Raw genomic sequence first — 57,671 nt, 5'->3', positions numbered from 1 at the left:
CGGAAAAGAAGCAGGATTCCGTACATTATTTGAGACAACATATGAACCAGGAACACTGGTGGCTGTTTCTTATGAAAATGGACAGGAAATCGGAAGAAGTGAACTTGCAACTGCGGGAGCAGAGAGAGTACTTGCCGTAGAGCAGGAAGCATACGCCGGATTGAAACATTCAGAGCAGGAGCTGGTTTACGTTCAGGTTGAAATGCGTGATCAGAATGGCGTGCTGGCAGCTGATGACAACCAGAAGATTACATTGTCTGTTGACGGTGAAGTGGAAGTGCTTGGATTTGGAAGCGGTAATCCAAAACCGAACTATAACTTCAATGAAGGAGTGACAGAACTGTTCGGAGGACGTGCACAGATTATTATAAAGAAACCGGAAGAAGACGTAACATTAACAGTAACCACTGGGGACGGAGTTTGTGGCTCGATTCGTGTTCCGGGTGGAGCAAACTTTTAGACATTTGGTGGAACCATTTGGAGACGGAGATTAGGAGGCCATTTGGGGACGGAGTTAGTGGCTTTTTCGCAAGCAAAAAGCCACTAACTCCGTCCCCAAATGGCCCACTCCATGGTCCTGCAATGTCGCAATTTCCACTTTCAAATGTCCTCTGGTGCGCTGTTTACCAGAAATAATATTTGCTATGCTAAGCGCAGATACAACAAAAGCATACGGACGTGAGATGAAATATTTCTTAAAAAAGAAAGAATGTCGGATGTATATGAAAATATGTCGGGAATAAAAGATGAACAATAAAAAATGTCGTATTTCACTTAATTTTTTACATGTGAATATATGTCGGGTTGTAATACAATAAAGATATCTTAAGGGAGAGAAAGAAATCTCAACGTAAGTAAGTAAAATGAAAAGGAGTGTAGTAAAATGGCTAAAGAAAAGACAGTAAACACAGCCGTAAAAGACGAAGTCGGCACAGCGTTTAAATGGTTCCATGCAACATCGGTAAATGGGGGAGCTATGTTGATGGCAGCTGTAGTCGCCAGCTATTTTTCAGTGTACATGACAGATACACTGAAGATTCCGGCAGCAGCGGCATCTGCTATTATGTTTGTAGCAACTTTATGGGATGCAATCAATGACCCAATGATGGGAGTTATTGCAGACAGAACAAAATCAAGATGGGGACGTTATCGTCCATATTTTATTTTTGCGCCAATCCTGTTGACATTCTTTGGAACAATGATTTGGATTGACTGGGGATTTACATCAACAAGTGTAAAAGTAGCATATGTATTAATTATGTATATTGGTTTTGGAATGACAGGAACAATGTATACAATGCCACAGATGGCAATCCTTCCTGCAGCAGTTCGAAGCAATGAACAGAGAAATATGATTATTTCTTTAGGCGCAGGTGTATGTGCAGTAGCATTTACAATTGGTAGTACATTCACATCAAATATTACAGGATTCTTCAATAATATCGGATTTAAAAATGGATATGTTCCATTTATGTTAATTTGTGGCGTACTTGCATTTATCTCATTTTGGGGATTATTTGTAACGTCAAAAGGAAAAGAAAAATATTTGGTAGCGCCAGAAAAGAGTCATCCGTTAAAAGAAATCAGTCGTGTAGTGAAATACAAAGAAGTATGGCCAAACTTAATCGCATGGGTTATGGCATCTATGGGATATGGAATGATGTTCTCAACATCTGTATATTACATGATGTATTACTGGGCAAGACCGGATCTCATCTCTGTATACATGGGAGTTATCTCTATCGGAGCATTAATTTCAATGGTTGTATTAATGCCAATCTTTTTGAAAGTATTTAAGACAGGACAGAAAGCATTACTTGTATCACAGGCATTATCAATCGTATTGTATGTGATCTTATTCTTTACTGGAAAAACAAACTTTGTATTCTTGTGCGTACTGACATTTATTTCAGCTTGTACAGCATCTATGCAGAATGCATTGGTTAACGTATTAGTAAATGATACAATCGACTTTATTATGTTGAAAGAAGGTAAATCTTCTAATGGAGTTATCTCTTCCATCAAAGGATTTGCACAGAAATGTGGTAGCACAATCGTAAGTTCTGGTATACTCGCAGTACTTTCTATTTCAGGATATATTGCAGGTGCAATTGGACAGCAGCCAGAATCAGCAATGTTTGCATTGAATTTCTTAAAATTCGGTGCACCATCAGTAACAGGTATTATTTTGATTATCTGTGTTGTTAAGAGCCCAATGAACAAATATGCAGAAGATATTGCAGCTATGAAAGTGAAAATGGGTGAAAAGTAGGCCAAACAGGGACGGAGAAAAGTGGTTGAGAGCCACTTTTCTCCGTCCTAATTAACATTATAGGAAAAGGAAACATATAATATGAAAACATTCGGATTGAATCCATATTTACCATATTGGGAAAATGTACCTGACGGGGAGCCACATGTATTTGGAGATCGTGTATATATATTCGGAAGCCATGATAAACAGGACGGTGATTCATTTTGTGAAGAAGACTATGTAGGCTGGAGTGCATCGATAAATGATTTAGGAAACTGGAGGTGCGAAGGCATTATCTATAAGAAAGAACAAGATCCGATAAATGGGGCATCTTATGATAAAGAGATTCCTGCATATGATGATGCAATGGATGCAGAAGGAATGCTGCATAATTTGTATGCGCCGGATGTAGCACAGGGACCGGATGGAAAATATTATTTATATTATGCTCTGGATTTTGTAAATGTGATTTCGGTTGCAGTGTGTGATACTCCGGCTGGACAATATGAATTTTTAGGATATGTGACAAGAGCAGACGGAAGTGTTCCAAATATCGGACGCTGGTTTGATCCGGCGATTTTATCGGAAGAAAGCGGCAATTACCTGTATTATGGATTTTCACCATCTTTTCGATTTCCAGGAATGGAAACGTTGGAAATTCCGGGAGCAATGATGGTGAAACTGGCGGATGATATGCATACAATTATCAGTGAACCGGTTTGTGTTGCAAATGGATTTGACACAGCAAAAGGAACAGACTATGAAGAGCATCCATTTTTTGAAGCATCCAGCATCCGCAAGTTTGGTGAGTGGTATTATTTTGTATATTCCAGCCAGCAGATGCATGAATTGTGTTATGGTACGGCAAAGACTCCGGAAGGACCATTTGAATTCAAAGGTGTGATCGTATCAAACGGAGATGTCGGATATCAAGGAAATGAGCTGGCTACAAACTATTATGGAAATAATCATGGCGGATTGGTTGAAATAAATGGAAAACATTATATTTTCTGGCACAGACATACACATGGAAGAGCATTTTCAAGACAGGGCTGTGCAGATGAAGTGCAGATACTAGAAGATGGTACAATCCCGCAGATAGAGATGACAAGCTGCGGATTGAACGATGGAGCATTGCCTGCAAGAGGAAAATACGAATCTTATATCGCATGCCATTTGACAGAGGCGGATAGAGAAAAAGTAGGACTTGTACTTGGAATGGGTGGAGGCCCTGGCGATTCCAGACCAGAACTTCCGGAGTCTATGCCATATATTACAGAGGAACGGGATGAAAACTATGAGCATGGATGCAAGCCGTATATTTGTAATATGCGAACAGGTGTGGTTGCAGGATTCAAGTGTTTTGAATTTGATGGAACGGAAAGAGAAATCGCACTGGAACTTCGTGGAAATGGTAAGGTTGAAGTGTTGCTTGATTGCTTAGATGGAGAGGTCGTAGCAGAGGCAGAAAATACAGGTGAAAGATGGAATATCGTTTCAGCAGAGCTGAAGAAGACAGAAGGAGTTCATGCGTTGTATGTGAGATGTGTGGATGGAAAGTTGGATTTTGCAAGTGTTGAGATGAGGTAGTAGAACCATTTGGGGACGGAGTTTAGTGGCCTTTTTGCTATGCAAAAAAGCCACTAAACTCCGTCCCCAAATGGTCTGATAAGTGAAAAAGTGTCGGATAGAGAGAAAAATATTACATAGAAAAAAGAGGACAATTTAATTAAAATCATAATATAAGGATTTAGATACTAGGAAGATGTCAAAGGAGGAAGTCAGACATGAGTGATTCATATTACAAAATAGAAGAAATGAATGGATACTATCGAATCGGCAGTCCAGAAGCGGTATTTTGTTATGTGATAGTCGGAAAAGAAAAGGCGATGCTGATTGATACAGGCTATGGGTATGGAAATTTAAAACAGGTTGTGAAATCAATTACAGATAAACCATTATATATCGTAAATACGCATGGACATGTAGATCATACTTCAGGCAATGCACAGTTTGAAGAAAAGGTATATATCCATAAAAAGGATATGGAACTTTGCAGAGAACATACCGGAAAAATGATGAGGGAACAGTCGGTAGAACGTGCAATGCATAGTGTTAATTATGAAACACAGGAAGAATATAATGCATTGCCGGACAAGTTTGATAAGGAGAATTACATTAATCAAGGAACAGGGAATCTGGTAGAAGTAGCAGGTGGCCAGATATTTGATCTGGGTGGAGCAACACTTGAGATTGTTGAGACTCCGGGACATACACAAGGAGGTATTTCCGTCTGGTATAAGGAAAAGAAACTTGCATTTATTGGTGATACGACAGGATTTTTTGTCTGGCTGTTTGCTCCGGAAACAACCAGTAGAGAAATATATATTGATACATTAAATAGTCTGTTGAAATTACCGGTTGACTTTTATATCGGAGGTCATAATGAAAATGTTATGACAAAAGAAGATTTGGAACTATATATGCGAGCGGCACAGGAAGCAGATTTTGAAAAAGGACAGAAGTTTGAATCTTTTGCGAATGGAGAGGAAGAAGTTCGCGTCTGTGCATTAGATGGCAAGACATTAGATGATATGTTCGAACCGGGATTTGCGGCATTGGTAATTACAAAAGATAAATAATGACCATTTGGGGACGGAGATTAGTGGCTTTTTTGCGTAGCAAAAAAGCCACTAATCTCCGTCCCCAAATGGTCCCCTGTTCGGTTCTATTTTGTCGCAAATGGCACAAATGCGGGTTCTTTATCTTTATGCTGTTTCCGATACTCCTGCGGTGACATTTTATAAGCAGAGCGGAAAACTCTGGAAAAATGGTCCGCGGAGTTGTATCCGATTCGCTCTGCGATTTCTCCGACTTTCATGGAAGTGTTCAAAAGATAATCAATGGCATCGGATAAACGGAGTCGTTTAATTAATTCTGTGAAGGTGAGCCCTGTATTCTGCTTGATCAATGTACACAGATGAGGTTCGCTGTAATGGAACAAATCCGCCAGGGATGACAGTGTCAAAGTTTGGTAGTTATGCTGGATATACTGCAGTACAAGAGAAAAGTCAGCCCCCATCTCATAGTTGTAGAATTGAATTGTCTGACTGTAACTGCGTAGCAGTGCAGAAAACATCAGATTCACATAACTGATACAGCAGGCATTACTGTACATGTCTTTCTTGCTGCTTTCAATCATCATATTACGAATATATTTTTTTATAACAGAATTATTGTTCGTAAAGAACATGAGGTAATTCGCATGGTTATCTCCCTGTAAGATAGTTCGGAAGAAGTAGGATAGTAAATCCTTTCGTGTCATAAGCGAAAAGAATGTCGTATCAAACGTGCTCTTTCGAATACAAATGGTAAATACGGTTGAGTCATCTTCAATAAGAAAATCATGTTTGGAATTTGGAGCGATAATGCAAAGTTCTCCTTCTTTCATAAGATGCTCTTCCTGTTCGAATATAAATTTCCCTTGTCCATTGGCAACAAAGTTAATTTCAAAATAAGTATGTCTATGTAAATTCGGGCGTGTATATCGAGGATGCCGGATAACAAAAACATCCCTTGCATTTGGAATCAAATCCGCTTCTTCAACAGTTGGAGCCAGCGGAGAACCATCGTACATAGTAAGTGTTACCGGCAAAGAATCTACTACTTTATCAAAATCGGCATCGGTCATATTATCGTAATCCCCAGTTAAATCGGGAGCAGAAATAGAATCATACAGCATACCTTTGTTATATAAATATTCGGTCATTTCTGGAAATTGTAAACGATTTCCAGTTCTATAATAATATGCTTTCATGTGAGATTGAAATTCACCATAGGTCATATAGTAAGCCATCAAAACACCTCCAAGATAATAGTAAGTAATGAGCTATGATATGGATAAAAATATCCGGATGCGATATTTATATTGTAGCAGAGGGGGAGGTGGTTGACAAGAATAGAATCTGAAAAAAAGTCGGGTGGAGCCGAAAAGGGACGGAGATTAATGGCTTTTTTGCGAGCAAAAAAGCCATTAATCTCCGTCCCTTTCTGGTTATCTGAGCTGTTCTCTATAAGTAATAATACTTCCGTTTTTACCACGCACACGACAAAGTTTTGAGGCTTGAGGGTCCATTTCGATATAGCGGTGATTCAGTTTCTCATCTGGTTCTACTTCTTTGTTATAAATAGCGTGAATCAAATCAATATAATCGTTCAGATAACTTTTGGCAATTGGAGTGCCGTTATGGTTTGGAAGAAGATAATCGAATTCATTAGAAAGAGATAGGATTCGTTCTGTGTTTTCCAAAAAGTTATCAAGTATGGTTTTTAAATCATAATTAATGTATGGGTTGTGAGAGTTATCAAATAAATTGACCTGTGCAGCTTCCATATCATCTCCACAGAAGAACATACGATGACTTCTGTCTAGGAAGAATAAGCTGCTGTTACAGTGAGCCGGTTTAACATCTAGAATCTCGATTGTACGATTACCAAGTTCGATGGTGTCGCCATCACCAACATAGACTTTTTTATAATCTGCATGTGGTAGTTTAGTAATATCAAATGGAACCATGCCAGGATTTTCTACAGATGCCTTGTCGAGTTCAGCTCCTTTACTCATGTAGACTTGCTCAAATTCTCCATTACCTGCGGCGTGATCTGGGTGATAGTGTGTATTGGCGACAACAATAGGTTTATCAGTCAGTTTTTCAACATAAGCACGCAGATTACCGACACCATATCCTGTATCAATCAGGAGCGCTTTTTCGTCCCCTTCTAATAAATACATGTTTTCAGTTCCGTTCATAAAATTAATGATCCATGTCTGGTCGTCCAGCTTCCAGGACATATAACTCCCAAAGATTTCTTCTAATGATGGTTCCATAAAATTTTCCTCGCTTTTTTATTTTAAATTATAGAAAGAACGAAAAGAAAATGCCATGTAGGATTTTATTGGAAATCCGGCGTATTTTTAATTCGGGGTGCCATTTAGGGACGGGGTTTAGCGGCTTTTTTCAAAAAAGCCGCTAAACCCCGTCCCTAAATGGCACCTGCTCGGCTCTCTAAAAATGAAAATAAGTCGGATTAATAAGAAAATTCTACATGGAAGAAATGGTATTGTTTGGATAAAATGATAGTGTAAAACAGTACTGTTCATGGATATAGCAGTACACAAAGATTGAAATAAGATGAGAAACAAAAAGCATAAAATAAGTAGAATAAAAACGGAGGTTTGAGAGATGTTTGATTACAAAGCAAAGCCATTTCATTTAACAGAGGAAGAAGTAAAATGGGTGGAAGATACATATGAGGGAATGAGTCTGGAAGAAAAAATAGGACAATTATTTTGTCCGATTGTATTTACAAAAGATGAAAATGAGTTAAGAGAATTGGTTCAGACAAAACATATCGGTGGGATGTTATATCGAGAAGGTCCGGGCGAAGAACTTCGTCAGGCTCATAAGGTATTGCAAGATGCAGCGAAGATTCCGCTTCTTACAGCCTCCAATCTTGAATATGGTGGAAATGGTTCTGCTATAGAAGGAACTTATTTTGGAAGAGAAATGCTGGTGGCCGCAACGCAGGATACGGAGAAAGCTTATCAGCTTGGTAAAGTAAGTTGCAGCGAGGGTGCTGCGGTTGGTGTAAACTGGTCTTTTGCTCCGGTAGTGGATTTGGATCAGAACTATCGCAATCCGATTACAAATGTTCGTACATTTGGGGATGATTTGCAGACAGTCATTAATATGGGGAAAGCCTATATTAAAGCTGCACAGGAAGAAGGTGTTGCAACTTCTGTAAAACATTTCCCAGGAGATGGAGTGGACGAGCGTGACCAGCACCTTTTAACCAGTGTGAATTACTTAAGCTGTGAAGAGTGGGACAAGACATATGGTAAAATTTATGAAGAAATGATTGAGGCCGGAACTTTGACAGTGATGGCGGCACATATTGCGATGCCAGCATATGAAGAATATTTTGATAAGAAACCATGTAAAAAAATTATTCCAGCGACATTGTCTAAGAATCTGATGAAGCATCTGCTTCGTGAAAAGTTAGGTTTCAATGGACTGATTACAACAGATGCAACACCTATGGTCGGATTTTGTAGTGCAGAAGAACGTGCTAAGGCAGTACCACTTTGTATTGAAAATGGATGCGATGTGATTCTTTTCAACCGCAACATGGACGAAGATATGCAGTACATGTTTGATGGCTATAAAAATGGACTTCTTTCAGAAGCGCGATTGGAAGAAGCAGTAAAACGTATTCTTGCTACGAAAGCGGCAATGAAGCTGCCACAGAAAAAAGCCGAAGGAACTCTAGTTCCGGGACCGGAAGCTTTGGATATCTTAAAATGTGAGAAGCATGATACATGGGCAAAAGAATGTGCAGATGAAGGTGTAACACTGGTAAAAGATACACAGAATCTGCTTCCGTTAAATCCTGAAAAACAGAAACGTGTGTTATTGGAAATCATGGGAGATTTTCCATCCAATGAGCGAGTGACAGCATATTTTAAAGGAAAATTAGAAGCAGAAGGATTTGAAGTTACGGTATATGAAAAAGAAGGATTTGAAGTTATGGAAGATACCGTAGAAAGCTTCAAGAGTCGTTATGATCTCGTGCTGTATCTGGCAAATATTGAGACAGCTTCAAACAAAACAGTATCTCGTCTGAACTGGCATACAATGTTCGGTCTTGGAAACAACATGCCTTGGATGGTGCATGAGCTTCCTGTTGCATTTGTCAGCGTTGGAAACCCATATCATTTGCTGGACGCACCAATGGTAAAAACATACATCAACGGATATTGCAATTCTGAATATGTAATGGATGCTGTTGTGGATAAAATGATGGGAAGAAGTGAGTTTAAGGGAACATCACCGATTGATCCATTCTGTGGTAAGATTGATTTGAAATTCTAAGCATTAAAGCAAAACCAAAATCTAGCGGGTAAAAGCCGGCGGGGATGGGAACAGAGCCACTGTACCCGTCCCCGCTGGTTTTCTTTATCTGAAAAAAAGTCGGATAGATAATAAAAAACTACATAGCAGAAATCCTTTGATTTCGATACAATAAGTATTGTAAGAAGTCTATTATCGAGAAGTAATAGGAGGAAATAAATTTGACGATCACAAATGTAAGAATCAATGGAATAGAAAATCCAGTTGGGTTTGCTTATGATTATCTACTTTGTTCATGGAACGTGGAAGAAGCACAAGGCAAGAAACAGACAAATGTAGTCATTGAAGTTAGCGAGTCAGAAGATTTTGAAGAAATTTTATATAAAAAAGAAGCAGCGGATTTAAAGCAGAACGGTGAAAAACTGGATGTCGAATTAAAGCCTCGTACAACATATTATTATCGCGTGACAGTGACAACTGACGCAGGAGAATGTGTAACTAGTGATATCGCAACATTTGAAACAGGTAAAATGGATGAAGTATGGACTGGAAAATGGATTGCTCCGGCAAAAGAAGACACGATTCATCCAGAATTAGAGAAAACATTTGCGATAGAAAAAGAGGTGAAACGTGCTAGATTATATATGACAGGAGTTGGACTGTTTGAGACATATTTGGACGGAACAAAAATTGGAGAAGAGTATCTGGCACCATATATTAATGATTATGAGTCAGAAATCCAGGTGCTCACATTTCCAATGGAAGGTATTTTAAAAGAAGCAAAAGAATATACTTTGTCTGTAATGCTTGGAAAAGGCTGGTACATGGGTACGTTTGGGCTTGGGATGTCAGAGAAAAATTACGGAAGTAGAATGGCGGCAATTGGAGAATTACATCTGGAATACGAGGATGGAACAGAAGAGCTTATTGTGACGGATGAAAGTTGGAATTACTATGGTTCAGATATTGAAGATTCTGGAATCTATTTTGGTGAAATCCTGAATCGTCAGTTGTGGGATGGCAAAGAAAATGGGAAGAAACAGGTTGAAGTTTTAGAGCATCCGGAAGAACAAGAAGAGACAAAGAACCTTTCAGTAGAAAAATTGCAGGATCGTCTGAGCCTTCCGGTAGTTGAGAAAGAAACCATTTCTGTACAGGATATTATCTATACACCTGCCGAGGAAATCGTGCTGGATATGGGGCAGAATTTTGCGGGATTTCTAGAATTTAAAGCAAACTTTCCAAAGGGGACAAAGGTTGTATTAGATTTTGGGGAAATTCTTCAGCAGGGTAATTTCTACAATAAAAATTATCGAGATGCAAAATCACAGTTCGTATATATTTCTGACGGAAGAGAAGAAGTGGTACGTCCGCATTTTACATTTTTCGGATTCCGTTATGTACGTGTAACAGGATGGCCGGGCGAACTGGATAAAGAAGATTTTGTGGGAAAAGTGATTTATTCAGATCTTCGCAGAACAGGTTCTCTTGAAACATCCGATGCAAAGATTAATCGTCTTTACCAGAATACGGTCTGGGGTCAGAAATCGAATTTTATTGATATGCCGACAGACTGTCCGCAGAGAAGTGAGAGACTTGGTTGGACCGGAGACGCACAGGTATTTGCACCAACGGCAAGCTATCATATGGACACAAGAGCGTTTTTCCATAAGTTCATCAAAGATTTAAGAGATGAGCAGAAAGTTCTGGATGGTGGTATGCCGAACTTTCTTCCAAACATTGGACATACAGAGAAGGCAGGTAGTGTATGGGGAGATATCGCAACATTTTTACCAAATACGCTTTATACTTATTTTGGAAATGCAGAAGAAATGGAATACTGTTACCCGCTAATGAAGGATTGGGTAGACTTTATTGATAGAGGCGATGCGGCGAGGGGAGAACGCAAATATCTTTTTGATTTTATGGATACCTTTGGCGATTGGCTTGCATTGGATGGACCGACACCGACCAGTTTTAAAGGAAGTACAAATGATACATTTATTTCTTCAGTATATTATTATCGTTCCGTACAGATTGTGCGCCAGATGGCAGAAGTTTTAAATAAAGCAGAAGATGCGGTACATTATTGTGAGCTGGAAGAGAAAATTAAGAAGGCAGTATTGGATGAATTTTTTACACCGACAGGAAGACTTGCGATTGATACACAGGCAGCGTATGTGATTGCATTGAAATTTAAAGTTTATCTGGATCGTGAGCGAATTGTAGAACAGTTCAAGGCAAGATTGAAGCAGGACATGTATCAGATTAAATGTGGCTTCGTAGGAGCACCGCTTCTGTGTACAGTACTTGCAGAAGCAGGAGAATATGAATTGGCATATGATTTTCTGTTAAAAGAAGGATTTCCAAGTTGGCTTTACAGTGTAAATCTTGGAGCAACAACCATTTGGGAGCGATGGAATTCTGTTATGCCGGATGGAACAATCAGTGATACAGGAATGAATTCATTGAATCATTACGCATATGGTTCAGTCATGGAATTTGTTTATGCATACGCAGCAGGAATCCGTCCGTTAGAGGCAGGATTTGGAAAAGTTGCAATCGCACCGCATCCGGATGTGCGTATTCCGGAAATCGCATGCAGTTATGATTCTGTCAGCGGTCGTTATGTATGTAACTGGAAAATTGAAAAAGATGGAACATTTACAGTTCATGTTGAAGTTCCGTTTAATTGTGAAGCAGTAGTGGAACTTCCGGGCTATGAGAAGGAGCAGATGACATTGTCAGCAGGAAGTTATGACTTTTCATATGAACCAAAAGAAGATTTGAGAAAACCATACGGAAGAAATACCACCTTGTCGAGAATCGCAAAAGACGGACAGGCAATGGGAATTCTTGGGAAATATACACCTGCATTAGCAGGAATCGCAGCATCGGGAGATCCGGAAATGGGGGCTAATTCATTGGAAGATTTGTCACATATCGGATTCTTGCCATTTGACCCGGCTGCGCTTGAGACAGCGATTGGAGAAATTTCCAATATTGTCGTGGAATAAATTTTGTGTAACTCCCACTGTTATGTGGGTAACGGAAAGAAAACAAGAGTGATATTCTGTTTTCTTTCTTGCATATAGAAGAAACAAGGAGTAACAAAATGGAAAGAAATTTGAAAGAACTGATTAGTCAGATGACACTGGAAGAAAAGGCGGGGATGTGTTCCGGACTTGACTTCTGGCATCTGAAAGGTGTGGAGAGACTCGGAATCCCGAGTACCACGGTAAGTGATGGTCCTCACGGACTGCGTAAGCAGGATGACAAGTCAGATCATCTTGGAATCAATGACAGTATCAAGGCAGTCTGCTTTCCACCAGCTGTTTTGAGTGCATGTTCTTTCGATAGAGACTTGCTGGAAACTTTAGGAGAGACAGTTGGAGATGAAGCGCAGGCAACAGATTTGTCAGTTGTATTAGGACCAGCGGTAAATATCAAGCGCTCGCCACTTTGCGGAAGAAACTTTGAATATTATTCCGAAGATCCCTATCTTGCAGGAGAATCCGCGGCAGCATTTATCAAAGGTGTACAGTCCAGACATGTTGGAACATCTATCAAACATTTTGCGGCAAATAATCAGGAATTTAATCGTATGAGTGCGTCATCAGAAGTAGACGAAAGAACAATGCGTGAGATTTATTTGCCAGCTTTTGAGACTGCTGTAAAGAAATCACAGCCATATACCGTGATGTGTTCCTATAACAAAATCAACGGAACTTATGCATCCGAAAATCCATGGCTTTTAACGAAAGTACTTCGCGATGAGTGGGGATTTAAAGGATATGTAATGTCTGACTGGGGTGCTGTAAATGATCGTGTAGAAGGCTTGAAAGCAGGACTGGAGCTGGAGATGCCTTCTTCAAATGGAATCAATGATGCAGAGATTGTGAAGGCTGTTCAGGAAGGAACATTGGATGAAGCTATTTTGGATCGTGCGGTAGAGCGTATCTTAAATATTGTATTTGAGTATGTGGATAACCGAAAAGAACAACCATTGACTTTAGAAGAAGATCATGAATTTGCACAGCATGTAGCAGAAGAATCCATTGTACTTCTAAAAAATGAAGAAAAAGTATTACCGCTTGAGAAAAATGAAAAGGTTGCATTTATCGGCGGATTCGTGAAGAATCCACGTTATCAGGGTGGCGGAAGCTCTCATGTAAATTCTTTCAAAGTAACAAGCGTCTGGGATGCACTGACAGAAAAAGAAAATGTTATTTATGCGGAAGGATTTTCATCAGAGACAGATGTATATGATGAGAAGCTGGCAGCAGAAGCAATCGAGGCAGCAAAACAGGTAGATAAAGCAGTTGTTTTTGCAGGACTTCCAGAATCCTTCGAGTCAGAAGGATATGACCGCAAACATATGCATTTGCCGGAGTGTCAGAATAAACTGATTGCAGAAATCGTAAAAGCACAGCCAAATACAATCGTTGTACTTCATAATGGTGCAGCGGTGGAGATGCCGTGGTTAAAAGATGTCAAAGGTCTGGTAGAGGCTTACCTTGGCGGGCAGGCTGTCGGACAGGCAGAGGCAAATATTTTGTATGGAAATGTAAATCCGTCCGGAAAGCTGGCAGAAACATTGCCAATTAAGTTAGAAGACAATCCATCATATTTGAATTTTGGAGATGGCGACAAGGTGGAATATAGCGAAGGCATTTTTGTAGGATACCGCTATTATGATAAAAAGAAAATGGAAGTAGCATTTCCGTTTGGATATGGACTGTCTTATACGACATTCGAGTACAGTAATGTCAAGACGGATAAAGATACACTGACAGAAGGTGAAACTTTACAAGTATCAGTAGATGTGACAAATACCGGGGACAAATTTGGAAAAGAAATCGTTCAGTTGTATGTGGCAGATAAGACTGAAGCAATCAGAAGACCAGAAAAAGAACTGAAAGGTTTTGAAAAGGTTGCATTGAATCCAGGAGAAACAAAGAGAGTAACATTTACGGTAGATAAGAGAAGCCTTGCATGGTATAACACGGAGATTCAGGATTGGTATGCAGCAAGTGGAGCGTATGAACTCCTGATCGCAGCATCCTCCCAGGATGTACGTCTGACAAAAACAATCCAGTGGAAGAGTACACAGGTACTGCCACTTCATCTGCATATGAATTCTACGTTAGGTGAGCTGCAGGCAGATGAAAGATCCAGAGACTTTGGAATTGAGTTGAAACTTAAAATGAATGCATTATTCGGACTGGGTTCATCAGAAGATTCAACGGACGCTGTTTCCGATGAAATGGGGGATGCAATCGCTTTCTCCATACCAGTTCGAAATGCAGTCGGCTTTGGATTATGTACAAAAGAAGAATTACAGAAGAAGCTGGATGAGCTGAATCAGAAATAAGATAGAGAAATGAATTAGAATTGAGTAATCGTCAGTTGACAAGACCAGACAGGGACGGAGTTTAGTGGCTTTTTTGCAAAAAAGCCACTAAACTCCGTCCCTAAATGGTATTATATAAGAGAGGTGACGAAAATGGATTTTAAATATTGTAAACTGGAAATTTTTATTCCGGAAACTCATATTACACAACTACAGAAAGCTCTACAATCTGTGGATGCCGGTCATATAGGAAAGTATGATTCGTGTATGTCATGTTCGCAGCTTATCAGTTATTGGAGACCGTTAGATGGAACAGATCCGTATATAGGAAAAGCAGGAGAAATCAGTTGTGAGCGGGAAGTGAAAGTGGAAGTAACAGTATATACGGAGAAGGTTGAGGAGACAATTCGTGCAATTAAGGAGGTGCATCCATACGAAGAACCTGTGATCAATGCACTTCCGATTTATAGGGTGAGCTTTTTGTAGAAAAATTTATAGTAATTCAAATGGAAAATCGCCAGCCGACAGTGAGATGCTGTTGACTGGCGATTTTTTATAATGGATTCTCAAAGTTTGCTCTTCTCCAGATAATCCATCAAAATAAAAGAATACTCGTAAGCAACCATCGTTTCTTCCCGTATCATATCCAGATCAAAAAGTTCTTCCATTTTATTAAGCCGGTAAAAGAAGGTACTTTTATGAATATGTAGTTCATTCGCGGTGCGTACAGCATTTCTTCCGTTCATCAGATAAGTCCGGAGTGTATTGGCATAATCCGTGTTCTGCTCCTGGTCATGGCGGATGATTTTATAGATATCCGGATGAATGGTTGATTTCAAAGTCGTAAAGTCTTTACACAGCGAAAACGTATGCTGCAGAAAATGATTCCGGTAATAGACGATATAATCCTCTGGAATCAAAGTGTGCTCTGAATAAAAAGAGGACAAAAAAGCAGCCTGTTTGTAATAAATATGACTTTCTGTAATATCCTCATAAGGAAAGCTTACATATGCATACAACTGATGAAATTGAAGGAATGCATAGAATTTGGTCAATGTCTTTTCGCTGAATGGCCGGTAGGAATCGCACGGCAAAAAGACGGTCAGTTTTCCGTAAAAGAACACCGCCATACTGTTTGGCAGGATTGTTAAAATCTGTTGATATAAGTTTTTTAACTGAATCCCGGAATTATGGTTTGTTGGTGCTTCATCGATGATGAGAAGAAAGTAATATTTCCCCGGTTGGTGTCCCAGTTGCACCATGTTGTTTACAATATATTCTTTCTGACTGAAATGTCCTTCTAAAAGTTCTGTTAAAAAATATTCGTAATTTAATCGTGTATTCGTCTGGAAACTCATTTCACGTTGCATTTCAATCGCAATTACATGACAGAACATATTGATATAGTCTAAATCCTCTTCTACAAAATCTTTTTGTGTTTCACGAATGCAAACATATCCGACAACAGAGTGTTGAATACGAATGCTTTGAAAGACCCATTTGAATGGGTAGTCTTCAATGTAAGTGATAAAAGGTACTGTTGTGGAATAAATCTTTTTTACTAATTTTGTATCAAGCATATTTTGCAGTTTGGAATCTCTTACAAAAAAGCGCCCATCTTTTTCTTCAAGGTTATTATCATTGGTGACTTGTGGGCTGGCTGCTAAGATCGAAAAACTTGTATCACAGACCGTAATTGGATTATGCAGATGCATATATGCGATATTTGTGATTCCTTGAAGTCCGCTGTTATGCTGCAGTGTCTGGAAAAGTTCTTCTTCTTTTTGTTTTAGCAAATGATGTTCTAGTATGACCGTCTGAATCTGGTTAAAAACTTCATCCAGAGCGATTTTTTGCGGAATACAGAGACAGCTGGCAGGAAGCTCACAATCCGGATAATTTACAATGAGTATGTATTCATCAATAGGGGCTCCCTGAAAATGAGCAGCATCACATAAATATAAAATGTTTCCGCCCGGATGTGGTGCATGACTTTGTTTTGAATTCCAAAATAAGACGGAGTCAATCTCGGCGCGGGCGTGATAAGTTCCATGAACATGGATCTTCAAAGTAGACTCCAATCGGTTGATAATGTTTTCTAAATATGCCATGGTTTCCTCCATCAGACAAATGTCTGAAAATCAATCTCGTATTGATAAAAAGTTTCGATTACTGTAGCGTGCCTGTTAAAAAAATAACTGATATAGTTAACATAATAACAATATAACAAGAATTTCGTGCGCCTTCAATGGAAAATTAAAAAGGTCACAAAGTTCAAATAAGATTCAAGCTACATAGGAGGAAAATTATGAGCTATAAAGTAATGGGGATTACTGCAGGAAGAAAGAACAGCAACAGTGAGATTCTGCTGAAAGAGGCACTTTTAGCCTGTCAGGAGGCAGGAGCCGACGTAACAATGATCAATCTGAAAGATTATCATATTGAAGATTGTACAGGATGTACATCATGTACTGCAGGAATGTCACAGGGCAAAAATGTGGGATGTGTCCTGGATGATAAAGACGATAAGAAGAAAATTATGGACGTAATGTTAGATCAGGATGCTGTTATTATTTCTGTTCCGACATATGACTTAATGCCAAGTGCACAGTACCTTACATTTGCACAGAGAAGTTTAAGCTACGAGACTGCTTTCCTTGAGACAATCGGAGCAATCGAACATAAAGACCGAGTAGCAGGATTGATTTCTGTCGGAGGCTCTACAAGAGCATGGCAGTCTATGGCACTGGAAGGACTTCAGGCAACAATGTTTACAACAGATATGAAAGTTGTTGATATGCTTCTTGCTACAAGAGTTCCTGGAGCAGCACAGTGTCTTTTGGATGACGAGTTAATCGAAAGAGCTCATAAGATGGGTGAGAATATTATGAAAGCAGTAGAGACACCTGCCGAGGAGCGTACATGGCTTGGTGATGAAGACATGGGATGGTGCCCGAACTGTCACAGCAATGCTTTAGTATTGGGAGAAAAACAGTGGGATGGTCTGTATTATCCAGTAGAATGTCAGGTATGCGGAGCCGGCGGTAATCTGGAGCAGACAGAAGATGGAAAATGGAAATTCGTGATCCAGAAAGATGGTCTGATCAAAGATCGTACAACTGTAGAAGGAAGAGCAAAACATCTCGAAGAGATCGGAGCAACACAAGGTGGATTCTATGCAAATCCAGAAAACAGACAGATTGTCCAGAAGAAAATTGCAAAATATAAAAATCTTCAGTTCAAGACAATTTAATTGAAACAGGAAACGTTCTGAAAAGATTGTAAGGAGACGAAATGATTACAATAACAATTGATGGAAAGCAGATTCAGACAGAGCAGGGAACGAGTGTCTTAGAAGCTGCACTTCAAAATAATATCTATATTCCACATATTTGCCATCATCCGGATTTGAAAGATATTTCCGCTTGTAAATTGTGTTATGTGCAGGTTGAGGGACAGGATAAGCCAGTGACATCCTGCATGTTAAAAGCGGAAGACGGAATGAATATCGTTACGACAAATGAAGAAATTCAGCATTTGCGAAATGTTGCGATGGAATTGATTCTGGCAGCACATCCGGAAGATTGTTCTACTTGTCCGAAATATGGAAACTGTGAACTGCAAAATCTGATTCAGTACATGGGAGTATCTGCGGCGAGAATGCGTACACGAGTAAAAGGGTTTGCGTGTGAAACGGAAAATCCTCTATATGACCATGACATGAACCGTTGTATTTTATGCGGACGCTGTGTAAGAGCATGTAATGACTTGAGAGAAGTAAAGGTATTGCAGTATCAGAAAAAGGGTATGGAGACATATGTCGGAACATTGCATGAAAAATTGTTAAAAGATGCGAACTGCAGATTCTGTGGGGCATGTGCGGAAGTCTGTCCAACCGGAACAATCCGGGATAAGATAAACTATCCGGCAGCGGAGCGAAAAGAAAAGCTTGTCCCGTGTAGAAGTACTTGTCCGGCTAACACAGATGTTCCTCGTTATATCCGCTTTGTAAAAGAAGGAAAATACGATGAAGCGGCAGCTGTAATTCGGGAAAAAGTACCATTTCCACTGGCACTTGGACATGTCTGTTCACATGTTTGTGAAGCGGAATGCAGACGTTGTGCAGTAAATGAGCCAATCTCCATTCGCAACATCAAACGATATGCAGCCGAGAAAGATACCGGAAAGTACTGGAGAAATAAAGGCAAACAATTACCGGATACTGGGAAAAATATTTGTGTAGTCGGAGCCGGCCCGGCCGGATTGACAGCCGCTTATTATCTGAGAAAACAGGGACATAACGTGACAGTAAAAGAAGCACTTCCGAAAGCCGGAGGAATGTTACAGTATGGTATCCCTTCTTATCGTATGCCAAGAGAAGTGTTAGATCAGGAAATCCAATATATTCTGGATAGAGGAATTGAGTTAGAGACAGGAGTTAAAGTCCAGAATATAGCAGAGTTAAAAGAACAGTATGATGCGGTATTGGTTGCAATCGGAAATCATGAAGGCACTTTACTTCCGATGGAAGGAAATGATGCGGAAGGCATTTTACTGAATATTGACTTCCTGAGAAACGCATCAATGGGAAACGAGACCGGAATCGGTAAGCGTGTAATCGTGCTTGGTGGCGGTAATGTAGCATTTGACTGTGCAAGAACGGCAAAGAGACTCGGTGCAGAAGAAATTCATGTAGCCTGTCTGGAGGCCCGGGATAAGATGACTGCAGACGAGGAAGAAATCGAACAGGCGCAGGAAGAAGGTATCCAGGTACATCCGGCACAGAGCTTTGAGAAGATTTTGAAAGGTAATGATAACAAAGTAACCGGAGTTGCATTCAGTGATATCCTGTCATTTACATTTGATGAAAATCACAGAGCAATTATTGAAAAGGCAGAAGACTCTTATCATGAAATCGAGGCAGATACGGTTATATTTGCGGTAGGACAGAGATGTGGATTGAGTCCGGAAGCAGGAATGGAACGAGGCAGAGCAAACTCAATCAAGGCGGATGAGAAAACACTTGAGACAGATATTCAAGGAGTGTTTGCGTGTGGTGACGTGACTTATGGAACGAAGTCAGTAATTCTTGCAATCGCAGATGGTAGAAAAGTGGCAGAATCTATTGATAAATACTTAGGTGGAGACGGAGATATTTCGGAGGTGCTGGCACCGGTGGAAGAGCATCCGACAGCAATTGGACAGGTAGACGGATTTGGCTATGAATCAAGAAGAAAACCTCAGATATTAAGTGCCAAAGAGCGAAAAGATAATTTTAAAATGGTCGATGCAGGAATCTGTGATGCGGATATTTGCCAAGAAGCTTCAAGATGTCTGCAGTGCGATCTGAGAATGGATATTACAAGATCAAAAATCTGGAGTGACTATGACGGAGAGGAGGGAGAGAAAACATGTTAAAGTACATAGAAAATAAAGAAGCAGAAGAAAAAATTGCAGAGATGAATGCAGAACAGATTCTGGATAAGATTGTAGAAATAAAAGATCCGGTTATAAATATGACAGTCGGAGAAATGATTTCAAACTTAAAAGCTACTGCTCGGAATGAAAAGATGAATGTCGTTGTTTCTTTAGCAAATGGTGATATCGATCAGATGCTTGCCTGTCTGTATCAGGACAATGCACAGGGAATTCTGTACGGAGCAGAAGCACTTGCCAAGATTCTCGTAGCAGAAAAAATCGTGTTAATTCTCCCGGAATCTTTAAAAGAACAGGAAGTAGAAAAGAATTTTAGCTCAAGTGAATGTCCGACAGAAATTTTATACGGAATGTGTTCGCGTATGTCTTACACAACGGATTTGCTTGTACATCCAATCATTTGTGCGAAATGTTTTGAAGCATTAAAGGGAGAAAATGTTCATAAAACCATTCTTTCCGTGAACGGACAAGCACCGCAGGAAGTGGAGTATGGTACAACATTTGCGCAGATTATTCCGGAAGCGAAGGCAGTTAGAATCGGAAACCGAATCTGGGGAGAAGAAGTAAGAACACAGATAGTAGATGAAACATTTCCAATTGAGAATGGTGTGATTGAAACATATTCGGAAACAGAATGTGTAGTGAAAAAGGTCGAAGAATTTATTGGAAAACTGCGAGCAACATGTTGTGGAAAATGTGTTTTCTGCCGAGAAGGTCTTGTTCAGATCCATGAAGGGTTAAAAGATTTGACAGCAGGAAAAGCAAAACTGACAGATATCGAGCTGATGAAAGAATTAGCAGAGATCATGCAGCAGCAAAGTAATTGCAGTCTGGGACAGACAGCCCCTGGAATGATACTAGGATTGCAGGAACATTTTGCGGATGATATCAAAGAACATCTGGCAGGACGATGCCATACATTGACCTGTAAAGCACTGGTTCACTATTATATTGACCCGAAAATGTGTAAAGGTGATGGGCATTGTGTGGATAACTGTCCTAAAAAAGCAATCGACGGTGGAAAAGATTTTGTTGGTGTTATTGATGAATTCGAATGTGACAAGTGTGGTAAGTGTATGGACATTTGTGCGAATGGCGCAATTAAGTGTGTAACCGGAAGATTACCGAAATTACCGGATGAACCAATCGCATTGAAGAAATCGAAAGACGCATCTGAAACGCAGGAAAGAAAAACAAGAAAACGAGTAAAACCAAAAGCACTGTTATATAAGAAAAAAGTATCCGGTTTTACAGAAGATTCCAATAGTCAGACAGTTAAAGTGAAAGGAAATTTACCTATGAGAGAAATGAATGCAGACGTTATTATCGTAGCAGCCGGACCGGCAGGACTTGCAGCAGCAGTTACAGTTGGAGAGCATAATTTATCATCTATCGTATTTGAAAAATCAAATACAACAGGCGGAGCAGCCAATATGGGAATGGGACCACTTGGTATTGATACAAAGGTTCAGAGACGTGGATTCAATCAGATTACAGTAGAAAAAGCACTGGATCTTCATATGGATTATACCCATTGGAGAGTCGATGCAGACTTGGTTTCTACATATTTCCATAAATCAGCAGACACGATTGAATGGTTGGAAAGTATGGGTGTAGAGTTTGCCGGAGCGTTCAAATATTTCGCAGAGTCCGAGGCAACATGGCATATCGTAAAACCGGAAAACGGAGTGATTGGACCTCGTGCAGCCGGCGGTATGATCAAAGCTTTGACAAATCGAGCAAAAGAACTTGGTGCACAATTTGAAATGGAAACAAGTGTTGTGGAGCTAATCAAAGAAGGCGATAAAGTCTGCGGAGTGATTGCAGTAGATAAAGACGGACAGCAGATTAAAGCAATGGCAAAATCGGTTATCGTTGCAACAGGTGGATTCGGAAATAATAAAGAAATGCTTGCAAAAGAATTCAATCTTCACCTTCAAGAAGACTTCTATCCATTTATGGTTCCGGGAATCGTCGGAGATGGTCTGAACATGATGTGGAAGGCGGGAGCTATGAAATATGGTGCAGGTATCGAGGCTATTTATCAGCTCCCAGATAACCTGAACTGGTTCTTGTTAGATGCAGTTCTTCGTCAGCCAAACCTTCTTATCAACCAGTTGGGAGAGCGTTTCATGAACGAAGACCGTATGGGTAATACAACATTTACAGGAAACGCAATTGCACTTCAGCCGGGAAATTATGCGTACTGCATTATGGATGGAAACATTTTGAAACATTATAAGAAAAATGGACCGGACATTGAGGATATCGTACATCCACAGGAAGCATTCTTTGGATTCGAACAGCAGGCAGCATTGGCTGTAGAGCAGGGATATGAAGCATATTTCGAGGCTGAGACATTAGATGAACTTGCAGAAAAATTACAGATGGATCCGGAAGTATTGAAAAATACAGTGGACGAATATAATGAGATGTGCGATCTGCATTGCGATACACAGTTCAATAAAAATCCAAAATTCCTGCATAAGATCACAGGAAAAGGAAAATATCTGGTTGGTAAGTTCTATCTTGGAGCATATGGAACAATCGGAGGAATCCGTATTAACAAATACTGTGAAGTATTGGATGATAACTTTATACCAATCGAAGGATTGTATTCCGCAGGTTCTGATGCAAATACAATTTATGGCGACAGTTATAACTTTACACTTCCGGGAAATACAATGGGATTTGCAGTGAATTCAGGAAGAATGGCTGGAGAATCTGTGGCTGAGTATATTAAGGAGCTGTAGAAAGTAAAACAACAATAAAAGTTTTAAATAAGACAGGCAGGAGCAAAGGAAACTTGCTCCTGCCTGGTTGCATATTACTTTGAATTTTGGGCAAACTCTGTTTTGTATTCCTTTCGAGTGTTTTTTGTTGAAAACTCGAAAATTTTGTTGACGAAATGTGGATAAACATTTAAAAAATATAAAAATATGCCGGATTTTTCTAAAGAACCTACATGGAGAAGTCGCACACTGCACATTACAATAAAAATATAAGGACTAAAAAATGTAGTGTATTTGAAATGGAGGAAATAGAGAAAATGAAGGCATTTATTTTTGATCTTGATGGGGTAATTGTATTTACAGATAAATTTCATTATCAGGCATGGAAGAAAATGGCAGACAGAATGGGAATTTATTTTGATGAGACAATCAATAACAGACTTCGAGGTGTAAGCCGTGCAGAGAGTCTGGAAATCATTCTGGAGAAGTATGAAGGAGTTTCGTTGACAGCAGAGCAGAAAGCCGAACTGATGGAAGAAAAAAATAATACTTATAGAGAACTCTTGAAAACAATGACAGCGGCAGATGTGACAGATGAGGTTCGTGATACCTTGAAAAAACTTCATGAAGCCGGATTTAAACTGGCAATTGGTTCTTCCAGCAAGAATGCAAAATTTATTCTGGAAAAGGTTGAATTATTAGATGCGTTCGATGCAATTTCAGACGGAAATAATATTACACATTCAAAACCAGATCCGGAAGTATTCTTAAAAGCGGGGGAATTTCTCGGAGAGAAACCGGAAGATTGTGTTGTTGTAGAAGACGCTTATGCAGGAATTGATGCGGCTAAGGCAGCAGAGATGGAAGCTGTGGGAATTGGTGATGCAGCGGGATATAATAAAGCGGATTATAAGATTCAGAAATTTGAAGAATTGTTGAAGATTGCGGGAATTGAATAGAGTTAAAATCAGGAGCAGGAGAAATCTTGCTCTTTTTTCTTGCAATGGGATAGAACATATGCTATTCTAGGTTCACTCAGATGATATTCTTTCATCTGGAAAGAAATCTATTAATCAAATCGGTGTTTCAATTCAAAGGCTCAATTATTCGAGCAGATAATCCGATGAAAACAACGAGACAGCAGTTAATTAAAAATATATACAAGTACTTTCGCGGGTAAAATCTATATGATAAACTATGTCTAACAGGAATTCTTGTATCTTTTTTGCAGTTATGCTGTCACAAAAGAGAGGAGAATTCAATGAGAAAAACAAGTAAACCAAAGAAAACGAAACCAGACAATTTTATAATGTTACCGAAGGATTGCTTTGTGTGATACGGAATCTGGAGAAGAATATACAGATCTGATAGAAATGCATGTCCTTGAACTTTCTAAATTACCTCCTGAGCAGCAAAATGAAACGGACCTTATGAAATGGATGCGTTTCTTCGGTGGGACGTGTGAGGAGGATTTTAAGAAAATGGCAGAGAAAGATGAATATATTGGCGAGGCATACGAAGCATTAAAAAATATGAGTGAAGATGAAATAAAGCGAATGGAATATGAAGCACGGCAAAAGGCAATTCGGGATTATAATTCCTATATGCATAGTGCAGAGAGACGTGGAATTAAGAGCGGAATTAAGATTGGCAGAGATGAATTATTAAAACAGCAGGTTAAAAAGAAACTTGCCAAAGGTCAAAGTGTGGAAGTTATAGCAGAGGATTTGGTAGAGGACATTGATGTTATACGGAAAATTGTAGAGGGACTATAAGTGAGAGATTCAAAAGCAGATTAAGGAAGCATTCTAAAAAGCAGTGAAAGGACTTCATTTTGTAAAAGTGAAGTCCTTTTTGTTGCATGCATACTTTCACAAATCCAGTGGATTATTTTTTCAGCCTTACGTAAACTATGCAGTTAAATATACGCGGAACATAGCAATGATTTCATCAACATGAATTTGCAGTTCTTGTTTTTGCTTCTTGAATTCTTTGGCAGACAAGAGTCCGATATGCTGCAAAGTAGATAATGTGATTGTGTGAATAAAATTCAGGGAATGTGGAATATCAATTTCATTTTTCAGTTCTCCATTCTTCAGGGCATCCAGCAAAAGTTGTTCGGTTCTGGTATTGAGCGTATCTGTATAAAGTGCAATTTTATCGGATTGCTTTTGTATAGCAGGTATATCCTGCGTGTAGGTATCAATCAAAAGTAATAAGGTAAGGTCATCTTTATGTTTTAATATTTCATAAAAAAATGAATGAAACAGTTGTAAAAATTGTTCCAGTGGAGAAATGTGAGAGTATGATTGTATGATTTTTTCATTTTCATCCAGTGTTAGGGCAACTGTACGAGGAATGATTTCATCTGCAATAGCGGTCATAACATCTTCCATATTTTTAAAATATTTATATAAAGTTACTGTAGAAATATCTAATTTTTTTGCGAGCTTCTGCATAGTAAATGAGGCTGTCCCATCTTTTAACAGCATTTTGCGGGCAGCAGTGAGAATTTCATGTTTCCGTTTCTCTCGCATTTGATTAAAATAAGCAGCTTGGTCCATAATATCGCTTCTTTCCTATGATTTAAAGTTAATGGTCATCGTATATATCATGATCATTAACGATTTATTTTCTATATTATAACAGCAAAGAAAGTTGGAAGTAAAGTGGAAAAGTGCTTGAAATTCAAGAAAAAACAAGTTAACATAGTGTTAAGTCAATTAATACAGAGAAAATACTTTTAAAGAACGGGATTCAGTTGTTCGGAATAGGAGAAAATGATGTTACAGACAGCGAAAATATTTCAAGATGGAATGATTCTTCAAAGAGGAAAAAGGATTTGTGTATGGGGACAAAGTGAACCAGAAACAACAGTTACTGTAGAGGTTCAAGGACAAAAAGAAAGTACAATTGCAAAAGAAAATGGGGAGTGGTCAGTATGGATTTCGAAATTAAAAGCATCCGAAGATGAAGTGATGCATATTTCCACAGAGACAGAGCATTTGCAATATAAAGACGTTGCAATTGGTGAAGTATGGGTGGCAGGCGGACAGTCTAATATGGAGTTCTGGATGCGTTATGAGAAGCACAAAGAAGAGGCGATGGAAGAACTGCCGAAGAATAGACTTCGTTTTTATGATGTTCCAGAAATCAGCTATGATGGTCAGATAGAAGAATTTGACTATAGTAGGCAGGCTATTTGGAGAAAGGCAACAAACGAGGATCTCGAGTACTTTTCGGCAGTCGGCTATTATTTCCAAAAGGAACTGGAATCAGCGTTAGATGTGCCGGTTGCAATCATAGGTTGTAATTGGGGTGGTACGGTTGCGTGTGCATGGATGAATCCAGAGACTGTGAAGAAAGTTGGACCAGCATGGATGGAAGAGTATGAGAATCAGGTCGCAAAGTTGGACATGGAAGAGTATTGGAAAAAGCAGCATGGGAATCCGATGAATGACAGAGGAAATATGTTTGCAGATCCGTTTACAGAATTTGTACTTCCAAAAACAAGAAGTGAGGAAGAGGTACAGGCATTTTTCGCACAATCTACCAATTCTATGGACTTGCAGGAATACCTTTCTACAATGATGCCGCAAAGCATACCGGGAAGTCTGTATGAGCACATGGTAAAGATAATTGCGCCATATGGAATCAGCGGATTTTTATGGTATCAGGGAGAAAGTGATGACGATACTCCGGGGATGAATGTATTTTACAAAGACATGCTGTCCGGCTTGATCTCAGACTGGAGAACACTGTGGGGAGATGATACATTACCGTTTATGGTTGTGCAGCTTCCGGGCTTTGAAAAATGGATGGACAATGACAGAAAAAATGAATATCCAATCATCCGCCAGTGTCAGCAGGATACTGCAGATACGGTAGCGAATGTTCATCTTTGTTCAATCTCAGATGCAGGAGAGCAGATCGATATCCATCCAAAGAATAAGAAAGTAGTTGGAGAGAGACTGGCACTTCTTGCAAGAAAATATGCATATGGAGAGGACATTCTTGCCGATGCACCGCGTATGGAATCTGTTACACGTAAGAAAAATATTGTTACGATTACATGGAATAATGCTGGTGACGGAATTGTGGTAAAAGGTAACAAGGTGGAAGGACTTCATGTATTTGCAGGCGAGGAAGAAAAAGCTTATTCATTTATAGTAGAAGGAAATAAACTGGTATTGCAGATGGAACAGGTTGAGGACGAGCCATTACAGGTGAAATTTGCCAGAACTTCATGGTATCAGGTGAATTTATATAATTCAGCAGGAATTCCGGCTATTCCATTTGAAACGGATGGAGATATTTGAGGTTTGTTATGAGTAAATGTGTGTAGGATATGGAATATAAGACAATGCAAAAAAATGTCGGATTTACAAAAAGAATCTACATAGTATAAAGATATATTCTTAATTAAAATGAAAGAAAAAGGGAGGAATGTGTTACAATGAAAACAGAAGTGATCAAATTATATGAAAATCGAGAAGACGTTACATTAACAACATACGTATTGGAAGATTCACCGGAGATGCTTGCCGGAAAATCCAGACCTGCAATTTTAATTTGTCCAGGTGGTGGATATATGAGCTGTTCTGATCGTGAGGCAGAGCCAATTGCTATGAAGTTTGCATCGATGGGATATCATACATTTGTTCTGAGATATTCTACCTATATGGGTGGGAATGCAGGTGGATTCCCAGATATCTCAAAACCACTTCCGGTAAAAGAAGAGTGTTTGTACCCGACACAGATGAGAGAGATTGGACAGGCGATGCTGATCATCCGTGAACAGGCAGAAGAGTGGAAAGTTGATGCAGATCGGATTGCAGTTTGCGGATTCTCGGCAGGAGCACATAATGCTGCTATGTATGCAACAAACTGGCATACAGATACAATCAGTGAATACTTCCATGAAGACAAAGAAAAATTCCGTCCGGCAGCAGCAATTCTTGGCTATACATTAAGCGACTATATTTTCATGAGAGATAATACAGAAAAAAGAAGCCCGATGGATGTAGCATTCTTCAAAGCGTCAAACACAGCATTTTTGGGAACAGCTGAGCCATCAGAGGAACTTTTGGATGAAGTCAGTCCGGCAAGACATGTGACGGAGAATACACCACCGATGTATCTGTGGGCAACTGCATCGGATGAACTGGTTCCGGTACAGCACTCACTTCGTATGGCACATGCATTGGCAGAACACAAGATTCCATTTGAATTGCATGTATTTGAGGAAGGACCTCATGGATTGGGACTTTCTACACAGGCAACGGCAGCGGCAAAATCACAGATATATCCAGATGCTGCAAAATGGGCAGACCTGGCAGGTTGCTGGCTGGAGAAGAGATTTGCGTTTGATTTGCCGGAAAAAACAGCTTTTGAGGAAATGTTGGAAAAGGGAATAATTGGATAATTTCAACTGGAATAAGATTGTGAGAGCAGTAAGTTTGCGTTAGAAACCAGATAGGGACGGAGTTTAATGGCTTTTTTCAAAAGCCATTAAACTCCGTCCCTATCTGGTTCTTCCCTATCTGGTTCTATTGCGATATTCCAAAGGGGTCATCCCAAAACACTTCTTAAACGCTTGTCTGAAATTACCGATATCTGAATACCCTAATTCCTCGGAAATAACCGCGATGGAAATATCTGGATTAGTAAGCAGGCGGGTAGCCTGGTTCATACGTAATTGCTGGATATTTTCGCTGAAACTCATACCGGTGCTGGATTTGATAATCCTTTGTAATTGTCGTTCGCTGTAATTGAAGAAAGAGGACAATTCTTTCAAAGTAACTGTAGCGAAATGCTCCTGTATATATTTCAAGATGAATATCAGGTTTTCATTCTGGTCATCTTCAGCCAGTGACGGAACGATAACATTTGCACCATGATTGCGAAGCAGTGTAATGAAAAATGCATCGATAATGGAATTGAGCATCCGGTTTTTGTATTGACGGTTTCCAATAAATTCTTCATAAGCATAGCCGACATAATTAAATAATTCGTGATCACCATGTGTACGGAATAGAAGGTAAGGGTGTGTCGGTGAATGATATAACATACGCATGAAAAAATCTGATAATACATCATTTTCCGATAAGGTCCCGAAGAAAGCGGTCTCAAAGGTGCTGGTTCTAAGTATAATATTGAATACGATACAGTTATCGGAAAATACACTGATAGCATGCGGTGTATTTGGTGCAATGATGCAAATATCACCGGACTGCATTTCCAATTTTTGCTCCTGAATATAGTTGTAACAAGACCCATGTAAAACACAGAGTACCTCCAAAAAAGAATGAGAGTGCCAGTTGCATGGAAGGTAACGAAAATGTTTATAGATTTCGCAATCTAAGTTTTTATGAAAAAATAAATCCTCTTCCAGATTGTCAACCAGGAATTTAGGAAATAAACAATCATCTGTGTGACTGGCTTTGACAAAAATATCTCGGCAATCCTTAATATCATGTGGTTTTTCTAAGTGTCGGTCTTGATTTTCGAAATATAAGTCTTTTAATCGTTGCTCTGTTTTACATAAATTTGTATCTATTTCATATTCGTAGGAATCATAAAATCGCATAAGGTATCCTTTCACTGTCCGATAGTGTTAATTTGTTATATCAGATGTGAGATGACTCCCACCTCTGTAGGTGGTGAGTAACAAATCAGTATCAGTGGTGGGAGTCAATCCCCATCTGATATAGCCTCCGGCAGGATTGCAGAGATGCGCAGAAGAAGTATGTCATGCATTGCATGACGCGCATCTCGCAGCAAGAATGCAGAGGCATTCTTGAATTATTATACCAAAGATAAATTTAAAATTCTTTAAAATTCATAGAAATGTCATCTTTGTAATGCAGGAGTGTCTGATTTGCAACTATGTTGTAAAATGAGGGATTGCTATACTATGAAATATAATAAAGCAGAAGGAGAATCTGGATAATGGGAATATTAGGAAACTGGATTACAAATAAAACAGCAAAACCATTTTATGCAAGAAGAATTATAAAAATATGTAAGCAGGTTTTACATGCAGAGGCAAAGGTATGTGGGCTTGGTCAGTTTCATTTTTATATAAATGGATGCAAGGTAGAAGATCATGAGTTGGACCCGGGATGGACGGATTATCACAAACTGATTGAATATGTAACATTTAATGTAACGTCATATTTAAAAGAAGGGGAAAATGTAATTGGAGCGGAGGTCGGAAACGGCTGGTTTTATAAGATGGACGAGCATTACACATTTAAATTTCCGGAATTTATGCCGCCAAATCCGAATCCATATAAACCATTTGGTGAAGAACTTGTATTGGCAGTAGAATTAATGATTACTTATGTTGATGGAACAGTAGAAGTTATTCATGCAGATGAAGATTTTCTTGTAAAAGAGCATCCGGTTGTAATGAGTAATGTATATGGTTCGGAGACAATTGACGGAAGAAAGAATCAGGATGGATGGTGTACAGCAGAGTTCAATACGACAAGTTGGGAGAATGCTTCGATTGTTACAAAGGAGAAAGAGCCGACTGGTCGGATGATCGACCAGATACAGCCACCAGTGAAGGTGCTCCATTCTTATCAGGGAGAATATTTGAACAATGTACAGAGCAAAGACATCTATGATTTTACACAAAACATGTCAGGAATTTTAGAGTTTGAAGTAAAAGGAAAAGAGGGGGATGAAATTCATCTTTACCCTGCCGAGAAACTTGCAAAAAATGGGGATATCGACCAGATGGCGAAAGGCTGGGTAGATTTGGATTCCTGTATTACTTATATTATCGGACAGGACGAAGTATGGGAAACATGCAGAATGAAATTTACGTATTTTGCTGGAAGATATGTTGCAATTGAGAAGCCGGAAAACTGTGAGGTGCGTAATCTTACGGCTCATGCAATCAGCAGTGCTTATGAGACGGACGGAACATTTACATGTGATGACAAACGTTATGAGCAGATTTACAGTCTGGTGGAAAAAGCAGTTGAGGCAAATATGGTCAGTGTGCATACCGACTGTCCGACAATTGAGCGATTTGCATGGCAGGAGCCGAATCATCTGATGGCACCAGCTATCATGTATATGAAAAATGGATGTAAATTGTGGGAAAAATTCTTGTTGGATATGCGAACAGCGCAACATACAGCACAAGATTATTTTTATGATTTTGAAGAAAATAAAGTCTATCCGGGAGATGGATTGATGCCGTCACAGTGTCCATGTTATATTCCGAATGTACTTCCGGTTCCGGGGATGGGAAGTTTTTATGATATCATCGGTTGGGGAAGCACCTGTATTCTTGGAACATATTGGCATTATATGTTCTATGGGGATAAGAAGATCATTGAAGATAACTACGATGCAGGTATGAGATATCTGGAACATTTAAAAACAAAGGTTACAGAAGAAGGATTTATCAACCATGGCCTGGGTGACTGGGGCAATCCGAAAAATGAACTTGCAAGAGAAAATATTGAGACGGCTTTCTTATATGCAGATGCCGTAACGCTTGCGAAGTTTGCCGAGATTCTTGAGAAACTTGAGGATAAAAAGAAGCTGGAGGCTTATGCAGAGCAGGTAAAGAAAAACTACAATGAAAAGCTGCTTGTCTGGAATGCAGAAAAAGGATATTGGTGTTACCGTACATGGGATCATGCGGACGAGTTATTTATGACGCAGGCAGTAGAAGCGTTACCGCTTTATTGGGGATTAGTACCGGAGGACAAAGAAGTAGATGTTGTGAAAGCATTTTACGATGCTTTGGAAACAGAAGGTGCATTTGTCAGTGGAGAAATCGGACTTCCATATGTAATTCAGACAGCACGCAAATATCAGATGAATAACTTGATCTGTCAATTCATTTTACGAAAAGAGCATCCAAGTTATTATGCATTTGTATTAGATGGAGAGACGACATTGGGTGAATATTGGGAGACCAATCCGAGAAGCCACTGCCACGATATGATGGGACATATCGTAGAGTGGTATTATAATGGTATCGCAGGAATCCAAGCAGAGGAACCGGGATTTAGAAAGATAAAAATATGCCCGTATTTGCCAGAAAGTATACATGAGTTTAAGTGTATTTATCGTTCTGTGGCAGGGGAGATTTCAGTTCAGGTGAAGGAAGAGCAGGATGGAATGGTATTGCAGGTGAAAGTGCCAAAGGGCGTGGAGTATCAGATTGATACAACCAATCTGGAAAGTAGCAGAGAAATCACGGCAGAGAAGATTAAGATAGAGGTAGAATAACATGAGAGAGTTCAGTAACAGACGAAATCCTATATTGCCATTGGAATATCATGTGCCGGACAGCGAGGGACATGTAATGGCGGATGGAAAGTTGTATGTATATGGGAGTTTTGATGACAGAGAAGATGTTTATTGTAGTGAGAAATATCATGTGGTATCGACAGCCGATATGGAGCATTGGACGATTCATGAGGAATCGTTAAACGGTAATCAGATTCCTTGGTTCAATAACCCGGTTGCACCAAAATATTCAGGAATTGATTGGAGCCATCCAACACCATTTATCCAGAAAATGATTCAGCGAGACCTTGAGAATGGTGTCGATATGAAGGCAAAATTTGAAGAGGCAGAAAAAGAAGAAAAGGAAAAGCCGGCACTTCTCTTTGCACCGGATTGTCTGGAACGCAATGGAAAATATTATCTTTACTTTTGCATGCCGGATGACAGTGAAGGAGTTGCAATATCAGACAGACCGGAGGGACCATTTACAAATCCAATACAGCTTCCGTGTGGGGGAATTGATCCGGCAATATTTATTGATGATGATGGACAGGCATATTATTATTGGGGACAATTATTTTCACATGGAGTAAAACTGAATGAAGATATGACTTCCTTCAATCGAGATGAGATAGTAGATGATCTGGTGACGGAAGAAGAACATTTCTTTCACGAAGGCTCTTCCATGAGAAAAATCGGTGATACCTATTACTATGTATATGCCGATATGGAACGTGGGAAACCAACTTCACTTGGATATTCTACAAGTAAGTCTCCGATGGGACCATTTACTTATCGTGGAATTATCATTGATAATGACGGATGCGATCCGGCGAGCTGGAATAATCATGGCTCAATTGAATGTGTAAATGGACAGTGGTATGTATTTTATCATCGTTGCAGCCGAGGAGTACAGCAACACAGAAGACTTTGCATCGAGAAGATAGAGATATTGGAAGATGGTACAATCCCGGAGGTGAAGATGACCTCGCAGGGCATCGGAGAGCCATTTGCACCGAGAGAGGTCATCAAGGGATATCAGGCATGTGAAATGTCCGGTTCCGTGTATATCGGAGTGAATGAAGATGCAGGGAGTGCAGAGGAATATCCAGAGGTACTGATGAATATTTCTGTGGAAGATGAAGTGATGTTTCGCTATGTGAAGAGTGAGCAGGAGTGGAAGGAAATTTCCTTAAAATATCGTGGCAGCGGAAAAGTTAAAGTAAAAATGAATGGAACTTGTGCAGGCGAAATAACACTTACAGATAATAAGGATGTTACAAATATAACAAACCAGGAGATATGTATGGAAGCTGGAGAATATGAGCTGAAATTGGAAATTGTAGAAGCAGATAAGCTGGAAATTATAGAAATTATGCTGGCATAATAAGGAGAACGAGAGAGGACTGATTTTATAAAAGTTTTCCACAGAATTGCCAACAAAAAAGAAGAGTTATCGACAAGAAATACATTGCGAAGGCATAGGTGATAGTTTAATCTATATCTATACTCATTTCTAAAAATTAATCGATTAGTTAAGACTCTTGAGAGTCTAAGGTACGGGATGAGAATTTGAATTTTATAAGTTCTCATTCCGTACAGTTATCTATATTCATTTCAGAATATAACATGAGTTTTTTAAAGAACTTGAGTTCAGTAACAAATCCAAAATGTAAAAATCCGAATAAATATTAATAAAAAACCAAGGATAAGACTGTTAAAATGGAAGTGGAAAATTTATCTTTTACAGAAAAATCAAATGTGATAAAATAAAGAAAAATAGGATTTTCTATTTCTGTTTGACAGATAATTGTCATGAGAAAAAGGAGAAAATTCTATGAAAAAAACAAAAGAATTAAAGGAAAAAGAAAATTTTATAATGTTTCCCACAGTGGATTTTTGTTTCAAAGAATTAATGCAGAATGAGAATGTAAGGAAAGGCATTATTGCAGCTTTATTGAATGTATCACCTGATGAGATTGAATCTACCATCCTTATACAGACAATATTGAGAAAAGAATATGATAAGTATGGGATTTTAGATGTGCGTGTAAAATTGAAGAATGGAACACAGATAGATTTTGAAATGCAGGTGGCAGCATATGAATATTGGGATAAACGTTCCATTTTTTATTTGAGCAAAATGTATACAGACCCGATTAAAGAGGGAGAGGGCTATGATACATTAAAAAAATGTATTCATGTCAGTATTTTGAATTCAGTGCATTTCCCGGAGGATGATGTATGCTATCGTCGAATTGCATTTTGTGATACAGAGACGGGGAAAGAATATTCAGATCTTATGGAGATGCATATGTTGGAGTTGGCAAAATTGCCTCCGGAGGCTCAGAATGAAGAAGGCATTATTCTTTGGATGCGTTTCCTAGGTGGAAGGTGTGAGGAGGATTTTAGGCATATGGCAGAAAAAGATAAGTACATAGAAGAAGCATATGATACTTTGAAAAAATTAAGTGCAGATGAAGAGAAACGTCTTGAGTATGAGGCTCGTCAGAAAGTGATTCGGGACCATAATTCATTTATGAAAAGTGCGGAGAAAAGAGGACTGCAGCAAGGAATAGAGAAAGGAATACAGAAAGGAATACAGCAAGGAATACAGTACACTTTAAAGGCATTGGAATTGAAGAAACAAAATTTGAGTGCGGAGCAGATTGCAGAAGAACTTCAAATTTCATTAAACGATGTGAAAATGATTTTAGGAGAAAAGTAATACCATGCATGAAACCAGTGGGGACGGAGTTTTTGGCTTAATAAATGTCTCCTGTGGATAAGAAGAAACACTGATATATTTGCGAAAAATCTTTCCACAGAATTGCCAACAAAAAAGAAGAGTTATCGACAAGAAACGCATTGCGAATGTACAGATGCTAGCTTAAGCTATATCTATACTCATTTCTAAAAATTAATCGATTAGTTAAGCCGTGTGAAAGTCGGAAGTACGGAATGAGAATTTAAATCTTTTGAATTCTTATTCCGTACATTTATCTATATTCATATCAGGATATAAAATGAGTTTTTCAAAGAATTTAAGTTCAGTAGCAAATCTAAATTTCCAAATAAGAACAATTTAATAAAGGAGAGGATAAATTGTCATCAGTAGATAAAATATTGACTGCGGTAATGTGTGGAACAAGAGATAAAAATATTTTATTTTTGGATCTTCGAAAACTATTGGATGTTTTAGGATTTCGATGTAGAATAAAAGGGGATCATTTTATATATTATAAAGAGGGAGTTAGTGAAATTATTAATATTCAACCGGAAGGAAATAAAGCGAAGGCATATCAAGTTAAGCAAGTAAGGTACATTATATTAAAATATAAAATGGAGGTCTGAAATTGAATAAATATAAACAAATTATTTATTGGTCAGAGGAAGATAATAGATTTATTGTAGAAGTTCCGGAATTACCGGGATGTATGGCAGATGGAACAACGGAAACGGAAGCACTGAAAAATGCAGAGCAGGTTATTTCGGAGTGGATTGAGACAGCAAGAATTTTGGGGAGAGAAATTCCACAGCCTGAGGGACGATTGGTATATATGGGATAGTGAGTGTAAGGAGGACCTGAAAACCATGCACGCGAGAACAATTTTACAGTCATTACAACAAGGCATTCTGATTTGTAACAGAAATGCAAGAATCATATATTTTAATGATGCTTATGGGGAGTTCATTGGGAAGCGCCTTGAAGAAGTTCAAGGAGAGGAGATAACAAAGTATCGAAAGCATGCAATGGTTCCACAGGTGATTCAGTCGCAGATACCAATAGAAGGAATTGTACGTACGGAAGGAAATCAAGAGTATTTTGCAAGTGTCTATCCAATCATGGAGGGGGATATTCCTAATGGAACGATCTCAATTGTAACAACTCTTGCACAGCACCAGTTAAAAGTAAAACAAAAAACAGAGACGCTTGCAGAGAGGGTACGAAAATTTGAACGTGAAGAAATTCTGGCAGAAGTTGCATATTGCGGAGGTGGCGTAGAAGGGAAGAAAAGAGCGGCAGCCCGACTAGGCATATCGTTGGCGACATTGTACAATAAAATAAAAGAAGATTAGGGACGAGCGGTAATTTCTAAAATTTTAGAAATTATCGCTCGTTTTATCTGGGGTATAGCTATAATATAACACGTAACAAAGATGGAAAAATGTCATAAATGAACCTTTGATATGTCAGTTGAAATACTTTGGGCTGTATTTGAATCTTGCTACAATGATAAAAAAATAAGGAGAATGCAGAATGAACAATTCAATTAAACCAGGTCAGGTATGGCTTGATACAGAGGGAAAACGAATTCAGGCACATGGTGGAAGTGTAATCTGTGTGGAAGATACATTTTATTGGTATGGAGAAAACAAAGAAAATACTACTGGACAGGATAAGACATGGCATTGGGGAGTAAGATGTTATTCATCAAAAGATTTATACAACTGGAAAGACGAAGGAATTATCATTCCACCAAATCTGGAAGATGAGGCATCACCATTACATCCTACATCGATGATGGACCGCCCTCACATTGTATACAATAAAATGACACAAAAATATGTGGCATGGCTTAAGATTATGAATGAGCCCCCATGTTTTACAGTTTTGACGGCAGACCACATTTTGGGACCATATAAATTGAAGAATGCACGAGTGAATCCGTGTGGAATGGCTGTTGGTGATTTTGATATTGCAGTAGAGCCGGTTGACAATAAAGCTTACTTAATCAGTGAACGTCCACACATTACGTTATATGTTGCGGATCTAAATGATGAGTATACTGATGTGACAGGGAATTACTCAGAACATTTTCCACACACGGCACCGCCGGAAACTCGGGAGGCACCAGCACATTTTGTGAGAAAAGGAATGCATTATTTGATTACATCAGGAACGACAGGATATCATCCGAATCCATCAGAAATAGCAGTGTCAAAATTATGGCATGGACCATATGAGATTCTTGGGAATCCGCATGTGGGGGATACATCAAAAACATCGTTCAACTGTCAAATTTCATCTGTATTTAAGCATCCGATGAAGAAAGATCTTTATATTGCTATTGGAGATCGCTGGCGACCTGAGATTCCAGAACTAGAGGGTGAGAAATTTATAACAGGTGAAGGATACGAAGAAACAGCGCAAATGTTTCGGACAATTTTTGACCCAGAGGCGGAATTTATATTTGATGAAAATGCATCAAAGAATTTGTTTATAAATGCATCAATTGCAGATTATGTTTGGCTTCCACTTCGCTTTGATGGTGATAATGTTCGAATCGAATGGATGGATGAATGGAAAATAGAAGAATTTGAATAGTAGACTGAAAGGAGCTCCGCGCAGATAATATCTGGTGCGCTAGCTCCTTTTAAATTTCCTTATTTAGAGCTCGATATTCCGCTGGTGTCATTTGGTATTGTTGGATAAAGAGCTTTTTCAGGTGATTCGGATTAGAATATCCGACTCGAGAGGCAATCTGTTTTTGTGAAAGATCCGTTGTTATTAATAATTCAGCGGCATGTTTTAATTTTATCTTTTGAATATTTTGGGAAAAACTTTGCCCTGTATATTCCTTTAGCAGGCGGATCATATGTCTTTCACTGTAATGAAAGAAATGTGCCAGTTCTTGGAGTGTGACATTTTGATATCGCTGTTCCATATATTTGAGTATAAAAATAAAGTTGTTTTCTTCATCTGATCCATTTGGATTTGGAAGACATAAGTCTTTTTCATGATTTCGAAGGAGCAGGGAGAAAAATAATTCTACAAGTTGATTTTTAACTGCATTTTTGTATCTCTTATTATCACATTCCTCTTGATATAAGGCGGTAAGAATCGTAAATACCTCAGAATCAACAGACGCATGAAAGAGAAGGTAAGAGAATTTTTCATTATGATATAATGTGTTTTTGAAAAATTCGCTTAGAATTGTCTGATCTTTCAAAATATAAAAAAAGTTTGAATCAAAAGTATTGGAGCGAATCAAAAGATTTATAATAAGACTATCTTCATTTGTGTCCGAAATTGTGTGCATGGTTCCTGGAGCAATGATTAGAATATCCCCGGCTTGAAGCATATATGTTTGTCCACCAATGGAGTTTGAACAGCTGCCATTTAACACACACATGATTTCAAAAAAATCATGAGAGTGAGGGAAAGCGGGAAGAAATCTGGGGTGCCGTACAAGGAAGACATCATGATCAAAGTTCTTAAAAAAATCTTCAGAAAGAGTTTCCTCCAAGAAAATGTCAACATGAAATTGATTCAAGATTTCTTTGTGTAAAAAGCTACGTATTTCTTCGAGTGCGGAAACGTTGTACAGGTGAGCGTTTTCAGTATCATACTGCAGAAAGCATTCTTTTAGAAAGTCTTCTATTTTCAACATCGTCTCGCCTGAACAGGAAGATGTCGTGCTTTTATTGTAGATGGCAGGTGAAAATAATTTCATGAATAGCGTCCCTTTCTCTTTTTATTGCTTGTAAACAGTATAACACAAAATGTCATGAAAAATAATACAGTGTCATTTATTGTTTTCACTATGTCACTTTTCTGACTATTCTACTCACCTACATTTTTTTATAATACATATAAATTTGAAAGGAAGGGTGTAAAGATGAATACGAAAGAAAATGGGAAACTAAAATTATCGGAACGTCTGGCATATGCAATTGGCGGACTTCCAGAGGTTGCAAATTCAATTATCGCGGCATTCTTAACAATGTTCTATACAGATAATATCGGATTGGCAGCAGGAATGGTTGGTACGATGTTCTTCATATCTAAGTTATTTGATGGAATCAGTGATTTAGTTGCAGGAACGATTGTAGACCATACGAGAACAAAATGGGGAAAAGCCAGACCATGGCTTTTATGGCTTTCAGTTCCAACGGGCTTATCACTGGCACTGATTTTCTTTATTCCTCAAAATGGATCAAGTACAATGCAATTGATTTATGCATTTGTTACATATAATTTATATACAACGATTATGTATACAATGACAGGAATCGCTAAAAATGCTTTGATGCCTCTTATGACACAGAATATGCAAGAACGTGGAATTTTATCAACATTCGCAATGTTTGTTGGATTAGGTGGAACAATTTTAGGATGCTCATTTACATTTCCACTTATCTTTTCTCTTGGAGGAGATATAAAAGCATGGCGAACATTGTTTATGATTTACGGAGCATTAGTAACAATTGGTCTTTTGATCGGTTTCTTCTTTACAAAAGAATATGTACAATCGGTTGAAAGTGTAACAAACGAAAAAGCAGAAGCAGTGAGTTTCTTAGAGGGGACAAAGATGTTTGTGAAGAACAAATATCTGGTACTTGCTCTTGTGATGACAGTTGTAGTAAATCTTATGGTACAGCTTGGAACATGTTCACAGACTTATTTTTATACTTATTCAATGGGCGATCCAATGCTTATGACTTCATTGAGTCTGGTTGGTGTTGTTCCAACACTTATTAGTATTGCAGTTCTTACAGGTCCATGCCTGATGAAATTTGGAAAGAAAAAATCAATGTATATAGGCGCAGCGGGACAGATGATAGGAAGTATTATTAAAGCACTTGCAGCGCTGAGCTTAAACGTACCGGTTTTGATCGTTGGAACAGTGATCGGAGGATTAGCAACGGGACCATTATCAGTACCTGTAGCAACATTGGCTTCCGATGGTATTGATTATGGTGAATTCCTTTTCAATAAACGAATTGAAGGTGTCGGATCTGCGATTACAAGTTTTTCGCAGAAACTTAGTTCAGGACTCGCAGCAGCAATGGTTGGATGGGTGCTTGCTTTAACTGGATATGTGGCAAACGGAGTACAGAATCAGGCAACAAACATAGGTATTATTTCACTGTTTGCTATTATACCGGCAGTTTTGGAAATCATCATCATTATTCTGTTAAAAGTATTCTATCATTATGATCAAGAGGCAGATAAAGTATTGGTAGAATTAGAAAGAAGAAAAGAACAAGTTAAATAATAAACGATAAGAATTTATAAATAGGCTGTAAGAAGAACTGCAAGATAAGTTGTTCTTTTTACAGCTTATTTAGGAGGATAAAAATGAACAGCTTAGGAAAATGGATTACAAATGGCAGTGAACGTCCATTTTATACAAGAAAGAATATAGAGATTACAAAAGAGATTACAAATGCAGTTGCATATGTATGTGGATTGGGACAGTTCAACTTTTACATTAACGGAGCGAAGGTTTCGGACCATGTCTTGGATCCGGGATGGACAAACTATGACAAACTGATCCAGTATGTTACATTTGATGTAACAAAGTATTTAAAAGAAGGTGTAAATACAATCGGTGCAGAGATTGGAAATGGATGGTTTATTATGAATAACGATCATTATACGTTCGCATTTCCAGCGTTTATGCCGCCGAGTCCAAATCCATATCACGCATATGGCAAAAGTCTTGTATTTGCTATGTGCCTAGAGGTTGAATACAAAGATGGAACCAAGGATGTGATGACAGCAGATGATACATTTAAAGTGGCAGAACATATGGTGACTGTTTCGAATGTATATGGGTCAGAATATATTGATGGGCGAAAAGCACAGATTGGATGGAATACGATAGCATTTGATGATTCTAAGTGGGAAAAAGCGAAGATAGTAGCAGAGGAGGATGAGCCGAAAGGAGAGCTACAAAATCAAACTCAGCCACCAATTAAAGTAATTCATACTTATGAAGGAAAATATCTTCACGATTACGCGGATAAAGAGTCAGGGGAAATTCGTAAAATCTATGATTTTTCGCAGAATATGTCCGGTATGTTAGAAGTAAAGGTCAAAGGAAAAGCAGGAGATGAAATTCATTTTCTTGCAGCAGAGAAACTTTCACCAGAAGGTGATGTAGATCAGATGGCAAAGAACTGGATGATGATAGATAATTGTATTACTTACATTGTTGGAAAAGATGATGAATGGGAAACGTGTAAATTAGTTTTTACGTATTTTGCAGGGAGATTCATGGGTGTTGAAGCAAAATCAGATGCTGTTGAAATTGGTGAAATGAAAGGGCATGCAATTACAAGTGCTTATGAGGAAAGCGGAACATTTGAATGTGATGATGAGAGATATAATCAAATCTATGATATGGTGGAAAAAGCAGTTGAAGCGAATATGATGAGTGTGCATACGGACTGTCCAACGATTGAACGTTTTGCATGGCAGGAGCCAAATCATTTAATGGCACCGGCAATCATGTATATGAAAAACGGAAAAAAACTTTGGGAAAAATTTTTATTAGACATGAGAGTGCAACAGCATACAGCGGATGATTATTTCTATGATTATGAAGGAAATAAATTTTATCCAGGAGATGGACTCATGCCGGGACAGGCGCCATGTTATATTCCAAATGTACTTCCGGTTCCGGGGATGGGAAGCTTTTATGATATTATTCCATGGGGAAGTACTTGTATTATAGGAACGTATTGGCATTACATTTTCTATGGGGATCAGAAAATTATTGAAGATAATTATGATGCGGGAATGAAATATTTCAAATATCTTCAAACGAAAGTGACGGAAGATGGGTTTATCAATCATGGATTAGGAGATTGGGGAAATCCAAGAAATGAACTTGCAAGAGAAAATATTGAGACTGCCTTTTTCTATGCAGACGCAAAAGTGTTGGCAAGATTTGCAGAGATGCTTGGAAAAGATGAAGATAAAGGAACATTAGAAACATATGCAGATGAAATTAAGAGTAACTATAATGAGAAACTACTTGTACAGAATGAGGAAGGATACTGGTGTTATAAAAACTGGGATCATCCGGATAAATTAGTTATGACACAGGCAAGTCAGGCACTTCCATTATACTGGGGGCTTGTTCCAGAAAATAAGAAAGACGATATAGTAAAGGCTTTCCGTCAGACACTTGTGAATGAGCAGGCTTTTATTGCCGGAGAAGTAGGCCTTCCATATGTAATTCAGACAGCGCGTGAAAATGGAATGAATGATTTGATTGCGCAATTTATATTAAGAGAAGAACACCCAAGTTATTATGCATTTATTTTAGATGGAGAGACAACTTTGGGTGAATATTGGGAAAATAATCCAAGAAGTCATTGTCACGATATGATGGGACATATTATTGAATGGTATTATAATGGTATCGCAGGAATTATTCCAGAGGAACCTGGATTTTCGAAGGTTACAATAAAACCTTATATGCCAAATACGGTGAACTATTTTATATGTACTTTCAATACACCGCAGGGTGAGATTAAGGTATCGGCAAGAAGAAGTGGAAAAGAAGTTGAATTGGATGTGAAGGTTCCAGAAACGATTGAGTATATAGTGGATAGAAGCAATTTATAAAGGAAGATTAGGGACGAGTGATAATTTCTAAAATTTTAGAAATTATCACTCGTTTTATTGTGGAAAGAATGCGAAATGGTAAGATTTGAGTATAAAAAGAAGGAGGCAATGAGATGAAATTGAGAGAAATTGCACACTCAAGAACCGGAGATAAAGGGGATATTTCCAATATTTCTGTAATTCCCTATAATGAGGCAGATTACGAATTTTTAAAAGAAGTATTAACAGAAGAAGTGGTAAAAGAATATTTTCAGGAGATATGCAAAGGAGAAGTTGTTCGATATGAACTGGATGGATTGCATGCTTTGAATTTTGTTCTGGACCATACACTGGGCGGTGGGGTAACACGTTCTCTGGCGATAGACCGACATGGTAAAACATTAGGCATGGCATTATTGGAAATGGAGGTAGAGCGATAATGAAGACGATTCGAATCGGAAGTGGAGCCGGTTATGCGGGAGATCGAATTGAACCGGCGATGGAATTGATTGAGAAAGGAAAGCTGGACTATATTATATTTGAATGTCTGGCAGAAAGAACGGTTGCAATCGGACAGCAGGATAAGGAGAAAGACCCAGAAAAGGGATACAATCAATTACTGGAATATCGTATGAAAAAGATATTGCCTTTGTTAGCAAAAAATCATGTAAAGATGATTACAAATATGGGTGCAGCAAATCCGAAGGCTGCGGCAAAACAGACGAAAAAAATTGCGGAAGAGATAGGCGTTTCAGGATTGAAGATTGCCTGCGTAACAGGGGATGATATAACAGATGAATTGGATAAATATAAGGATCATATAGTTCTGGAAAACGGGAAGCCATTGGAAGAATTAAAAGATTTTTTAATTTCTGCAAATGTATATATGGGTTCGGAAGGAATTCAGGAAGCGTTAAATGAACAGGCAGACATTGTAATAACAGGGCGTGTGTCAGATCCGGCACTCTCCATTGGACCACTGGTGCATGAATTTGGATGGGATTTAGAAAACAATCCGGATCAAATGGGACAAGCTGTGCTGGTTGGACATTTGCTTGAATGCGCAGGACAGGTGACTGGCGGATACTATGCAGATACGGGAATCAAAGATGTGCCGGATTTATATAAATTAGGATTCCCTTTGATAGAAGTTCATGAAGACGGCAGCTTTGTCGTAACAAAAGTAGAAGGCTCCGGAGGTCTGGTAAGCGTAGATATCTGCAAAGAGCAGACAATATATGAGATTCATAATCCAAAAGCTTATCTGACACCGGATGCAACAGCAGACTTTTCAAATGTAGTATTTACACAAGTAGGAGAAAACAGAGTACTGGCACATAATGCGACAACGCATGGTCGTCCGGAAACTTTGAAAGTAAGTGTTGGATATAAGGATTGCTTTATCGGAGAAGGTGAGATTTCTTATGGAGGTGAGACTGCATTGGAGAGGGCACGTATGGCTGCTGATATTATAGAGAAAAGAATCAACTTAACAGGAATTCAGTTGGATGAATATCGTGCAGATTTTATAGGATATAATTCTTTGTATGGTGATTTGCTCACATCCAAGATGAATGCTGGAACTCCAACAGAAGTAAGACTTCATGTGAGCGGAAGAACGACAGAACGATTACAGGCAGAATTGCTTGCAAATGAAGTGGAAGCGCTTTATACGAATGGGCCGGCAGGAGGCGGTGGAGCAGAAAAGCGAGTAAAAGAAATCGTTTCAATCTGCTCGATATTTGTTCCGAGACAGGCGGTTCGGTATCAAGTTGAATATTTGGAAAGCGGGGATAAATCAGCATGCGAATTATAAAGAAAAAAATAGGTGAATATGCGGAACTGACGGGGTATCTTCACGAACTGAATGATGAGACGGACAATATTAAGGAGTATCCGGCAATTTTGATATTTCCAGGTGGAGGTTTTAGAACTTGTAGTTTTCTGGAGTCTGAACCGATTGCGTTAGCCTATCTGGCAGAAGGATATCAGGCATTTACATTAAAATATACAACAGTGACAGATAAGGAAAATGCTACAATAGAAGATCCCATGACGGATGCACAAAAAGCATTAGAATGGATTCGGGATTGCAGAGAGGAATACTGTATAGGAAAAGAACAACTAGCACTATTAGGATTTTCCGGAGGAGCACATCTTGCGGCAGCTACAGCAACACATGGACCACAGCGACCGGATGTGCTGTTACTGGGATATCCGGGAATTCTTCACAGTGAGTTACGTGCACTGGAGTGTCCGGATATTATAGAATGTATAGATGAGAAAACGCCGCCGACATTTCTGTTTGGAACAAGAGATGATAAGGTGACACCGCCGAAACACATTCTGGTGTTTGCGCAATGTTTGGAACAGAAAAATGTGGAATTTGAAGTTCATATTTTCAGAAAAGGTGAACATGGATTTTCACTTGCAAAGCCATTAACCAGCGTGGGAGATAAAAACAGGGTAAATCCGGATGTGGCGCAATGGTTTCAACTGAGTGTGAGATGGCTGAAGGAAATGTTGGGTGAGTTTACGGTATATGGGGTGAATGATGGACGAATCGGCAAGTACAGTATAGATACAAGAGTATGTGAATTGTTAGAAAGTCCGGAAGCAAAAGAACTGGTTTTAACATATTTGCCGATGCTAAGTGAAGAACTTCCGGTGTTTATAAAGGATTGGATTACGCCGAGAATATTGAATAAAAATCAAAAATCTTTGTCACAGGAGAAGCTGGAAGAACTGGATCAAAAGTTGTTAACATTATAGTTATCAACAGAGCTATAAAAAGAAACCAGTGGGAACACATAATGAGCCGAAAACTCCGTCCCCACTGGTTTAAGCCATATGAAGGAAGCCTAATAAAAAATGCTATGCTTCGTCAGTCTCTTTCGCCGGAATCTCAACCGGTTTATTCAAAATCTCCATGAACTCTTCACCTGTAATCGTCTCATGCTCATACAGATACTGAGCCAGTTCATGTAATTTACCAACATTATCTTCAAGTATTTTATAAGCTTTTGAATGTTGCAATTTTACAAGATCGCGGACTTTTTTGTCAATTTCGGTTTGAGTTTCGAGTGAACAAGTCATAGAACTGTCACCACCGAGATATTGGTTGGTCATAGTTTCCATTGCAACCATATCGAATTCTTCATTCATACCATAACGGGTAATCATTGCTTTAGCAAGTTTTGTGGCCTGTTCAATATCGTTGGAAGCACCGGTTGTAATCTGATGGAAGATCAGTTCTTCGGCAGCTCGTCCACCGGTAAATGTTGCAATTTTATTTTCCAGCTCTTCCTTTGTCATGAGGAAATGCTCTCCGTCTTCAACCTGCATCGTATATCCAAGGGCACCGGAAGTTCTTGGAATAATGGTGATTTTGTGTACCGGAGCAGATTCTGTCTGTTTCGCGGCGACAAGTGCGTGACCGACCTCATGATAAGATACAACGAGTTTTTCTTTATTGGAGAGAACTCGGTTTTTCTTTTGATATCCGGCAATAACAACTTCTACACTTTCTTCCATATCTGCCTGTGTGACGAACTTACGATTGTCACGGACAGCACGAAGGGCAGCTTCATTTACAATATTAGCAAGTTCAGCACCGGAGGCGCCGGCAGCAGCTTTGGCAACAGCAGCATAATCGACGTTATCTCCAACACGAATTTTCTTGGCATGTACTTTTAAAATATCAATACGTCCTTGCAGATCTGGGAGTTCGACCGGAATACGACGGTCAAAACGTCCTGGACGGAGGAGTGCAGGATCGAGAGAATCTGGTTGGTTTGTTGCGGCAAGAATAACAACTCCCTTAGAGCCGTCGAATCCATCCATCTCAGTAAGCAACTGATTTAAAGTCTGCTCACGTTCATCGTTTCCAGACATTTGTCCGTTACGTTTCTTTCCAATCGCATCAATCTCATCGATAAATACAATACAAGGAGCTTTCTCATTTGCCTGTTTGAACAGGTCACGCACCTTGGCAGCTCCCATACCGACGAACATCTCAACAAATTCAGAACCTGAAATAGAGAAGAACGGAACATTGGCTTCACCGGCAACTGCTTTGGCAAGTAATGTTTTACCCGTTCCAGGAGGGCCTACTAACAGCGCACCTTTTGGCATAGAGGCACCAATCTCACGATATTTTTCCGGGGTGTGTAAATAATCTACTAATTCAGATAAAAGCTCTTTTGCTTCGTCTTCACCGGCAACATCAGAAAATTTAATACCACTGGAAGATTTGACATATACTTTTGCATTACTCTTTCCGCCCATACCAAATTGCATGGAATTCATTCCGCCACCCATCTTAGACAGCATTTTTTTGGACAGCCATTGGCCAAGTGCAATCATGATCAACATTGGAAGAAAGCAGGCCATTAAAAAACTAATAATTGGAGATGTCGGCTCAATGATTTCGGATGAAAATTTAGCACCAGATTCGTGAAGCCGGGTTACGAGATCTGGATCTTCAATAATTCCGGTTTTATATACTGTATCTCCTGATTTATCTGTAAATATGATTTGATTTGATTCGATGTTTACAGAATCGATTTGTTTTTCATCAATCATTGTCATAAATGTGCCGTAATCTACTTCTTTGACCTGACGTTGTTCCAGCGCAGGAAGGAGAAGAAAGTTTATACAAAGAATGGCGACAAGTACAATAATATAATAAAAAATCATAGGTCGTTTTGGTGATTTTACTTCTTGCATAATATGTTTTCAATCCTTTCGTCTTTAGTAAAAGATAGTGTAGTACGAAATGTTAAGGAATTCAAGCGAAAAAGTCTGAAAAAACTAAGGAAAACATGAAATTTTTATAAAATGAAAAGATGAAAAAAATCTGTGTAGAAAATCTGCCGTCTGCTTTATACTGCATTTTTGTAAGCTCTCGTGTTATAATAAAGGGCAAAGTGATGATTGAGAGAAAATAGAAGAAATATAGAGTATATAAGATTCTTTGGACAATCATCCAGATAAGCACGAACAGATAAGGAGATTCTATGCAGTTACGTTTTGAAATTCCAGATAAATTCTGGGGGCTGTTCCGGTCGGTCAACCGGGAGGCTTATATGGAGGCGTTATTGAATATCAATGAAGAATATCAATACAGTAATTATTTCTTAACACGGGAAGTTTGTATTCAAGTGTTAAGTGATATGTATATAAAGAAACATTTTCAGTTAAAACAGGAAGAGGATGAAACAGAGTTCGATTTATTGGAGACACCGGCGAGCAGAACATTGAAATGGCTGCTTCGGACAGGATGGCTTAAAAAACTAGAAGACTATAATACGCTTGCAACCAATATTGTAATTCCGGATTATGCGGCGATTTTTATTGATGCATTTGAACGTTTGGGCTCAGAAGATATGGAAGAGACTGAGATTTATATTCAGAATGTATATGCGACACTATTTTCTTTCAAAAATGATTCCAGAGTAAACTTAAGTATGCTGCGGACTGCATTGGTTAATACAAGAAGATTGAATAAAGTACTGCAGGATATGCTTCATAATATGGATAAATTTTTTGGACGATTATTGGATCAGCAATCTTACCATGATCTGTTAAAAGAACATTTGGAAGGTTATGTAGAAGAAATCGTGCGTAAAAAATATCATATATTGAAGACATCTGATAACTTTTATATTTACAAGACGGATATTAAGAAATGTCTGCGTGACATGAGAGAAAATGAAGAGTGGATAGGGCTGGTCAGAGAGCGTTCTAAGGCAATGGGGGATACGAAGGATGACGTGGTAGACTTGTTGGATATGATTGAGAGAGGATTTGATGATATTGAACATCGGATTTCAAACATGGATAAGGAACATACCAAATATGTAAGAGCGACGGTTACAAGATTGAATTATCTGCTCAGCGGAGAAACAGATACGAAAGGTTTGGTTGTTCAATTGCTTAATCAGATGTCGGCAGCTGTGACAGAAGAACAGAATACACAGGTGGAAAATCGTGGAAATAGTTATTCTTATGAGGAAATGCTGCAGCTTACCGGAGAGCGGATGAATATGTCTCTATTGGAAATGTTGTCGGAGAAATCTTTGTATAAACGGAGAAGGCCAAGGGAAGATTTCATTAGTCAGATGGCAGAGGATGAGACGATAGAGGACTTGAACAGAGAAGATGTATTAAAACTGAACAGAATTTTGCAAAGATACAGCAAGCAGGAAATCGAAGCTTTTATTGAGGAACATATGAAGGATGATGTTATGGATGTAGAGAAATTGAAAATAGCAGATGAAGAGTCCTTCGAGAAACTGATATTGGCATATGACTATAGCACAAGAAGAAACAGCAAATATATTGTGCTTGAAGAGGATACGCCACAGATTGAAAATGGATGTTATAAGTATCCGGCTTTAAAATTTGTGCGAAGAGGAATATAAGAGGAAAAACAAATGATAGAATACTACGAACAATTGCTGCAGGAAGAGCAGGAAGCGATTACCGAAATAATCCAGACGCTTTTTCGTCAGACATTTATATTAGAACAAAAATTTGACCGCCGGGCAGGTCGACTGCAGTATGAAAAAGATTATCGCGTATGTACGCGACATTTCGAATTTCTAAAAGCATACTTTGCGATATCAGGAATTCAGTTATGTGAGAATGTGCACATGGGAATTATTTATATCCAAGGCGAAACGCTGTGGGGAGAGAAATTACCGAAGCTGGCAACAATTTATTTATTATTATTGAAATTAATCTATGATGAGCAAATGGCAACGGTTTCATCAAGCAGCCATATTGTTACGACACTTGGGGCAATTAATGGAAAAGCGGGAGAGTTTCGGGTTTTGAAAGGACTGCCATCTCCAACGGAGATGAAACGTACAATAGCAATGCTGAAAAAATATCAGATTGTTGAACCATTGGATTCATTGGAAGAATTAAACGAAGCTACCAGGGTGGTAATTTATCCAAGCATTCATGCGGTATTGCTCGGGGATGATATCCGGGAACTGCTGACAACATTTGAGGAAGCAAAGGAACTGAAATCTCAGCAAAGCGTTTTTCATAAAGAGGTAGAGAGTGAGGAGGAACATCGTGGAGAAACAACAGCCATTTGAGGCCCTTTCAAAAATATGCCTGAATAACTGGCATTATATAGATAGAAAAATATTGACACTTAGTGAGGGAATCAATTTTTTTACAGGACATTCCGGAAGTGGAAAATCAACGGTGTTGGATGCGATGCAGATAGTGCTTTATGCAGATACGGATGGTCGTCGATTTTTCAATAAAGCAGCGGCGGATGATTCTGACCGCTCACTCATCGAATATCTTCGTGGAATGGTCAATATCAGTGAGAATAATGAATCACAGTATTTAAGAAATAAAAATTTTTCCAGTACAATTGTTTTGGAGTTTGAGCGTACAGATACAAAAGACAAACAATGTGTCGGTGTTGTATTTGACGTAGAGACAGCAACAAATGAAATTAGCCGTCAGTTCTTTTGGCATGCGGGCGGACTTCTGGAAAATCAATATCGCGCGGAAAAACGGTGTCTTACAACGATAGAGATTAAAGAATATTTGAGCAGAACATTTACAAAAGAGCAGTATTATTGCGGCTCAAGTAATGAACGATTCCGTCGACAGCTGTATGATGTATATCTTGGAGGGTTGGATATTGAAAAATTTCCTCGACTGTTTAAACGTGCAATTCCATTTAAAATGAATATCAAATTAGAAGATTTTGTGAAAGAATACATTTGTATGGAGCAGGATATTCATATTGAAGATCTTCAGGAAAGCGTTATGCAATATGGACGTATGCAAAGCAAGATTGCGGAGACAATGAAAGAAATCCGTTATCTGACGGACATTCGGGAAGCGTATCAGTCTTATGAAGAAAAACAGCAGGCGGCCGAGAGTTGTGATTATCAGATTGAACGTTTGGAATTGCTACAACTGCAACGGAAAAGTAAAGAGTTGCGGGAACGGATTATAGATCGGACAGAGGGAATCAAACAGCAACAGACACAACAGGAAAAATTGAATAAGGAGCTGAAAGAACTTCAAAAGGATTATGAGGATATTCTATATCATATTGCAAAAAGCGGATACGATTCGTTGCAGATGGAGCTTGGCAATTTAAATGAAGTATTGGAACGGCTGGAAAACAGTAAGGCAAGAATACAAAAGTTGTCTAAGAAATTGAATTTGTGGAAAGATAAAGAGGTTACTCCAAATCAGACAATCTGGGATATTGAGAAGTTTGAAAAAGGAACAATTACAGAGGGGGAACTGGAACGTCTGCAAAAAAGCCTTTTGGAAATCCGGGACAGTCTGGAAACAGAGCGCACCGATACGGTGACAACATTAAATCGTATTAAAAAAGAAGAAAAAGAGATAAAAGAAGAATTAAGAGAATTAAAGCAGGGCAAGAAAGCATATCCACGCGAGCTGGAAGAAGCACGTTTTGAATTGCGCAAACGTCTGCATGAGCGTGTTGGAAAACTGGTAAATGTACAGATTCTTGCAGACCTTCTGGATGTGAAGGATGAGCGTTGGCACAATGCGGTGGAAGGATATCTTGGAAATAATAAGCTTTTATTGATCGTGGAACCGAAGTATGCAAAAGATGCGATGGAAATTTATCGGGAGATGGATAAGAGAAAATTCTTTAGAGCAGCAGTGCTGGACACAGAGCGTGTCAATGAAGAAGAATTTACAGTGCAAAAAGGAGCTTTGGCGGAGGAAGTGCAGGCAAAAGAAAGTTATGTGCAGGCTTATATCCGATTTGTGTTGGGAAATGTTAAGAAATGCGAATCGATTGAAGAATTACGTGACTGTAAAATCGGTATTACATCGGATTGCGTGCTTTATAAAGGCTTCCGTATGCAGCATATCAACCCGGATAACTATACAAGACGAGCTTATATCGGTGAGACAAGTATGCGTAAACGTATTCTGCAGCTGGAAAGAAAACAGGGTGAGCTGCAGAACGAACGCCTTCCGTTACAAGAGATGCTGGAAGAAATCAAGCGCATTTTAGAATTTGAAATGTTGTTGCAGCCTACGGCGGATTATATGCAGTGGCAGAATGAAGCTGGTCAGATTTCAGAAAAAGAGAAACGAAAAGCACATGTCATTGAGCAGATGAAAAAGCTGCGCGAAGAGTCTGTAGATATGTTGGAGAAACAGAAGTTAGATATTGTGCGCCGGCAGGAAGAAAAGAAGGAGTCCATAGATTCGGTGAAAAAAGCAATCTGGCAGAATGAGCAGGATATAGAAAAGTTTAATAATATGATTATTACAACAGAAACTGAATGGATGGAACGAGAAAAAATGTTGGCAGAAGAGAACAAACGGCGTTCAGAAGAACGAACACAGATGCTGGAAAGTCAATTTCAACAATATCTTGAGAAAACAAAATCGCTTAATTATGATTATATGAAACGACAAAAACAGATGGAACAAAACCCGCTGAAAGATCAGATGGATCGTTTTTATCAGAAGCTGGTTGATGTTCGAAGTGTGTATAACCAGCAATATCCAAATCGCTCATTTTCAACGAGTGTGAAGGATAATAAGATGTACGATAAACTGTTGGATAGTCTTACTTGTGAGGACTTGGAGCGATATCGGGCATCTGCACAGGAACAGGCAAAATCAGCGGTAGAACATTTCAAAGATGATTTCATTTTCAAAATCCGAAGCGCTATCCGCGAGGCTTATCAGCGAAGAGATGAGCTCAATCGTATCATCAGCCGTCTGGACTTTGGTAAGGATAAATACCAGTTTGTAATCACAAAAAACAAAGGTGCGGATGGCAAATACTATAAGATGTTCATGGATGATGCTCTCCAGATTGACCCGCATCAGTTAAGCGGTTCAATGGACAATCAGATGAACATGTTTACGATGGAACATGAAGAAGAATATGGGGAAATGATGAATGAGTTGATCCATATCTTTATACCACCGGAGAATGCAACGAAAGAAGAGCAGGATGAAGCGAGAAAGAATATGGAAAAATATGCGGATTACAGAACGTATCTTTCTTTCGATATGCAGCAGATTGTTCATGGTGAAAAAGATATGAAGATCGGGCTGAGTAAGATGATTAAGAAAAATTCCGGAGGAGAAGGACAGAATCCGTTGTATGTGGCACTTTTGGCAAGTTTTGCGCAGGTGTATCGAGTGAATCTGTCGCCTAAATTGCGTCGTAATCCAACATTGCGTCTTGTCGTATTGGATGAGGCATTTTCTAAAATGGATGCGGAAAAAGTGGCAAGTTGTATTTCTTTGATCAGAGGACTTGGATTCCAGGCAATTATCAGTGCAACAAACGATAAGATTCAGAATTATTTGGAAAATGTAGACAAGACTTTTGTATATGCCAATCCGAATAAGAAACATATTTCCATTCAGGAGTTTGAGAAGACGGAGTTTGGACAGTTGACGGAAGAGGCGTAAGATAGAATCTATCTCCGTGTGAAAGCGGAGATAGATTTTCTTAATCCATTATAAGGGCTACGAAAACAAATAAGTATATTTTCGCATCTGTGCAAATATAACGGTCTCCACCCGGTTGCGTATCTCTTCTGGATATGCTCCTGCATTTACGAGTAATTCGTTTACATCTTTTTTAGTAAAGTGAAACTTTAGATTCATGTTATATAAAGATTCGGAAATATCCAATTGTTCGTCAAATTCACTGCATATTGTTTTGGATTGAACATTATCAATTAGTGAGTAAGTATCTCCAGATAGAGGATAATCCATTGTTGTATCTGACAGAAGTCCCGCTCCATTATCAAAAATTGGACAGTACATATAATCTCCGTTCCCATTCATCAGAACCGCTATATTATGCGTGTGCCGGTCTTCGTTTAGGAAAAATGCGTCAATTGTCAGAAGTTTATTCATATAAATACCAAAATTCTGAAGTCCAGTTATGCGTTCCACCTGTTGTACTAAGAAATGCAAGCGCTCCTTATGTTCTGGTATTCTATACAAGGTTTTATATAGGCTTTCTCCAAAAAAATTTTTGAATAGCCGTTCCAAAGTGATAATCTGCCAGTCTTCATTCAGGAAATTTTTACTTTTTACCCCATTATAAATCACAGAACTGTATTTTATTTTTTCAAGGTCGTAACATACAAATTCATTTTCGGTCAATGTTGATTTTTTTAGAAGATGCGATATCATGTATTCAACTAAGCCTTCATATCCTGTGTAATCAGCTTTGTACCATATTCCTTTATTCTCCCATTTTAGTTGGTTCCCTTTCGATGACTGACGATCATTTGTACGGATATTCTGCTCAAATAATTCTATCATTCCAGCTACCTCTCTATACGAATCCAAAAATCATCTTCCGCCATTCTACCTTCGGTTTTTTCTATAATCATAATCGGATCGTAAAATGGCAATCCTAAATCTTTGAGTATCAACTTCATCTTATCTCTGCTTTTGGGGAAGCATCTTGACTCCAGAAATTCTTGATATTGATCATAATTTGGAGTTTCTACAACACCGAAAGCACGGAACATAATCTTATCGGTATAATTTTTTATTTTTACTTTTTGTTCCTGTTCATTTACATCAATTAAAGTACATACATTCGAACCATACATATACCAAAGTCTGAGCGGCCATATTTTTTCGGGAACTCGGACTTCCTGTTCATATTCAGGATATCTTTGTAGCATTTTAAGAAATGGAACAATTGGTCCGTGAATAGCTTCCTTACTTCGCTCCCAGCGCTCTACAGTTGGCTTTGAACAATTGATAAATTCTGCAAACTCCTTCTGTGTCAAATGTAGTTCCTTACGAATTTGTTTGATTTCCGTTGCGGTTGTATATTCGGGGATTATAAATAATTTTTCTTTCATAGATTCACCTTCTGTTTTTAGGAATATCCACTTTTTGTTTATTAAATCATATAAATTTGTATTTGTAAATAAAAACCATTATTTTAATGGTTTATTTGAGCTAAAAACAATCAAATTGATGGTTTTGGTGAAGCTGTCAGAAGAGTATAAAGGAAATATCCTTTATACTGCATTTTTTACAAGGGCATGTTATAATAAGGGAACAAGCGTAAATTGGTTGTCGCTTACAATATATTGTACCCGATAATCGAAAATCTGCAAAAGAGAAAGAAGGGCTGATGATGGCTGTTTACGATAGTTTAGGTAATATGCTTACAAGATTCGGGCGCTGGATTGTGCGACAGACAAAAGGAAGCTATAAATCTGCAAGATTATCCCATGTGATACGGGAAGAAGAACGAAAACAGGATGATTTATTTCGCCAGATTGGGGAATATTATTATCAGATGTATGGCAAGGATGCAGATGGGCAGATGAAAATCTGGTGTGATGCAATCTGGAATAATAAGATGATGGTGATTCAGTACCAGAGCCAAAAAAGGCTGGTGAAAGGGGTTGCTTATTGTCCGAATTGCAGTCAGGAAGTGCCGATGCATTCAAAATACTGTAATCATTGCGGGGCAAGAATAATTACAACTCCAGAGATACAAACAAAAGAAACCGCACCATTTTCAGCAAAAATATGTCCCGGATGTGGCGCTGTGATTGCAGATGGAGATGTTTTCTGTGCAAATTGCGGAGGAAGAATTCCGGAGAAGAAGAGTTTGAAGGATTTTGTGAAAACGAAAGTGGCAGAGCATAAGGAAAAAGCAGAATTAGAGCGACAGGAAGAAGAAAAAGAGTTTGAAGATGTTGACAAGGAAGTTGTTGCGGATGTAGAAATTAAGATAGACGAGGTAGCTGAGGTGCCAGAAGAATCTGCAACAGAAAATAAAGCAATAGAAGTTACTGAAATAAAAACCGAAGAAACACAAAAGCAGCAACCAAAGCAAGTCAATGTAACAGATGACTCTCAAAATGAGCAGAGTAAAGAAATTTCGGAAAAAGCAGTTGCAGATAACAAAAAAATTGAAGAATCACAATTTACAAAAGATGAAGAGTCGAATGACTCAGAAACTGCATCGAAGAGAACCTGTCACGAATGTGGCAACTCAATCGAATACGGACAGAATTTCTGTCCGAAGTGTGGAGTGAAATTGTAGTTGCAGGTTACAGTATTATGTGACTTGTAACCAATTATAGTAAGGGAGATATTTATTATGAAATTAATGATTGCATCAGATATACACGGTTCTGCATTATATTGTAGAGAATTAATGGAAGCCTGGAAACGAGAAGCAGCGGATCGGATGTTGATTTTAGGAGATATTTTATATCATGGTCCGAGAAATGATCTGCCGGCAGAGTATGCTCCGAAAAAGGTCATCTCTATGTTAAACCCACTGAAAGAAAATTTGTTATGTGTACGTGGAAATTGTGATACAGAAGTAGATCAGATGGTGTTGGATTTTCCAATATTGGCAGATTATTGTTTTTTAGATTTGGATGGACAGACTATTTTTGCAACACATGGGCATGTGTACAATCCACAGAACCCGCCAATGTTAAAAGACGGAGATATTTTGTTGAATGGACATACCCATATTCCTGCATGTAAAAGGTTTACAACTGAAAGCGGAGCAAAATGCACATATATGAATCCAGGCTCGGTTTCTATACCAAAAGAAAAATCGCAGCACAGTTATATGATTGTAGAAAATGGCGTATTTGAATGGAAAAATATGGAAGGAAAGGTATACCATACATGGAAGAGAGATACGCATTGTTAATTGACGCGGAAAATGTTTCTGCAAAATATATTAAACCGATATTAGATGAACTGTCGAAATATGGAAATGTGACATATAAACGTATTTACGGAGACTGGACAAAATCGCAGAGTGCGAGCTGGAAAGAAGTCTTGCTTCAAAATAGTATTACGCCAATTCAGCAGTTCAGTTATACATATGGAAAGAATGCTACAGATTCAGCCATGATCATAGATGCAATGGATATGCTGTATACAAATGATCTGGAAGGATTTTGTCTTGTGTCAAGCGACAGTGATTTTACCAAATTAGCGAGTAGATTGCGTGAAAGTGGAAGAACGGTAATAGGAATGGGAGAAAGCAAAACACCAACACCATTTCGTAAGGCTTGCGACATTTTTACAGAATTAGAGCTGCTATTGGATGATATCAAAGATGGCAAGAAAAATGAAGTGACAAAAGGACAGATTGAAGAGTCGGTTATTAAGATTATTACAGAAAATCAAAATAATGATAAAGAGACCGGACTAGGTGAAGTGGGAAGCCGTCTTGTAAAATTGTATCCTGACTTTGATGTAAGACGCTATGGGTACAGTTTGTTGTCTAAATTTTTAGAGACATTTCCAAAGCTGAAATTAAAACAAGATGGTACGCAGGTTACCGTTATGTTATATGAAGATAAGAGTAAGAAGGAAATGTTGGAAGAATTTATTGTACAGCAAATAAAAGATTCCGGTGCACAAGGGATTCTGTTAGGGACGCTAGGTAATAGAATCCATAATAAATTCAAAGATTTTAAGGTTCGTGATTATGGCTACTCTCAGTTTAAGCAATATGTACAGAGTCTTCATAATGTAGAGGTTGAAGAAGAGGACGAGAGATACTGGGCTGTTTATAAGAAATAAAAAATAGGCTGGATTGCGAGTCCAGCCAAAAAGGAAAAAGTTTATGAAAAAGAAAATATATATCAAAAGGTTATTTGCTTTTGATGTATATAACTATAGAAGAAAAATGTGATGATTTTGTGATAAACTTTTTAATAAATTATGGAAAGTATCTAAAGGAAATGTGAAAAGCAAATTTCAATAGAATTATCATAGAAAGAACGTATAAAATTATTATGTATACAGAAGGAAAATAACAGTGGAATTGTCTGAATTGTGCGAATTAAATAAAAAACAAGAAAAACGTTGACAATTTGAAAGCGAGGTGATAAGATAATCTTCGTCGCTAAGACAACCGATGCAAAATAGAAAACACTGGACAGCCCTGGCGGGATATGGAAAGTGTAAGATGAAAAATGCAAAGAAAAAACTTGAAAAAAGTTCTTGACAAAAGGTTGTCGGATGTGATAGAGTAAAAAAGCTGTCGCTTGAAAGTGATTGATAAAATTACAAAAGCGAAACAGAAAAAATAAAAAAGTTGTTGACAAACGACAAAAGATGTGATAATCTATTAAAGCTGTCGCTTGAGACGACAACAAAATAAAGAACATTGATAACTAAACAATAGACAACAGATCCTTGAAAATTTCTTTAAGAGAAAATTTTTTAAGAACGGTTTATAACAAACCAAAACAACAGTAAAAGGATAGATTAGCTAGAGTTAATCTTGACTAGAACAAACACTTTTAACGAGAGTTTGATCCTGGCTCAGGATGAACGCTGGCGGCGTGCTTAACACATG

42 protein-coding genes (1 of these 42 running past the window's edge) are annotated in these 57,671 nt (G+C 38.6%); 33 read left to right on the top strand and 9 right to left on the bottom strand.

What is annotated here, in order from left to right:
- The 4 genes from LQE94_RS14110 to LQE94_RS14095 all read left to right on the top strand — a co-directional run.
- Positions 1 to 460, top strand: the 3' portion of a protein-coding gene (locus LQE94_RS14110; RefSeq protein WP_240577984.1) for a glycoside hydrolase family 2 TIM barrel-domain containing protein. It extends 2,006 nt beyond the left edge of the window; the window shows 460 of its 2,466 coding nt (coding positions 2,007-2,466); its start codon lies off the left edge, out of view; the stop codon is at positions 458 to 460.
- Between the two features lie 423 nt (positions 461 to 883).
- A complete protein-coding gene (locus tag LQE94_RS14105) occupies positions 884 to 2,272 on the top strand; it encodes an MFS transporter (RefSeq protein WP_240577983.1) in 1,389 nt (462 codons plus the stop codon).
- An 81-nt stretch (positions 2,273 to 2,353) separates the two neighbouring features.
- On the top strand, positions 2,354 to 3,844 hold the full coding sequence (locus LQE94_RS14100; protein ID WP_240577982.1) for a family 43 glycosylhydrolase: 1,491 nt from the start codon (positions 2,354 to 2,356) through the stop codon (positions 3,842 to 3,844).
- Between the two features lie 197 nt (positions 3,845 to 4,041).
- On the top strand, positions 4,042 to 4,896 hold the full coding sequence (locus LQE94_RS14095) for an MBL fold metallo-hydrolase (RefSeq protein ID WP_240577981.1): 855 nt from the start codon (positions 4,042 to 4,044) through the stop codon (positions 4,894 to 4,896).
- An 86-nt stretch (positions 4,897 to 4,982) separates the two neighbouring features.
- On the opposite strand, the gene LQE94_RS14090 is transcribed toward LQE94_RS14095, so the two are convergent.
- Positions 4,983 to 6,110, bottom strand: coding sequence for an AraC family transcriptional regulator (locus LQE94_RS14090; protein WP_240577980.1), 1,128 nt, complete (start codon positions 6,108 to 6,110; stop codon positions 4,983 to 4,985).
- A gap of 198 nt (positions 6,111 to 6,308) precedes the next feature.
- Positions 6,309 to 7,142, bottom strand: a complete 834-nt coding sequence (locus tag LQE94_RS14085; RefSeq protein ID WP_118738508.1) for an MBL fold metallo-hydrolase — start codon at positions 7,140 to 7,142, stop codon at positions 6,309 to 6,311.
- Positions 7,143 to 7,497: 355 nt separating this feature from the next.
- On the opposite strand from LQE94_RS14085, the gene LQE94_RS14080 reads away from it, so the two are divergent.
- From LQE94_RS14080 to cutA, 4 genes are all read left to right on the top strand, one after another.
- The gene (locus LQE94_RS14080) at positions 7,498 to 9,186 is read left to right on the top strand and encodes a glycoside hydrolase family 3 protein (RefSeq protein WP_240577979.1); all 1,689 of its coding nucleotides are present in this window, start codon (positions 7,498 to 7,500) and stop codon (positions 9,184 to 9,186) included.
- Positions 9,187 to 9,386: 200 nt separating this feature from the next.
- The gene (locus LQE94_RS14075; RefSeq protein WP_240577978.1) at positions 9,387 to 12,182 is read left to right on the top strand and encodes an alpha-L-rhamnosidase; all 2,796 of its coding nucleotides are present in this window, start codon (positions 9,387 to 9,389) and stop codon (positions 12,180 to 12,182) included.
- Between the two features lie 98 nt (positions 12,183 to 12,280).
- A complete protein-coding gene (locus LQE94_RS14070) occupies positions 12,281 to 14,539 on the top strand; it encodes a glycoside hydrolase family 3 C-terminal domain-containing protein (RefSeq protein WP_240577977.1) in 2,259 nt (752 codons plus the stop codon).
- A 132-nt stretch (positions 14,540 to 14,671) separates the two neighbouring features.
- A complete protein-coding gene (gene cutA, locus LQE94_RS14065) occupies positions 14,672 to 15,004 on the top strand; it encodes a divalent cation tolerance protein CutA (protein ID WP_118688444.1) in 333 nt (110 codons plus the stop codon).
- Between the two features lie 80 nt (positions 15,005 to 15,084).
- On the opposite strand, the gene LQE94_RS14060 is transcribed toward cutA, so the two are convergent.
- On the bottom strand, positions 15,085 to 16,629 hold the full coding sequence (locus LQE94_RS14060) for a PucR family transcriptional regulator (RefSeq protein ID WP_240577976.1): 1,545 nt from the start codon (positions 16,627 to 16,629) through the stop codon (positions 15,085 to 15,087).
- Positions 16,630 to 16,826: 197 nt separating this feature from the next.
- On the opposite strand from LQE94_RS14060, the gene LQE94_RS14055 reads away from it, so the two are divergent.
- The 5 genes from LQE94_RS14055 (at position 16,827) to LQE94_RS14035 (ending at position 24,461) form a co-directional block, all read left to right on the top strand.
- Positions 16,827 to 17,771, top strand: a complete 945-nt coding sequence (locus LQE94_RS14055) for a flavodoxin family protein (protein ID WP_118688446.1) — start codon at positions 16,827 to 16,829, stop codon at positions 17,769 to 17,771.
- A 41-nt stretch (positions 17,772 to 17,812) separates the two neighbouring features.
- Positions 17,813 to 19,936 carry an FAD-dependent oxidoreductase gene (locus tag LQE94_RS14050; RefSeq protein WP_240577975.1) on the top strand — a complete coding sequence of 708 codons (2,124 nt, stop codon included), beginning with the start codon at positions 17,813 to 17,815 and terminating at the stop codon, positions 19,934 to 19,936.
- Entirely contained in the window at positions 19,930 to 22,707 is a 2,778-nt protein-coding gene (locus LQE94_RS14045) for an FAD-binding protein (RefSeq protein ID WP_240577974.1), read from the top strand. The genes LQE94_RS14050 and LQE94_RS14045 overlap by 7 nt, the downstream gene beginning before the upstream one ends.
- Positions 22,708 to 23,003: 296 nt before the next feature.
- Complete coding sequence (gene pgmB / locus LQE94_RS14040; RefSeq protein WP_240577973.1) at positions 23,004 to 23,645, top strand: beta-phosphoglucomutase; 642 nt, start codon at positions 23,004 to 23,006, stop codon at positions 23,643 to 23,645.
- Positions 23,646 to 24,014: 369 nt separating this feature from the next.
- Positions 24,015 to 24,461 carry a PD-(D/E)XK nuclease family transposase gene (locus LQE94_RS14035; RefSeq protein ID WP_276312758.1) on the top strand — a complete coding sequence of 149 codons (447 nt, stop codon included), beginning with the start codon at positions 24,015 to 24,017 and terminating at the stop codon, positions 24,459 to 24,461.
- A gap of 135 nt (positions 24,462 to 24,596) precedes the next feature.
- On the opposite strand, the gene LQE94_RS14030 is transcribed toward LQE94_RS14035, so the two are convergent.
- Positions 24,597 to 25,250 carry a TetR/AcrR family transcriptional regulator gene (locus tag LQE94_RS14030; protein WP_118688451.1) on the bottom strand — a complete coding sequence of 218 codons (654 nt, stop codon included), beginning with the start codon at positions 25,248 to 25,250 and terminating at the stop codon, positions 24,597 to 24,599.
- Positions 25,251 to 25,469: 219 nt separating this feature from the next.
- On the opposite strand from LQE94_RS14030, the gene LQE94_RS14025 reads away from it, so the two are divergent.
- Positions 25,470 to 27,005: a sialate O-acetylesterase gene (locus LQE94_RS14025; protein WP_240577972.1), complete on the top strand. Its 1,536-nt coding sequence runs from the start codon at positions 25,470 to 25,472 to the stop codon at positions 27,003 to 27,005.
- 137 nt (positions 27,006 to 27,142) lie between these two features.
- The gene (locus LQE94_RS14020) at positions 27,143 to 28,111 is read left to right on the top strand and encodes an alpha/beta hydrolase (protein ID WP_240577971.1); all 969 of its coding nucleotides are present in this window, start codon (positions 27,143 to 27,145) and stop codon (positions 28,109 to 28,111) included.
- Between the two features lie 114 nt (positions 28,112 to 28,225).
- Here LQE94_RS14020 and LQE94_RS14015 read toward each other — a convergent pair whose 3' ends face one another.
- Positions 28,226 to 29,275 carry a helix-turn-helix domain-containing protein gene (locus LQE94_RS14015; RefSeq protein WP_240577970.1) on the bottom strand — a complete coding sequence of 350 codons (1,050 nt, stop codon included), beginning with the start codon at positions 29,273 to 29,275 and terminating at the stop codon, positions 28,226 to 28,228.
- A 362-nt stretch (positions 29,276 to 29,637) separates the two neighbouring features.
- Between LQE94_RS14015 and LQE94_RS14010 the strand changes: the two genes are divergently transcribed.
- The 7 genes from LQE94_RS14010 to LQE94_RS13980 all read left to right on the top strand — a co-directional run bounded on the left by LQE94_RS14010 (position 29,638) and on the right by LQE94_RS13980 (position 37,276).
- A complete protein-coding gene (locus LQE94_RS14010) occupies positions 29,638 to 31,947 on the top strand; it encodes a family 78 glycoside hydrolase catalytic domain (RefSeq protein WP_240577969.1) in 2,310 nt (769 codons plus the stop codon).
- A 1-nt stretch (position 31,948) separates the two neighbouring features.
- The gene (locus tag LQE94_RS14005) at positions 31,949 to 33,334 is read left to right on the top strand and encodes a family 43 glycosylhydrolase (RefSeq protein ID WP_240577968.1); all 1,386 of its coding nucleotides are present in this window, start codon (positions 31,949 to 31,951) and stop codon (positions 33,332 to 33,334) included.
- Between the two features lie 450 nt (positions 33,335 to 33,784).
- A complete protein-coding gene (locus tag LQE94_RS14000) occupies positions 33,785 to 34,675 on the top strand; it encodes an Rpn family recombination-promoting nuclease/putative transposase (RefSeq protein ID WP_240577967.1) in 891 nt (296 codons plus the stop codon).
- Between the two features lie 377 nt (positions 34,676 to 35,052).
- Positions 35,053 to 35,301, top strand: a complete 249-nt coding sequence (locus LQE94_RS13995; RefSeq protein WP_118688460.1) for a type II toxin-antitoxin system HicA family toxin — start codon at positions 35,053 to 35,055, stop codon at positions 35,299 to 35,301.
- A gap of 2 nt (positions 35,302 to 35,303) precedes the next feature.
- Complete coding sequence (locus LQE94_RS13990) at positions 35,304 to 35,516, top strand: type II toxin-antitoxin system HicB family antitoxin (protein WP_117991387.1); 213 nt, start codon at positions 35,304 to 35,306, stop codon at positions 35,514 to 35,516.
- Between the two features lie 25 nt (positions 35,517 to 35,541).
- Complete coding sequence (locus LQE94_RS13985; protein ID WP_117991390.1) at positions 35,542 to 36,027, top strand: PAS domain-containing protein; 486 nt, start codon at positions 35,542 to 35,544, stop codon at positions 36,025 to 36,027.
- A gap of 181 nt (positions 36,028 to 36,208) precedes the next feature.
- Positions 36,209 to 37,276, top strand: coding sequence for a family 43 glycosylhydrolase (locus LQE94_RS13980; RefSeq protein ID WP_240577966.1), 1,068 nt, complete (start codon positions 36,209 to 36,211; stop codon positions 37,274 to 37,276).
- 49 nt (positions 37,277 to 37,325) lie between these two features.
- Here the strand turns inward: LQE94_RS13980 and LQE94_RS13975 are convergent, their stop codons facing one another.
- Complete coding sequence (locus tag LQE94_RS13975) at positions 37,326 to 38,405, bottom strand: helix-turn-helix domain-containing protein (RefSeq protein ID WP_240577965.1); 1,080 nt, start codon at positions 38,403 to 38,405, stop codon at positions 37,326 to 37,328.
- Positions 38,406 to 38,570: 165 nt separating this feature from the next.
- Between LQE94_RS13975 and LQE94_RS13970 the strand changes: the two genes are divergently transcribed.
- The 5 genes from LQE94_RS13970 (at position 38,571) to LQE94_RS13950 (ending at position 45,064) form a co-directional block, all read left to right on the top strand.
- Positions 38,571 to 39,950 (top strand): MFS transporter, encoded by a 1,380-nt coding sequence (locus LQE94_RS13970; RefSeq protein ID WP_117991397.1) that lies wholly within the window; start codon positions 38,571 to 38,573, stop codon positions 39,948 to 39,950.
- An 83-nt stretch (positions 39,951 to 40,033) separates the two neighbouring features.
- On the top strand, positions 40,034 to 42,313 hold the full coding sequence (locus LQE94_RS13965; RefSeq protein WP_240577964.1) for a family 78 glycoside hydrolase catalytic domain: 2,280 nt from the start codon (positions 40,034 to 40,036) through the stop codon (positions 42,311 to 42,313).
- 113 nt (positions 42,314 to 42,426) lie between these two features.
- On the top strand, positions 42,427 to 42,732 hold the full coding sequence (locus tag LQE94_RS13960) for an AtuA-related protein (RefSeq protein WP_117991403.1): 306 nt from the start codon (positions 42,427 to 42,429) through the stop codon (positions 42,730 to 42,732).
- Positions 42,732 to 44,108 (top strand): acyclic terpene utilization AtuA family protein, encoded by a 1,377-nt coding sequence (locus LQE94_RS13955; protein WP_117991405.1) that lies wholly within the window; start codon positions 42,732 to 42,734, stop codon positions 44,106 to 44,108. The genes LQE94_RS13960 and LQE94_RS13955 overlap by 1 nt, the downstream gene beginning before the upstream one ends.
- Positions 44,096 to 45,064: an alpha/beta hydrolase gene (locus LQE94_RS13950; protein WP_118738277.1), complete on the top strand. Its 969-nt coding sequence runs from the start codon at positions 44,096 to 44,098 to the stop codon at positions 45,062 to 45,064. Before LQE94_RS13955 ends, LQE94_RS13950 begins: the two co-directional genes overlap by 13 nt.
- A 102-nt stretch (positions 45,065 to 45,166) precedes the next feature.
- Here the strand turns inward: LQE94_RS13950 and ftsH are convergent, their stop codons facing one another.
- Positions 45,167 to 47,020, bottom strand: a complete 1,854-nt coding sequence (ftsH, locus tag LQE94_RS13945; RefSeq protein WP_186864298.1) for an ATP-dependent zinc metalloprotease FtsH — start codon at positions 47,018 to 47,020, stop codon at positions 45,167 to 45,169.
- Between the two features lie 290 nt (positions 47,021 to 47,310).
- Here ftsH and LQE94_RS13940 point away from each other — a divergent pair, with 290 nt between their 5' ends.
- Genes LQE94_RS13940 through LQE94_RS13930 form a run of 3 tightly spaced genes read left to right on the top strand, consistent with a single transcriptional unit; the run spans position 47,311 to position 52,756 of the window.
- Entirely contained in the window at positions 47,311 to 48,717 is a 1,407-nt protein-coding gene (locus LQE94_RS13940; protein WP_240577963.1) for a Wadjet anti-phage system protein JetA family protein, read from the top strand.
- Positions 48,718 to 48,729: 12 nt separating this feature from the next.
- Positions 48,730 to 49,401, top strand: coding sequence for a DUF4194 domain-containing protein (locus LQE94_RS13935; RefSeq protein ID WP_118724125.1), 672 nt, complete (start codon positions 48,730 to 48,732; stop codon positions 49,399 to 49,401).
- Positions 49,379 to 52,756 carry an ATP-binding protein gene (locus LQE94_RS13930; protein WP_240577962.1) on the top strand — a complete coding sequence of 1,126 codons (3,378 nt, stop codon included), beginning with the start codon at positions 49,379 to 49,381 and terminating at the stop codon, positions 52,754 to 52,756. Before LQE94_RS13935 ends, LQE94_RS13930 begins: the two co-directional genes overlap by 23 nt.
- Positions 52,757 to 52,813: 57 nt before the next feature.
- Here the strand turns inward: LQE94_RS13930 and LQE94_RS13925 are convergent, their stop codons facing one another.
- Both LQE94_RS13925 and LQE94_RS13920 read right to left on the bottom strand, forming a co-directional pair.
- Complete coding sequence (locus LQE94_RS13925) at positions 52,814 to 53,623, bottom strand: hypothetical protein (protein ID WP_240577961.1); 810 nt, start codon at positions 53,621 to 53,623, stop codon at positions 52,814 to 52,816.
- Between the two features lie 5 nt (positions 53,624 to 53,628).
- Positions 53,629 to 54,177, bottom strand: coding sequence for a helix-turn-helix domain-containing protein (locus tag LQE94_RS13920; RefSeq protein ID WP_118724122.1), 549 nt, complete (start codon positions 54,175 to 54,177; stop codon positions 53,629 to 53,631).
- 281 nt (positions 54,178 to 54,458) lie between these two features.
- On the opposite strand from LQE94_RS13920, the gene LQE94_RS13915 reads away from it, so the two are divergent.
- From LQE94_RS13915 to LQE94_RS13905, 3 genes are read left to right on the top strand one after another with little or no spacing between them, the layout of a single operon-like run.
- Entirely contained in the window at positions 54,459 to 55,379 is a 921-nt protein-coding gene (locus LQE94_RS13915) for a zinc-ribbon domain-containing protein (RefSeq protein WP_240577960.1), read from the top strand.
- A gap of 57 nt (positions 55,380 to 55,436) precedes the next feature.
- A complete protein-coding gene (gene yfcE, locus LQE94_RS13910) occupies positions 55,437 to 56,006 on the top strand; it encodes a phosphodiesterase (protein ID WP_022075624.1) in 570 nt (189 codons plus the stop codon).
- Entirely contained in the window at positions 55,982 to 56,890 is a 909-nt protein-coding gene (locus LQE94_RS13905) for an NYN domain-containing protein (protein WP_117991430.1), read from the top strand. Before yfcE ends, LQE94_RS13905 begins: the two co-directional genes overlap by 25 nt.
- Positions 56,891 to 57,671: the final 781 nt, after the last annotated feature.

Origin of the sequence: Mediterraneibacter sp. NSJ-151, from assembly GCF_022487435.1 — a bacterium.
In the GTDB taxonomy this organism is placed as follows: domain Bacteria; phylum Bacillota; class Clostridia; order Lachnospirales; family Lachnospiraceae; genus Schaedlerella; species Schaedlerella hominis.
The sequence above is the reverse complement of the archived record's forward strand: the minus strand, read 5'-3'. Positions and strand labels throughout refer to the sequence as shown.

Excerpts from the sequence above, each read along its gene's own strand:
- LQE94_RS14105 (WP_240577983.1), top strand. The coding sequence starts at position 884 with ATGGCTAAAGAAAAGACAGTAAACACAGCCGTAAAAGACGAAGTCGGC.
- LQE94_RS14100 (WP_240577982.1), top strand. The coding sequence starts at position 2,354 with ATGAAAACATTCGGATTGAATCCATATTTACCATATTGGGAAAATGTA.
- LQE94_RS14095 (WP_240577981.1), top strand. The coding sequence starts at position 4,042 with ATGAGTGATTCATATTACAAAATAGAAGAAATGAATGGATACTATCGA.
- LQE94_RS14090 (WP_240577980.1), bottom strand. The coding sequence starts at position 6,110 with ATGGCTTACTATATGACCTATGGTGAATTTCAATCTCACATGAAAGCA.
- LQE94_RS14085 (WP_118738508.1), bottom strand. The coding sequence starts at position 7,142 with ATGGAACCATCATTAGAAGAAATCTTTGGGAGTTATATGTCCTGGAAG.
- LQE94_RS14080 (WP_240577979.1), top strand. The coding sequence starts at position 7,498 with ATGTTTGATTACAAAGCAAAGCCATTTCATTTAACAGAGGAAGAAGTA.
- LQE94_RS14070 (WP_240577977.1), top strand. The coding sequence starts at position 12,281 with ATGGAAAGAAATTTGAAAGAACTGATTAGTCAGATGACACTGGAAGAA.
- cutA (WP_118688444.1), top strand. The coding sequence starts at position 14,672 with ATGGATTTTAAATATTGTAAACTGGAAATTTTTATTCCGGAAACTCAT.
- LQE94_RS14060 (WP_240577976.1), bottom strand. The coding sequence starts at position 16,629 with ATGGCATATTTAGAAAACATTATCAACCGATTGGAGTCTACTTTGAAG.
- LQE94_RS14055 (WP_118688446.1), top strand. The coding sequence starts at position 16,827 with ATGAGCTATAAAGTAATGGGGATTACTGCAGGAAGAAAGAACAGCAAC.
- LQE94_RS14050 (WP_240577975.1), top strand. The coding sequence starts at position 17,813 with ATGATTACAATAACAATTGATGGAAAGCAGATTCAGACAGAGCAGGGA.
- LQE94_RS14045 (WP_240577974.1), top strand. The coding sequence starts at position 19,930 with ATGTTAAAGTACATAGAAAATAAAGAAGCAGAAGAAAAAATTGCAGAG.
- pgmB (WP_240577973.1), top strand. The coding sequence starts at position 23,004 with ATGAAGGCATTTATTTTTGATCTTGATGGGGTAATTGTATTTACAGAT.
- LQE94_RS14030 (WP_118688451.1), bottom strand. The coding sequence starts at position 25,250 with ATGGACCAAGCTGCTTATTTTAATCAAATGCGAGAGAAACGGAAACAT.
- LQE94_RS14025 (WP_240577972.1), top strand. The coding sequence starts at position 25,470 with ATGTTACAGACAGCGAAAATATTTCAAGATGGAATGATTCTTCAAAGA.
- LQE94_RS14020 (WP_240577971.1), top strand. The coding sequence starts at position 27,143 with ATGAAAACAGAAGTGATCAAATTATATGAAAATCGAGAAGACGTTACA.
- LQE94_RS14015 (WP_240577970.1), bottom strand. The coding sequence starts at position 29,275 with ATGCGATTTTATGATTCCTACGAATATGAAATAGATACAAATTTATGT.
- LQE94_RS14010 (WP_240577969.1), top strand. The coding sequence starts at position 29,638 with ATGGGAATATTAGGAAACTGGATTACAAATAAAACAGCAAAACCATTT.
- LQE94_RS14005 (WP_240577968.1), top strand. The coding sequence starts at position 31,949 with ATGAGAGAGTTCAGTAACAGACGAAATCCTATATTGCCATTGGAATAT.
- LQE94_RS14000 (WP_240577967.1), top strand. The coding sequence starts at position 33,785 with ATGAAAAAAACAAAAGAATTAAAGGAAAAAGAAAATTTTATAATGTTT.
- LQE94_RS13985 (WP_117991390.1), top strand. The coding sequence starts at position 35,542 with ATGCACGCGAGAACAATTTTACAGTCATTACAACAAGGCATTCTGATT.
- LQE94_RS13980 (WP_240577966.1), top strand. The coding sequence starts at position 36,209 with ATGAACAATTCAATTAAACCAGGTCAGGTATGGCTTGATACAGAGGGA.
- LQE94_RS13975 (WP_240577965.1), bottom strand. The coding sequence starts at position 38,405 with ATGAAATTATTTTCACCTGCCATCTACAATAAAAGCACGACATCTTCC.
- LQE94_RS13970 (WP_117991397.1), top strand. The coding sequence starts at position 38,571 with ATGAATACGAAAGAAAATGGGAAACTAAAATTATCGGAACGTCTGGCA.
- LQE94_RS13965 (WP_240577964.1), top strand. The coding sequence starts at position 40,034 with ATGAACAGCTTAGGAAAATGGATTACAAATGGCAGTGAACGTCCATTT.
- LQE94_RS13960 (WP_117991403.1), top strand. The coding sequence starts at position 42,427 with ATGAAATTGAGAGAAATTGCACACTCAAGAACCGGAGATAAAGGGGAT.
- LQE94_RS13955 (WP_117991405.1), top strand. The coding sequence starts at position 42,732 with ATGAAGACGATTCGAATCGGAAGTGGAGCCGGTTATGCGGGAGATCGA.
- LQE94_RS13950 (WP_118738277.1), top strand. The coding sequence starts at position 44,096 with ATGCGAATTATAAAGAAAAAAATAGGTGAATATGCGGAACTGACGGGG.
- ftsH (WP_186864298.1), bottom strand. The coding sequence starts at position 47,020 with ATGCAAGAAGTAAAATCACCAAAACGACCTATGATTTTTTATTATATT.
- LQE94_RS13940 (WP_240577963.1), top strand. The coding sequence starts at position 47,311 with ATGCAGTTACGTTTTGAAATTCCAGATAAATTCTGGGGGCTGTTCCGG.
- LQE94_RS13935 (WP_118724125.1), top strand. The coding sequence starts at position 48,730 with ATGATAGAATACTACGAACAATTGCTGCAGGAAGAGCAGGAAGCGATT.
- LQE94_RS13925 (WP_240577961.1), bottom strand. The coding sequence starts at position 53,623 with ATGATAGAATTATTTGAGCAGAATATCCGTACAAATGATCGTCAGTCA.
- LQE94_RS13920 (WP_118724122.1), bottom strand. The coding sequence starts at position 54,177 with ATGAAAGAAAAATTATTTATAATCCCCGAATATACAACCGCAACGGAA.
- LQE94_RS13915 (WP_240577960.1), top strand. The coding sequence starts at position 54,459 with ATGGCTGTTTACGATAGTTTAGGTAATATGCTTACAAGATTCGGGCGC.
- yfcE (WP_022075624.1), top strand. The coding sequence starts at position 55,437 with ATGAAATTAATGATTGCATCAGATATACACGGTTCTGCATTATATTGT.
- LQE94_RS13905 (WP_117991430.1), top strand. The coding sequence starts at position 55,982 with ATGGAAGAGAGATACGCATTGTTAATTGACGCGGAAAATGTTTCTGCA.